This is a genomic window from Streptacidiphilus sp. MAP12-16 (genome assembly GCF_041262165.1).
Taxonomy (GTDB): Bacteria; Actinomycetota; Actinomycetes; order Streptomycetales; family Streptomycetaceae; genus Streptacidiphilus.
The window spans coordinates 57,672-103,117 of the sequence record NZ_JBGCBY010000030.1 but is presented as its reverse complement, the minus strand read 5'-3'; the positions used below and the strand labels follow the sequence as shown (position 1 = coordinate 103,117).

The 45,446-nt window shown below is 70.1% G+C and carries 37 protein-coding genes, 2 tRNA genes, 1 other RNA gene and 1 pseudogene (1 of these 41 only partly in view); 24 read left to right on the top strand and 17 right to left on the bottom strand.

The genetic code is table 11. The features are described from left to right. Window positions 1–190: 190 nt before the first annotated feature. Together ABIA33_RS31070 and ABIA33_RS31065 are read left to right on the top strand one after the other, a co-directional pair. Window positions 191–1,498: an AAA family ATPase gene (locus tag ABIA33_RS31070; protein WP_370086012.1), complete on the top strand. Its 1,308-nt coding sequence runs from the start codon at window positions 191–193 to the stop codon at window positions 1,496–1,498. Between the two features lie 143 nt (window positions 1,499–1,641). Further along, window positions 1,642–2,847 (top strand): VWA-like domain-containing protein, encoded by a 1,206-nt coding sequence (locus ABIA33_RS31065; protein ID WP_370086011.1) that lies wholly within the window; start codon window positions 1,642–1,644, stop codon window positions 2,845–2,847. 275 nt (window positions 2,848–3,122) lie between these two features. On the opposite strand, the gene ABIA33_RS31060 is transcribed toward ABIA33_RS31065, so the two are convergent. Next, window positions 3,123–3,207: transfer RNA gene (locus ABIA33_RS31060), tRNA-Ser, on the bottom strand. Between the two features lie 131 nt (window positions 3,208–3,338). Between ABIA33_RS31060 and ffs the strand changes: the two genes are divergently transcribed. The 10 genes from ffs (at window position 3,339) to ABIA33_RS31010 (ending at window position 13,711) form a co-directional block, all read left to right on the top strand. Continuing rightward, an RNA gene (gene ffs, locus ABIA33_RS31055) (signal recognition particle sRNA small type) lies at window positions 3,339–3,435 on the top strand. 70 nt (window positions 3,436–3,505) lie between these two features. Next, window positions 3,506–5,740: a DNA polymerase III subunit gamma and tau gene (locus ABIA33_RS31050; RefSeq protein WP_370086010.1), complete on the top strand. Its 2,235-nt coding sequence runs from the start codon at window positions 3,506–3,508 to the stop codon at window positions 5,738–5,740. A 103-nt stretch (window positions 5,741–5,843) separates the two neighbouring features. After that, complete coding sequence (locus ABIA33_RS31045) at window positions 5,844–6,185, top strand: YbaB/EbfC family nucleoid-associated protein (protein WP_370086009.1); 342 nt, start codon at window positions 5,844–5,846, stop codon at window positions 6,183–6,185. A 275-nt stretch (window positions 6,186–6,460) separates the two neighbouring features. Next, window positions 6,461–7,060 (top strand): recombination mediator RecR, encoded by a 600-nt coding sequence (gene recR / locus ABIA33_RS31040; protein WP_370086008.1) that lies wholly within the window; start codon window positions 6,461–6,463, stop codon window positions 7,058–7,060. A gap of 37 nt (window positions 7,061–7,097) precedes the next feature. Next, window positions 7,098–7,763, top strand: coding sequence for a DUF5063 domain-containing protein (locus ABIA33_RS31035; RefSeq protein ID WP_370086018.1), 666 nt, complete (start codon window positions 7,098–7,100; stop codon window positions 7,761–7,763). Window positions 7,764–7,891: 128 nt separating this feature from the next. After that, on the top strand, window positions 7,892–9,172 hold the full coding sequence (locus ABIA33_RS31030) for an aspartate kinase (RefSeq protein ID WP_370086007.1): 1,281 nt from the start codon (window positions 7,892–7,894) through the stop codon (window positions 9,170–9,172). Further along, a complete protein-coding gene (locus ABIA33_RS31025; RefSeq protein ID WP_370086006.1) occupies window positions 9,169–10,266 on the top strand; it encodes an aspartate-semialdehyde dehydrogenase in 1,098 nt (365 codons plus the stop codon). The genes ABIA33_RS31030 and ABIA33_RS31025 overlap by 4 nt, the downstream gene beginning before the upstream one ends. Window positions 10,267–10,622: 356 nt before the next feature. Continuing rightward, window positions 10,623–11,252: a SigE family RNA polymerase sigma factor gene (locus tag ABIA33_RS31020; RefSeq protein WP_370086005.1), complete on the top strand. Its 630-nt coding sequence runs from the start codon at window positions 10,623–10,625 to the stop codon at window positions 11,250–11,252. Next, the gene (locus ABIA33_RS31015) at window positions 11,249–12,640 is read left to right on the top strand and encodes a DUF4232 domain-containing protein (RefSeq protein ID WP_370086004.1); all 1,392 of its coding nucleotides are present in this window, start codon (window positions 11,249–11,251) and stop codon (window positions 12,638–12,640) included. The genes ABIA33_RS31020 and ABIA33_RS31015 overlap by 4 nt, the downstream gene beginning before the upstream one ends. Window positions 12,641–12,937: 297 nt before the next feature. Further along, window positions 12,938–13,711: an SURF1 family protein gene (locus tag ABIA33_RS31010; protein ID WP_370086003.1), complete on the top strand. Its 774-nt coding sequence runs from the start codon at window positions 12,938–12,940 to the stop codon at window positions 13,709–13,711. A 27-nt stretch (window positions 13,712–13,738) separates the two neighbouring features. Here the strand turns inward: ABIA33_RS31010 and ABIA33_RS31005 are convergent, their stop codons facing one another. From ABIA33_RS31005 to ABIA33_RS30995, 3 genes are all read right to left on the bottom strand, one after another. After that, complete coding sequence (locus ABIA33_RS31005; protein ID WP_370086002.1) at window positions 13,739–15,619, bottom strand: prolyl oligopeptidase family serine peptidase; 1,881 nt, start codon at window positions 15,617–15,619, stop codon at window positions 13,739–13,741. 159 nt (window positions 15,620–15,778) lie between these two features. Continuing rightward, window positions 15,779–18,739 (bottom strand): protease pro-enzyme activation domain-containing protein, encoded by a 2,961-nt coding sequence (locus tag ABIA33_RS31000; RefSeq protein ID WP_370086001.1) that lies wholly within the window; start codon window positions 18,737–18,739, stop codon window positions 15,779–15,781. A 396-nt stretch (window positions 18,740–19,135) separates the two neighbouring features. Continuing rightward, window positions 19,136–20,530: an MFS transporter gene (locus ABIA33_RS30995; protein WP_370086017.1), complete on the bottom strand. Its 1,395-nt coding sequence runs from the start codon at window positions 20,528–20,530 to the stop codon at window positions 19,136–19,138. A gap of 657 nt (window positions 20,531–21,187) precedes the next feature. Here ABIA33_RS30995 and ABIA33_RS30990 point away from each other — a divergent pair. Beyond that, entirely contained in the window at window positions 21,188–21,802 is a 615-nt protein-coding gene (locus ABIA33_RS30990) for a GNAT family N-acetyltransferase (protein WP_370086000.1), read from the top strand. 188 nt (window positions 21,803–21,990) lie between these two features. On the opposite strand, the gene ABIA33_RS30985 is transcribed toward ABIA33_RS30990, so the two are convergent. Together ABIA33_RS30985 and ABIA33_RS30980 are read right to left on the bottom strand one after the other, a co-directional pair. Further along, the gene (locus ABIA33_RS30985; RefSeq protein WP_370086016.1) at window positions 21,991–22,377 is read right to left on the bottom strand and encodes an ArsR/SmtB family transcription factor; all 387 of its coding nucleotides are present in this window, start codon (window positions 22,375–22,377) and stop codon (window positions 21,991–21,993) included. Further along, the gene (locus ABIA33_RS30980; RefSeq protein WP_370085999.1) at window positions 22,377–22,751 is read right to left on the bottom strand and encodes a hypothetical protein; all 375 of its coding nucleotides are present in this window, start codon (window positions 22,749–22,751) and stop codon (window positions 22,377–22,379) included. Before ABIA33_RS30980 ends, ABIA33_RS30985 begins: the two co-directional genes overlap by 1 nt. 304 nt (window positions 22,752–23,055) lie before the next feature. Here ABIA33_RS30980 and ABIA33_RS30975 point away from each other — a divergent pair, with 304 nt between their 5' ends. Both ABIA33_RS30975 and ABIA33_RS30970 read left to right on the top strand, forming a co-directional pair. After that, window positions 23,056–23,430: a hypothetical protein gene (locus ABIA33_RS30975; protein WP_370085998.1), complete on the top strand. Its 375-nt coding sequence runs from the start codon at window positions 23,056–23,058 to the stop codon at window positions 23,428–23,430. A 305-nt stretch (window positions 23,431–23,735) separates the two neighbouring features. Continuing rightward, a complete protein-coding gene (locus tag ABIA33_RS30970) occupies window positions 23,736–24,890 on the top strand; it encodes a helix-turn-helix domain-containing protein (protein ID WP_370086015.1) in 1,155 nt (384 codons plus the stop codon). A gap of 148 nt (window positions 24,891–25,038) precedes the next feature. Here the strand turns inward: ABIA33_RS30970 and ABIA33_RS30965 are convergent, their stop codons facing one another. The 3 genes from ABIA33_RS30965 to ABIA33_RS30955 all read right to left on the bottom strand — a co-directional run bounded on the left by ABIA33_RS30965 (window position 25,039) and on the right by ABIA33_RS30955 (window position 26,812). Then, window positions 25,039–25,617, bottom strand: a complete 579-nt coding sequence (locus ABIA33_RS30965; protein WP_370085997.1) for a hypothetical protein — start codon at window positions 25,615–25,617, stop codon at window positions 25,039–25,041. Window positions 25,618–25,628: 11 nt separating this feature from the next. Further along, a complete protein-coding gene (locus ABIA33_RS30960) occupies window positions 25,629–25,796 on the bottom strand; it encodes a hypothetical protein (RefSeq protein WP_370085996.1) in 168 nt (55 codons plus the stop codon). A 128-nt stretch (window positions 25,797–25,924) separates the two neighbouring features. Continuing rightward, on the bottom strand, window positions 25,925–26,812 hold the full coding sequence (locus tag ABIA33_RS30955) for an ATP-grasp domain-containing protein (RefSeq protein ID WP_370085995.1): 888 nt from the start codon (window positions 26,810–26,812) through the stop codon (window positions 25,925–25,927). A gap of 455 nt (window positions 26,813–27,267) precedes the next feature. On the opposite strand from ABIA33_RS30955, the pseudogene ABIA33_RS30950 reads away from it, so the two are divergent. Both ABIA33_RS30950 and ABIA33_RS30945 read left to right on the top strand, forming a co-directional pair. Continuing rightward, a pseudogene (locus ABIA33_RS30950) lies at window positions 27,268–28,938 on the top strand (PKD domain-containing protein); the annotation flags it as partial. 1,819 nt (window positions 28,939–30,757) lie between these two features. Continuing rightward, window positions 30,758–31,732: a serine hydrolase gene (locus tag ABIA33_RS30945; protein WP_370085994.1), complete on the top strand. Its 975-nt coding sequence runs from the start codon at window positions 30,758–30,760 to the stop codon at window positions 31,730–31,732. 380 nt (window positions 31,733–32,112) lie between these two features. Here ABIA33_RS30945 and ABIA33_RS30940 read toward each other — a convergent pair whose 3' ends face one another. The 4 genes from ABIA33_RS30940 to ABIA33_RS30925 all read right to left on the bottom strand — a co-directional run bounded on the left by ABIA33_RS30940 (window position 32,113) and on the right by ABIA33_RS30925 (window position 34,946). Beyond that, entirely contained in the window at window positions 32,113–32,955 is an 843-nt protein-coding gene (locus ABIA33_RS30940; RefSeq protein ID WP_370085993.1) for a hypothetical protein, read from the bottom strand. Window positions 32,956–33,677: 722 nt separating this feature from the next. Beyond that, window positions 33,678–33,751, bottom strand: a tRNA-Pro gene (locus ABIA33_RS30935). 12 nt (window positions 33,752–33,763) lie between these two features. Beyond that, window positions 33,764–34,444, bottom strand: coding sequence for a hypothetical protein (locus ABIA33_RS30930; protein WP_370085992.1), 681 nt, complete (start codon window positions 34,442–34,444; stop codon window positions 33,764–33,766). A 73-nt stretch (window positions 34,445–34,517) separates the two neighbouring features. Further along, entirely contained in the window at window positions 34,518–34,946 is a 429-nt protein-coding gene (locus ABIA33_RS30925; RefSeq protein ID WP_370085991.1) for a nuclear transport factor 2 family protein, read from the bottom strand. A 130-nt stretch (window positions 34,947–35,076) separates the two neighbouring features. On the opposite strand from ABIA33_RS30925, the gene ABIA33_RS30920 reads away from it, so the two are divergent. After that, entirely contained in the window at window positions 35,077–35,988 is a 912-nt protein-coding gene (locus ABIA33_RS30920; protein ID WP_370085990.1) for a LysR family transcriptional regulator, read from the top strand. A gap of 87 nt (window positions 35,989–36,075) precedes the next feature. Here the strand turns inward: ABIA33_RS30920 and ABIA33_RS30915 are convergent, their stop codons facing one another. Continuing rightward, window positions 36,076–37,020: a metallophosphoesterase gene (locus ABIA33_RS30915; RefSeq protein ID WP_370085989.1), complete on the bottom strand. Its 945-nt coding sequence runs from the start codon at window positions 37,018–37,020 to the stop codon at window positions 36,076–36,078. 122 nt (window positions 37,021–37,142) lie between these two features. On the opposite strand from ABIA33_RS30915, the gene ABIA33_RS30910 reads away from it, so the two are divergent. After that, the gene (locus tag ABIA33_RS30910; protein ID WP_370085988.1) at window positions 37,143–37,607 is read left to right on the top strand and encodes a GatB/YqeY domain-containing protein; all 465 of its coding nucleotides are present in this window, start codon (window positions 37,143–37,145) and stop codon (window positions 37,605–37,607) included. Between the two features lie 177 nt (window positions 37,608–37,784). On the opposite strand, the gene ABIA33_RS30905 is transcribed toward ABIA33_RS30910, so the two are convergent. Then, window positions 37,785–40,064 carry a transglycosylase domain-containing protein gene (locus tag ABIA33_RS30905; RefSeq protein ID WP_370085987.1) on the bottom strand — a complete coding sequence of 760 codons (2,280 nt, stop codon included), beginning with the start codon at window positions 40,062–40,064 and terminating at the stop codon, window positions 37,785–37,787. Window positions 40,065–40,442: 378 nt separating this feature from the next. On the opposite strand from ABIA33_RS30905, the gene ABIA33_RS30900 reads away from it, so the two are divergent. Further along, window positions 40,443–40,760, top strand: a complete 318-nt coding sequence (locus tag ABIA33_RS30900; RefSeq protein ID WP_037595132.1) for a WhiB family transcriptional regulator — start codon at window positions 40,443–40,445, stop codon at window positions 40,758–40,760. A gap of 169 nt (window positions 40,761–40,929) precedes the next feature. On the opposite strand, the gene ABIA33_RS30895 is transcribed toward ABIA33_RS30900, so the two are convergent. After that, complete coding sequence (locus ABIA33_RS30895) at window positions 40,930–42,168, bottom strand: ArsA family ATPase (protein ID WP_370086014.1); 1,239 nt, start codon at window positions 42,166–42,168, stop codon at window positions 40,930–40,932. Window positions 42,169–42,242: 74 nt separating this feature from the next. Further along, window positions 42,243–43,295, bottom strand: a complete 1,053-nt coding sequence (locus ABIA33_RS30890; protein WP_370085986.1) for an ArsA-related P-loop ATPase — start codon at window positions 43,293–43,295, stop codon at window positions 42,243–42,245. Between the two features lie 206 nt (window positions 43,296–43,501). Between ABIA33_RS30890 and ABIA33_RS30885 the strand changes: the two genes are divergently transcribed. The 4 genes from ABIA33_RS30885 to ABIA33_RS30870 form a co-directional block, all read left to right on the top strand. After that, on the top strand, window positions 43,502–43,657 hold the full coding sequence (locus ABIA33_RS30885) for a DUF4177 domain-containing protein (protein ID WP_370085985.1): 156 nt from the start codon (window positions 43,502–43,504) through the stop codon (window positions 43,655–43,657). Next, the gene (locus ABIA33_RS30880) at window positions 43,657–44,133 is read left to right on the top strand and encodes a RidA family protein (RefSeq protein ID WP_370085984.1); all 477 of its coding nucleotides are present in this window, start codon (window positions 43,657–43,659) and stop codon (window positions 44,131–44,133) included. The genes ABIA33_RS30885 and ABIA33_RS30880 overlap by 1 nt, the downstream gene beginning before the upstream one ends. A gap of 83 nt (window positions 44,134–44,216) precedes the next feature. Continuing rightward, window positions 44,217–45,158 (top strand): NUDIX hydrolase, encoded by a 942-nt coding sequence (locus ABIA33_RS30875; RefSeq protein WP_370085983.1) that lies wholly within the window; start codon window positions 44,217–44,219, stop codon window positions 45,156–45,158. After that, window positions 45,155–45,446 carry the start of an MBL fold metallo-hydrolase gene (locus tag ABIA33_RS30870; RefSeq protein ID WP_370085982.1) on the top strand. It continues 503 nt past the right edge of the window, so the window shows 292 of its 795 coding nt (coding positions 1–292); its start codon is at window positions 45,155–45,157; its stop codon lies off the right edge, out of view. Before ABIA33_RS30875 ends, ABIA33_RS30870 begins: the two co-directional genes overlap by 4 nt.

The window sequence follows — 45,446 nt, the reverse complement described above, 5'->3', positions numbered from 1 at the left end:
CCTTCACCACGGCGGTGGGGGGGGGGGGGGGCGCCCGCGCGCCCCCCCCCCCCCCCCGGGGGGTGCTAAACAACCCCCCCCCCCCCCGGGGGGGGGGGGGGCCCCCGCCCGCGGGCCCCCCCCCCCCCCACGACCCCACCACCTCCGGGACGGGCCGTCCCGTTCCCTTATCCCACCCCAGGTGATGCCCATGACCGCCAGTACCCTCCTGCCCGCCCCGGTCCCGGCCGTCGGTGCGCCCGCACCCACCCTCGCCGGCGCATCCGTAACCGGCACCCGACTCGTCGTCGCCGAGGACCTTTTGGCCCTGCTACGGACGACCACCACCGAGCCGCGCCCCGATGAGCAGCTCGAAGCCCTCACCCTGGCTGTCGCGGCTGACCTGCCCGTGCTGCTGTGGGGCGAGCCGGGCATCGGCAAGACCGCAGCCCTGACACAGCTCGCCGCCTCCCTCGACCTGCCGCTGACGACCGTGATCGCCAGCGTCCACGAGCCGACCGACTTCTCCGGGCTGCCCATCGTCGGCGACGACCCGACGGTGCAGGGGGTGCCGATGGCGCCGCCGCAGTGGGCCGTGGAACTCGTTCGGGCCGGGCGGGGGCTGCTTTTCCTGGACGAACTCTCCACCGCCACCCCGGCCGTCCAGGCCGCGCTGCTCCGGGTCGTCCTGGAGCGGAGAGTGGGGACGCTGCAACTGCCACCGGGAGTAAGGATCGTGGCCGCAGCCAATCCGCGCGCGTCGGCGGCGGACGGGTGGGAACTGAGCCCGCCGCTGGCGAACCGGTTCGTGCATCTGTACTGGGTGCATGACCGGGATGTGGTGGTGCGCGGGCTGGGCGGGATCTGGCCGAGGGCGGAGCTGCCCTCGCTGGTGCCCGAGCGGCTGCCAGGGGCGGTGGCTTACGCCCGGCGCGCAGTCTGCGGTTTTCTGGCAGCTCGGTCAACGCTGATCCACCGGCTGCCGAGCACCGAAACGCGGCGCGGCGGTGCCTGGCCCTCGCCCCGGAGCTGGGAGGCCGCGTTGACTCTGCTGGCCTTCGGCACGGCGGCCTCCGCCTCCCGGGAGGTGCTGGCGCTGCTGGTGAGGGGCGCGGTGGGGGACGGGCCAGGGCTCGAACTCCTCGCCCATCTGGACCGGATGGAACTGCCGGACCCGGAGTCGTTGCTGGCCGATCCGGCCTCCGCCAAGCTGCCGGAGCGGGGCGATCTGCGGCAGGCCGCGCTGGAGGCGGTGGTGGCCGCCGTAGGGGCACGGCCGCAGCGGGCGCGGTGGGAGGCGGGTTGGGCGGTGCTGGTCCGGGCGCTGGAGACCGGCGTCCCGGATCTGCTGGTCGCCCCGGCGACGGCGCTGGCCGCGCTGCGGCGCGACGACTGGGAGGTGCCGGAGGCGGTGGAGCGGCTAGCCGGGGTGATCGGTCTCGCCCGGCTGGCCGACCAGTCGGTGGGGCGGGCCGCGGCTGCGGCCGACTCCGCGCGTGCGACGGGGGCGCGCCGATGACGGGGGCTGCGAAGCGCCCGGGGCCGCGCCCAGTGCCGCGCCCGATGTCCCGGCCCTCACCGCCGCGCCCGGTGCGGGCCACCGTGCCGGGGCCGACGGCCGGCTTCGGCGGGCCGTACGGCCGACCCGGGCTCCCTCTGGACATGGAGAAGTTGCTGGCCGCCCGGCTGCACGCGGTGAAGGTCCGTCCCTACCTGGCCGGCGCACTCTTCGCGTTGCACGTGGTGGAGGACCGTTCAGTGCCGACGATGGCGGTGGACACGCACTGGCGCTGCTATGTCTCCCCCGGCTTCGTGGCGCGCACCCCGGTGGAGGAGCTGGCGGGCGTCTGGGTGCACGAGGTCTCCCACCTGCTCCGCGACCACCACGGGCGGGGCGAGCGGTATGCGCGGGAGCACGAGGAGTACGGGCCGGGCGAGCGGCTGCGGCGGAACATCGCCGCCGACTTCGAGATCAACGACGACGTCTACGGCGACGGTCTGCCCCTACCTGCCGGGGCGGTGCTGCCGTCGCTGCTGCGGTTGCCCGACGGGCTGCTGATGGAGGAGTACCTGCGGAGGGCGTCGATGTCCGGGCTCGCTGCGGACCTGGCCTGGATGGACTGCGGCAGTGGGGCCGACGGGCAGGACCGGCCGTGGGAACTGGGACCCGACGGGGCGCACGGGCTGAACAAGCAGCAGCGGGACGCGGTCCGCTTCCGGGTCGCCGAGGGAATCAAGGGCCGGCCGGGCGACGCTCCGGAGGGATGGCGCCGGTGGGCGGACGAGGCGTTCCATCCACCACAGCCATGGCGGCAGTTGCTGGGGGCGGCGGTCCGCTCCGCGGCGGGTGCATCGGGAGCGGGCGAGGACCACAGCTACCGGCGTCCGTCCCGCCGATCGGCCGCTGTTCCCGGGGTGCTGTTGCCGAGCCTGCGTCGTATGCCGCCCCGGGTCTGCGTCGTGATCGACACCTCAGGGTCGGTGAGCGATGCCGAGTTGGGCAGCGCGCTGCTGGAGGTGGCGGCGATCTCGCAGGCGGTGGGCGGGCGGCGCGACCTGGTGTCGGTGATCTCCTGCGACGCGGCGGCCGGGATCGCCATCCCGCTCTGCCGCGCCGAGAACATCGAACTGGTCGGCGGCGGGGGAACGGATCTGCGCTCCGGTTTCGACCGGGCGCTCCGCTCCCGGCCCCGCCCGGACGTGATCGTCGCTCTGACGGACGGTCAGACACCCTGGCCCTCAGTGCAGCCCCCCTGCCGCACCGTCGTCGGTCTCTTCCCCCGTCCAACGCGCGCAGTGGACGAGGAAAACTCCGACTACGTCCCGGACTCCCCGCCGCACTGGGCCCGCGTCGTCACCATCAGCTGAGAAAGCGCACTGGTGCAGCACAACGACCGTGATGCTGTTCGTGCGGACGCCTGACCGCTCATGTAACCGCGACACGGTTACATTTGACCTTCTCCTGGTTGCATTTCGCCGGAAGGGGTGACCCGCACCGGACATCAGAGTCGTGAGGGCTCGGGCCCGGAGCGCGGGCCGTGACGGAGGCGTGAGGCGGGCTCCGGTGGGCTTCACGAAGACTTGGTTGAGACCAGAAACGTAGAGGGCCCGCACCGCCGAAGCGGTGCGGGCCCTCTGACCTGCGGAGGATACGAGATTCGAACTCGTGAGGGGTTGCCCCCAACACGCTTTCCAAGCGTGCGCCCTAGGCCACTAGGCGAATCCTCCGTGGGAGAGCTTACTAGACGTTTGGGGGTGCTCGCGAACACGTTCCCGAGGGGCTGACCTGGGGGTCGTCGGGGAGGGGTGATCGGCGCGGAGGTGGTCACGGGGGGCTGCCGGGATCCGGTACGCTGTTTCCCAGCCCCTCGTGTGGCGCTATCTCGCTGAACTCCCCCAGGGCCGGAAGGCAGCAAGGGTAAGTGAGCTCTGGCGGGTGCACGGGGGGTCCTGTCTTTTCCGGGTTCAGGCTGCCTGATTCCTGCGGCGGCGTCGGATGTCAGTGGGGACCGTTATGGTCAGTGACGTGTCGCTCGCTCTCTATCGCCGCTATCGCCCCGAGACCTACGCCGAGGTCATCGGTCAGGAGCACGTCACCGGTCCGCTCCAGCAGGCGCTGCGCAACAACCGGGTCAACCACGCGTATCTGTTCAGCGGCCCGCGCGGCTGCGGTAAGACGACCAGTGCGCGCATCCTCGCCCGCTGCCTCAACTGCGAGCAGGGGCCTACACCCACGCCCTGCGGCGAGTGCCAGTCCTGCCGGGATCTGGCGCGCGGCGGGCCGGGTTCGATCGATGTCATCGAGATCGACGCCGCCTCGCACGGTGGTGTCGACGACACCCGTGACCTGCGAGAGAAGGCGTTCTTCGCGCCTGCCTCCAGCCGCTACAAGATCTACATCATCGACGAGGCCCACATGGTCTCGACCGCGGGCTTCAACGCACTGCTGAAGGTGGTGGAGGAACCCCCGCCGCACCTCAAATTCATCTTCGCCACCACCGAGCCCGAGAAGGTTATCGGGACGATCCGGTCAAGGACGCACCACTATCCCTTCCGGCTGGTCCCTCCGGGCACCCTCCGTGACTACCTCGCCGAGGTCTGCGGTCGCGAGCAGATCCAGGTCGAGGACTCCGTCTATCCGCTGGTGGTCCGCGCCGGGGCCGGTTCGGTGCGCGACTCGATGTCGGTGATGGACCAACTGCTCGCCGGTGCCGCCGACCAGGGTGTGACGTATGCCATGGCGACGGCCCTGCTCGGCTACACCGACGCCGGCCTGTTGGACGAGGTTGTGGACGCGTTCGCCGCGCAGGACGGCGCGACCGTCTTCGGCATCGTGGACCGGGTCATCGAGGGTGGCCACGACCCGCGCCGGTTCGTCGCAGACCTGCTGGAACGGCTCCGGGATCTCGTCATCCTCTCCGCCGTGCCCGACGCGGGCGAGAAGGGGCTGATCGACGCCCCGGCCGACCGGGTCGCGCTGATGGAGCGGCAGGCCGCGCAGTTCGGCCCGGCCGAGCTCAGCCGCGCCGCGGACATCGTCAACACAGGACTTACCGAGATGCGTGGGGCGACCTCGCCCAGGCTGCAGTTGGAGCTGATCTGCGCACGCGTGATGTTGCCCGGCGCGTACGACGACGAGCGGTCGACGCAGGCTCGGCTGGACAAGCTGGAGCGGCGGTCGGCGTTCGGCGCGGGCGGCGCAGCTGCGAGCGGGGGTACCGGCGCGGGTACGAGCGGGGGTGGGGGTGTCGCGGCACCGCAGAGCGCGGCGGTCGCCGAGCCCGTCGCTGCCGCTGCTCCTCCCACTGCCGTCCGGACTGAGCCGGCGGCGGCGCCCCAGGTTGCCGCCGCACCCGCGCAGGAGGCGCAGCCTGCGCCCGCGCAGGCGAGCCCGCCGCGCGGGGCCTGGCCGGTACCTCGTAGCTTCCCCGCGTCGGGGTCCGCCGCGACTCCCGAGCAGCAGGCTGTCCAGCCGCCGCAACCGCCGCAGTCGACGCAGCAGATGCAGCCGGTCCAGCCCGTCCCGCCGGTTCAGACGCCGCCGTCTCCGTCTCCGGCGCAGGCCGCCCCGCAGGGCGGCGCGGGCGAGGTTCGCCGCCTGTGGCCGCAGATCCTGGAAGCGGTCAAGGGCCGTCGCCGGGTTACCTGGATGCTGGTGCAGCAGGCCCAGGTCGCGGGCTTCGACGGCAGCACGCTCCAGCTGTCCTTCGAGCACGCCGGTACCCGTGACGGCTTCGTCAACGGCGGCCACGACGAGATCCTGCGCCAGGCGCTGCAGGACGCGCTCGGGGTGTCCTGGCGGATCGACTGCCTCATCGATCCCTCGGTGGGACGAGGGCCGGGTCCCGGTCCGGCCGCGGCGCAGGCGCAACAGCAGCAGCAACCGCAACAACAGCAACCAGGACCGGGACTGCAACCGGGACATCAAGCTCAGGCGCCGTCACAGGTGCCGGTGCAGGCTCCGTCTCCGACCCAGCCACCGCCGCAGGCCTCCGCCTTCGCGCCGGTTTCGCCCTCGCCCGTGTCTCCGCCCTCGGTCCCCACACCCTCCCCGGTGACGCCGACCCCGCCGCAGGCGACAGCCCCGACGCCGACCACCTCGTCCGTTCCGGATCTGTCGCCGCCGCCGCCTTTCTGGCCCGACGACGACGTCCCGGAGGAGGAGGATCCGGTCTACCCCCACGGGATGGTGTCGGGTCCGGAACTGATCATGCGCGAGCTGGGTGCGACCGTGATCGAGGAGATCGACCACGACCGTTGACGCTCCCGATCGCGTAAGGCGGGCCGGCCGTCACCTGGACCACGTAGGCTCACGGCGTACGGACTCCGGCTGCGACAGCAGAACCTTCAGACAGGAGCGAACCATGTTCCCCGGTGGTGGACAGCCCGACATGCAGGCCCTGCTGCAGCAGGCCCAGCAGATGCAGCAGCAGCTCGCCCGCACCCAGGCGGAGCTGGCCCAGGCCACCGTGCAGGGCACCGCCGGTGGTGGCCTGGTGCAGGCCACGGTCAGTGGCGCCGGCGAGCTGAAGGCCTTGGTCATCGACCCCAAGGCGGTGGATCCCGACGACACCGAGACCCTCGCTGACCTGATCCTCGCCGCCGTCCGCGACGCCAACGCCTCCGCGCAGAAGCTCGCGGCCGAGCGCCTCGGCCCGCTGGCGCAGGGTCTGGGCGGCGGCGGCATCCCCGGGTTGCCCTTCTGACCCACCGATCCAGATCCAGATCCAGATCCAGATCCAGATCCAGATCCAAAGCCAAAGCCAAAGCCAGATCAGAGTCAGATCCAGATCCAAGCCGGATCCAGAGCCGTATCCAGATTCAGAGCCGAATCCGAATCCGGACCCGGATCCCGATGTTGACTCCCTGAAGACCCCCGCACGCCCCCCGGCGCATTCGCTCCGGGTGTGTCGGGAGGGTGTGGCGGGAGCCTCGGCCAGAGGATGATGGCACCGAGCCAACGGAAGGCAGGAACGGCAGCGTGTACGAGGGCGTGGTCCAGGACCTCATCGACGAGTTGGGCAGGCTGCCCGGCGTCGGTCCCAAGAGCGCGCAGCGGATCGCCTTCCACATCCTCCAGTCCGACCCGGTGGACGTGCGCCGGTTGGCGAACGCACTCAACGAGGTCAAGGAGAAGGTTCGTTTCTGCGCGGTCTGCGGAAACGTCTCCGAGTCCGAGCGCTGCCGGGTCTGCCTCGACCCGCGCCGCGACCTCTCGGTGATCTGCGTGGTGGAGGAGCCCAAAGACGTGGTGGCGGTCGAGCGGACCCGGGAGTTCCGCGGCCGGTACCACGTGCTCGGTGGGGCGATCAGCCCGATCGAGGGCGTCGGTCCCGACGACCTGCGGATCCGGGAGTTGATGACGCGCCTCGCCGACGGCGTGGTCACCGAACTGATCCTGGCCACCGACCCCAACCTCGAGGGGGAGGCGACCGCGACCTACCTGGCCCGGCTGCTCAAGCCGATGGGCCTGAAAGTGACCCGTCTGGCCAGTGGCCTGCCAGTCGGGGGAGACCTGGAGTACGCCGACGAGGTCACCCTCGGACGGGCCTTCGAAGGGAGACGACTTCTCGATGTCTGACATCACCTCCGCCACGGCGGGACCTCGCCCCCAGAGCATGACCCAGCGTGCGGACGACCACCCGGAACCGGACGACTTCGCGGTGCAGATCGCGGACTCGGTCGACAGCTTCGTGCTGGCCGTGAACGAGATCGCCAAGGGTGACGAGCCCGGCAGCGCCATCTCCCTGCTGCTGCTCGAGGTCTCACAACTGCTGCTGGCCGGCGGCCGCCTCGGCGCGATCGAGGATGTCCTGCCCGAGGACCGCTACGAGCCCGACACCGGCCCCGACCGGGACGAGGACGAGCTGCGCCAGCGCCTCGCCGAACTGCTCGCGCCGATCGACGTCTACCACGAGGTCTTCGACCCGTACGGCCCGGTGGACAAGCCCGTGCCCTGCCGGATCTCCGACGACGTGGCCGGTGTGGTCACCGACCTGGAGCACGGCCTGGTGCACTACCGCGAGGGCCGGGTGTCCGAAGCGCTGTGGTGGTGGCAGTTCTCCTACCTGGCCAACTGGGGCTCGACCACCACCTCCGTGCTCCGCGCGCTGCACTCGCTCGTCGCGCACGTCCGCCTGGACAGCCCGATCGGCGCACCGGTCGACGGCGCGGACACCGACGACGACGGCCTCACCGACGAGCAACTGGAGCAGCAGGCAGGGGAGCTGATGGCCGCCGAGCTCGGTGGTCCCGGGGCGCAACAGCGCGGTCTCGGTCGGTGAGCAGCCGGTCTCAGCATCCGGAATGACCTGGGTGCCGCGGCCCTGCTCGATAGACTGGGCCGACCGCATGCCTTCCGGGGGGTGCGGAGCCAGAAGCACTGCAGTACCAGATGATACGAGGAGCGCACGTGGGCCTTGTCGTGCAGAAGTACGGCGGCTCCTCCGTCGCTGATGCCGAGGGCATCAAGCGAGTCGCCAGGCGAATCGTCGACACCAAGAAAGCCGGCCATGAGGTCGTCGTCGTGGTGTCAGCGATGGGCGACACGACGGACGAGCTCATCGACCTCGCGGAGCAGGTGTCGCCTTTCCCTGCCGGACGTGAGCTCGACATGCTGCTGACATCCGGAGAGCGCATCTCCATGGCCCTGCTGGCGATGGCGATCAAATCCCTGGGCCACGAGGCCCAGTCCTTCACCGGGAGCCAGGCCGGCGTCATCACCGACTCGGTCCACAACAAGGCGCGCATCATCGACGTGACGCCTGGCCGCATCCGTACCGCCCTCGACGAGGGCAACATCGCGATCGTGGCCGGCTTCCAGGGTGTGTCCCTGGACAGCAAGGACATCACCACCCTGGGGCGTGGCGGCTCGGACACCACGGCGGTCGCCCTGGCCGCCGCGCTGAGTGCCGAGGTATGCGAGATCTACACCGACGTGGACGGCGTGTTCACCGCCGACCCGCGCGTGGTGAAGAAGGCGCGCAAGATCGACCAGATCGGCTACGAGGACATGCTGGAGCTGGCGTCGTCCGGCTCCAAGGTGCTGCTCGCCCGTTGTGTCGAGTACGCCCGCCGCTACAACATGCCCATCCACGTACGGTCGTCGTTCTCCGGACACGTCGGCACGTGGGTCAGCAGCCAGCCCATAGAAGGGGGCGACAGTAACAATATGGAGCACGCCATCATCTCCGGGGTCGCCCACGACACGTCGGAGGCCAAGGTCACCGTCGTCGGCGTCCCGGACAAGCCGGGCGAGGCCGCGCGGATTTTCCGTGCCATCGCCGACGCCGAGATCAACATCGACATGGTGGTGCAGAACGTCTCCGCCGCCTCCACCGGGCTGACCGACATCTCCTTCACCGCCCCGAAGACGGAGGGCCGCAAGGCCATCGAGGCGCTGGAACGGGCACAGGGCGGCATCGGCTTCGAGTCGCTGCGCTACGACGACCAGATCGGCAAGATCTCCCTGGTCGGCGCCGGCATGCGGTCCAACCCCGGGGTCACCGCGACCTTCTTCGAGGCGCTGTCGGACGCCGGGGTCAACATCGAGCTGATCTCCACCTCGGAGATCCGGATCTCGGTGGTGACCCGCGTCGACGACGTCAACGAGGCGGTACGCGCCGTGCACACCGCCTTCGGTCTGGACACAGAGAGCGACGAAGCCGTCGTCTACGGCGGGACCGGCCGGTGACCCCGGGCGGTGGCGACCAGGACGCTCGGGCTGCCCGCAAGCCCACGCTGGCCGTCGTCGGGGCCACCGGCGCGGTCGGCACGGTCATGCTGGAGCTACTCTCGACCCGTGCTGACGTGTGGGGCGAGATCCGCCTGATCGCCTCCGCCCGCTCCGCCGGACGCAAGCTTCGCGTCCGCGGCCAGGAGGTCGAGGTACTCGCGCTCAGCGAGGAGTGCTTCGAAGGCGTGGACGTCGCCATGTTCGATGTCCCTGACGAGGTGTCCGCAGTCTGGGCGCCGATCGCCGCTGCGAAGGGCGCGATCGCCGTCGACAACTCCGGCGCGTTCCGGATGGACGAGGACGTGCCGCTGGTCGTCCCCGAGGTCAACGCCGCCGCGGTGCGGCTCCGTAGCCGTGGCATCATCGCCAACCCCAACTGCACGACCCTGTCGATGGTCGTGCCGCTGGGCGCCCTGCACGCCGAGTTCGGCCTGAAGGAACTGGTCGTCGCCTCCTACCAGGCGGCTTCGGGCGCGGGACAGCCCGGTATCGACGCCCTGCGCGCGCAGACCGCCGCCGTCGCCGCGGCCGACGCCGCAGGCGACGAGCTGGGTACGCGCACCGGCGACGTGCGCCGGGCAGTCGCCGACACTGGTCCCTTCCCCGCGCCGCTGGCACTGAACGTGGTGCCGTGGGCGGGCTCGGTCAAGGAGGACGGCTGGTCCTCGGAGGAGCTCAAGGTCCGCAACGAGTCCCGCAAGATCTTGGGGTTGCCCGACCTCAAGGTCTCGGCGACCTGCGTCCGGGTTCCGGTGATCACTACCCACTCGCTGGTGGTGCACGCCGTGTTCGATAACGAGGTCAGCGTCGAACGCGCTCAGGAGATCCTCGCCACCACGCCGGGCGTCGTGCTCTACGACGATCCCGCGACCGGTGAGTTCCCCACCCCTGCGGACGTGGTGGGCACCGACCCGACTTGGGTCGGCCGGGTACGGCGGGCACTGGACGACCCCTATGCGTTGGACCTCTTCCTGTGCGGTGACAACCTGCGCAAGGGCGCGGCACTGAACACCGCTCAGATCGCCGAGGTCGTGGCGGCCGAGCTGGTCTGAGTGCGGCGGACGCGCGGCTCGGGGGCGAGCGCCCGCCTCGGGGGCGAGCGCCCGGCTCGGGAGGGGAACCTCGCGGGGTCCTCGTGCGTGTCTGCCTTCGAGGTTGGACATTCGGGTGACGCGCGTAGTACTGCACCGTACCGTTGGAGCCGCAACGGTGGTGCTGAGGAACTGTGGTGCCGTGGGCGGCAGACGTGGGAGGGCGGCGACATGACGGGCACGCACCGCATTCAGGACACCTCTGTCCCGGAGTCTGTCTTCGAGCGTTTCTCCGAGCGCGAGCGTGTCTCCGAGCGTGAGCCGCTTCCCCAGTACAACCATCGAGTGGTGTCACACGTCCAACGGTCGTGGCGGATATGGCGGGAAGTCTTCTGGTGGCCCGGGGCGGCCCCATGACCGCCCCTTTTCCGAACGTGCGGCATGTGGTCGATCACGTTGTCGAGCAGGTCGTCGAGCACAGCGCGGACCGGGCCGAGCTTTCCGTCGTCGCCGAGGGCACCAGCGTCGACCAGCTCACCGAGACCTACCAGGCGCACTACCGTTCCCTGCTGGGCCTGGCCGCCCTGCTCCTCGACGACACCGCCTCCTGTGAGGACGTGGTCCAGGAAGCGTTCATCCGCGTGCACGCGGCCAGGCGCCGGGTCCGCGACCCGGAGAAGACCCTCGCCTACCTCCGGCAGACCGTGGTCAACCTGTCCCGCTCGACGCTGCGCCGTCGGATCATGGGCCTGCGGCTGCTGCCGAAGCCGATGCCGGACATGGCGAGCGCCGAGGAGGGCGCGTACGACGCCCTGGAGCGGGACCAGTTGCGGAAGGCGCTGCGCGGGCTGCAGCGACGCCAGCGGGAGGTGCTGGTGCTGCGCTACCTCTCCGATATGACGGAGGCTCAGGTGGCGGACAGCCTCGGTATCTCGATCGGATCAGTGAAGGCCTACGGCTCACGGGGCCTCGCGGCGCTGCGCGTGGCCATGGAGAGCACGTCATGAGCGGCGACAGCGTCCACCCGGCCGCACCGGGCTCCGCGCCGGACCCGGGCTCCGCGCCGGACCCGGGCTCCGCGCCGGACCCGGCCTCCGGGCCTGCCCGGCCGGACCGGCCGCGCTCCAGCGAGCCGCGCGCCTACGTCCGGGTGGTCCGCCCCGGCGGCAACGCAGCGCGCCCGGGGGGCGTCCCACCGATGCCGGTGGCGCCGCCGAACTCCCTTCCGCCCTGGCTCGTCCCGGTGACCGGCACCGCGGCGGATTCCGGAACGGGCACCGGGGCCGGGACGGGAAGCGGTATCGGGACGGGAAGCGGAGCTGAGGCCCTCCGCGCCGACGTGGACAGCCACCTCGCCCCCGAGGAACGTGAGCTGCGCGAGCTGCTGCACCGGGCCGTCAGCGATCTCCAACCCACCCCCGGCGCCCTGGAGCAGCTGCGCCATGCCGTGCCGCAGCGCCGGCTGCGCCGCAGGCGGACGTTCGGCTCGGTCGCCGCGGCGCTCGCCCTCGGTGTGATCGGCGGTGCCGCGCTGCACTCGGCAACCGGTTCGATCGACACCGCAGGGGGACCGCAGACCACCCAGAGCTACGGTGACGCAGCCACCAGCACGCCTACCAGCGGTGGCCTCCACCCCGGCGCGAGCCCGTGGCAGGACACCGCACAGCCGTACCCTGGCACGTCCAACGGCGCTGGCGCGGCCTCGCTGATGCCGGGCACTCCCGGCTCCGGCGTGCTGCAGTCCTTCCCGGTCACCGGGCGGACCGGTTCCGGCTCGCCCTGGTCGGTGCTGTCCCCCGGCCATCCGCCCGTCGCAGCGCCGAGTTCCACCGCTGGCGAGTGCCAGCGCTCCCAGCTGGGTGCCGGCACGGACGTGGTGCAGAGCGCCGACTCGGCCGGGGTGGTGTACGGCTCGTTCCAGGTCACCAATGTGTCGACGGCCAACTGCCAGGTCTCCTTGGCGGGCACGGTCGCGGTGCTCTCGGTGAGCGGAGCGAACGCGTCCCAGATCAACGTCCTCCAGCACACGGCGGGCGACCCGGCCGGTGGACTGCCCGTACCCGCCGCCTCCGCCGGCCCGGTGCTGCTGACCCCCGGCCAGTCCTATGTCGTCGACTTCGCCTGGGTACCCGCCGGCGGTGCGAGCGCTCCGGCGTGCAGCACGGCGACGCCGACCAGCACTGCGTCACCCGCGGCGGACCCCTCGGCGGCGGCTGCTCCTTCGAACACGGCCTCCAGCGGTACCGGGGGCCAGGGCTCGGGCGGGACCGGGGGCACGCCGAGCGTGACCCTGGGACACACGCCCGGAGTGGGCGGTGCGGTCGCGGCCAGCGCCGTCCTGCCCGGCGCATGCGCGGGCACGGTCTACCGAACGGGGCCGCTCGCAGCGGGCTGATCGCCCACGGCGTGAGCCTCGCCCAGGCATGACGCTCGCCCACGGCGTGAGCCTCGCCCAGGCATGACGCTCGCCCACAGCGTGAGAGGCATGACGCTCGCCCACGGCGTGAGCCTCGCCTGGTGCATGACCCTGCTGCAGCGCACTGAATCGCGCGGCGCGACCCTGCCGCAGAACGCCGAATCGCCCGGGGGTAACCCCTCCGCAGAACGCTGCGTCGCGCGGGACCGGTCGCGCGAGCCGCGTCGCGCCGGACCCCCGTGCGGTCGGCTCCGACGCTCTGGTTACCGTGGTGGTGTGTACCGGTTCCTCCTCACCCCGCGCTGGCTCGGCATCAACCTGTTCGCCGTGCTGGCCGTGCCGGTGTGCGTCTGGCTCGGGGTCTGGCAGCTCGGCCGTTTCGAGCAGCGCACACATGCCGGCGACCACCGGAGTGCCCAGGCGGCGGCGCTGGCCCGCCCCGTCCCGCTGGCCGGCCTGCTCCAGGGCTCCGACGCGCACACGGTCGCCGCCAACGACGTCGGCCGTGAGATCAGCTTCAGCGGACAGTACGACGCCGCCCACCAACTGCTGGTGCCGCAGCGGACCGTGAACGGCCGGAGCGGCTACTACGTCCTCACCCCGCTGCAGCCGACCGGCGGCGGGCTCCGCATCGCGGTGGTCCGGGGGTGGACCGCCAGCGCCACGGACCTGCCCGCTCCGCCCCAGGGCACCGTGCAGTTGCACGGACGCCTGCAGACTCCGGAGGACGCGAGCTCGCCCGAGGTCATCGGCAGCGGCAGCCTGCCCGCCGGGCAGGTCGGCATGATCAGCCCGTCCACTCTGGTGAACCTGCTGCCGTACTCGGTGTACGACGGCTGGGTGGCTCTGGATGGCGGCGACGCGAACCTGGTCGCCGTACCGACGTACCAGCCCTCCGGCGGCAACGGCCTGACCCTGCAGGCGTTCCAGAACCTCGGCTACACCGGCCAGTGGTTCGTCTTCGCCGGCTTTGTGATCTTCATGTGGGCGCGTTTTGTTCGCCGTGAGGTCGAGGTGGCCCGGGACCGGGCGCTCGGACTGGAGATCTGACACCTCTCCGCCGATCTTGGCGAGTGCTCAGCCCAGGTGCCGCGCCGCGAAGTCCAGCTCCAGCCGCAGCTGCTTGATCCGCTCCTCCACGACGAGCGAGCCGTGCCCGGCGTCGTAACGGTAGACCTCGTGCACCTTGCCCAGTTGCTCCAGCCGCGCCACATAGTTCTCGATCTGGACGATCGGGCAGCGCGGGTCGTTCACCCCGGCGCTGATGTAGACGGGGGCCTTGATCTGGTCCACGTACGTCAGCGGGGAGGACGCGGCGTAGCGTTCCGGGACCTCTTCGGGGGTGCCGCCGACGAGGGTGCGGTCCATCGCCTTCAGTGCCTCCATTTCGTCGTGGTACGCCGTGACGTAGTCGGCGACCGGGACGACGGCCAGGCCCAGTGCCCAGTCCTCCGGCTGCGTGCCCAGACCGAGCAGGGTGAGATATCCGCCCCAGGAGCCGCCGGTGAGCACCAGCCGGGCCGGATCGGCGAGCCCGGAGTCGATCGCCCAGGCCCGGACGGCGCCGATGTCCTCCAGCTCGATCAGGCCGACCCGGTTGCGCAGCGCGTCCGTCCAGGCGCGTCCGTAGCCGGTCGAGCCGCGGTAGTTGACCCGGACGACCGCGAAGCCATGGTCGATCCAGGCGGCGGGACCGGCCGCGAAGGCGTCACTGTCGTGCCAAGTCGGGCCGCCGTGGATGTCGAAGACGACCGGGAACGGGCCCTCGCCGTCCGGACGCTGCACCAGGGCGTGCACCGGGCCGCCGGGGCCGTCCACCCACACGTCCTCCACCGGTACCGACGGCGGGGCCTGCGGGCCGGGCGCGGCCAGCACCACCGAGCCGCCCGTGGAGCGGACGACAGGCGGCTCGGCGGCCGAGGACCACAGGAACTCGACGCTGCCGTCGGGCCGCGCGCTCGCGCCGGAGACCGTGCCGGGCGGGGTGTCCAGGCGCTCCAGCGCGGCCGTCGCGAGGTCGTAGCGGTACAGCTCGCTGCGGGCGTGGCGGGTGTGCTCGATCAGCAGGGCGGAGGCGTCCGGATACCACTCCGCGGAGACGTCGCCGGGAAGGTCGAGGGAGATCTCCTGCTCGGTACCGCTGACCGGGTCCCAGATCATCGGCTCCCAGTGGCCCCTGCGCTGGTGGGCGACGAGCATCCTGGTGTCTCCGGGAAGGGGCGCGAAGCCGAGGCAGGACAGTCCGAGGGGCTCGTCGCGCCCGGTCGCGTCGTCGAGTTCGGCGACGGTCGTGACGTCCGAGGTACGGATGACGCGCAGCGCGGAGTGCATCGTGTCGCCGTGCTCGGTGTGGTCGATCGCGAGCAGGGTCCCGTCGTGCGAGAGGTCGGCCACGCCGGCCGACTCGCGGTGGCGGTACACCTCGACAGGATCCGAGCCCGGCCGGACGAGGTGCAGTGTCGAGCCGTCGGCGTCGGTACAGCGGCCGACGACGACCGTGCCGTCACGGCCGAGGGCGAGCCCGGCGGGGTAGGAGGCAGGCAGGCCGGGCACGGCCTCGTCGTCCGCGCTCGCGCCGTCCTTGCCCGTGCCGTCTCTGCCCGTGCCGTCCTTGCCCGGGGCGGCCGCAGGACCGCCGAAGGGCTGCCGCCGCCAGATGCCGAACTCGTCGCCGTCGGTGTCGTCGAACCACCAGATCCACTCCCCGTCCGGGGACAGCGTTGCGTCCGTCGTGCCGTTCGCCCGGTTCGTGGCCCGGCGCTGGACACCGGAGGAGCGGTCCCACGCGTAGACCTCGTACGTGCCGGTGGCGTTGGAGACGAAGAGGGAGCGCTCAGGCGCGTCCTCGGCCCACTCGGGCAGGCCGACCCTGGCCGCCCGGAAGCGCTGCTCCCAGGCCGGAAGGTCGGTGAAGGTCGCTGACGGCTGTGACTCGCTGCTCTGGGGGCTGCTGCTCATGGGTCCATCCAACCCGATGGGCGTCCAAAAGCGGAGGTCCGCCGGTCGAATGACCGGCGGACCTCGTGATGTTGCTGGTGTCGCTCAGCTGGTGTCGCTCAGCTGGTGTCGCTCAGCTTGTGCGGATCGAGCTGGTGGTGCGGGTCGTGCTGACGGTGATCAGTTGAAGTAGCCGAACACGTCCGCGATGACCTGGGTGTTGCTGTTGACGTACAGGTCGACCTTGCCGTCGGCGCCGACGGGGACGATCACCTGGTTGGGGATGGTCTGCCCGGTGACCCAGTTGACGTTGGAGGCGGCAGCGGGTCGGGTGGTGCCGTCGGCCCAGGCCTCCAGGAAGCCTGCGCTGGTGGTACCGGTGACGGTGATGTTCAGCACGACGGACTTGATGCCGCTGGGGATCCCGTTCGCACCGGTGACCTGGAGCGCGAGGGTGTGGCCCCCGGCCAGTGCGCCGGAGCTGCGGGTGTCCAGGATGCGGGCGGGGCCGGCTGCGGTGAACTTCGCGCCGCTGGTGTCGGCGGTGAAGTAGCCGAAGACGTCGCCGACCACGTCGGACTTGCCGTTGACCTTGATGCTGACGTTGCCGTCCGCGCCGACGGGGACGATCGCCAGGCCCGAGAGGAGGGCGCCGGTCGAGGACCAGTTGACGTTGGAGACGGTCGGCGCGGTGGTGCCCTCGGGGTAGGCCTCGAGGTAACCGGCGTTGCTGGCGGTGAAGGCGGCGGTGAGGTTCATGACGACGGCCGTCGCGTTGCTCGGGACGCCGTTCGCGCCGTCGACCTTCAGGCTGATCGTGTTGTAGTTGACCGGGCCCTTGTTCGGCGTACCCAGCGCGGAGCGGGTGTCGAGGATGCGGGTGGGGGCCTGGCTGGTGAAGGTCGCGCCGCTGGTGTCGTTGGTGTAGTAGCCCTGGACGTCGGCGATCACGTGGGTGGCGCTGTTGGTGAAGAAGTCCACCCCTCCGTCACCGGGGACCGGGATGGTCACCAGGTTGGAGATGGTCTGGCCGGCGCGGTCCCAGTTGAGGTTCGACGTGGTCGGGCGCGGGGTCGAGTCGCCCCAGACGGTCAGGTGTCCCCCGCCGGTGGTGCCGGTCACGGTCACGTTCAGGACCACAGCGGTCACCCCGGTCGACGGGATGCCGTTGTTGCCCGTGATCTGGACCCCGGTGATGCCACCGAAGGGCACGGGGGAGCCGTTCTTGGAACGGGTGTCCAGTACGCGGGTCGGGCTGACCGGGTGGAAGGTACCGGCACCCTTCGCGGCAGCAGGAAGTGAGGCGCACAGGCTGTTGCTCAGCGTGGCGGCCTTGGGCTCGCCGAGGCCGGTGGGCAGGTCGTAGCCGGTGCCGGTCTGGTAACCGACGCCTGCCTGGGCGATGTTGGTTCCGCTGGTGATGTCGGTGTAGTCGGCGCTGTAGGTGGTGGGCGACGCCGCCGAGTACAGGGCGAAGTTGATGAAGCCCAGCGGGCCGTTCGCCTTGCATGCGGTCTGGGTGTTGGCGATGGCGATCATCGACGCCCAGGTCGGGGTCGCGCCGCTGGTGCCGCCGACGATCCCCCAGCCGCCGCCGATGGCGAGCGGGTAGCCCGAGTTCGGGTCGGCGTCAGCAGCGACGTCCGGGGTCTGGCGGCAGGTGTAGCCGGTCTGGGCCTGGCACGCAGCGCTGTTGAAGCCCGGGGCGGTGAAGCCGGTCTGGTAGTTGAAGAACGAGTTGTTCAGCGACCAGACGTTGGAGGTACCGCCGCCGGTGCCGCTCCACGCGGAGCGCGACGTGGCGGGGGAGCCGGAGAGGCTGGTGCCACCGACGCCGGTCACGTAGGGCTGGCTCGCGGGGTCGCTGACCGAGGCCGCGAACTGCTGGGTGCCGCCGGCGCGGTAGCACCCGGTCGCGCCGTCGTCACCGGAGGAGGCGAGGATCGTCTGACCCTGTGCCGCAGCCTCCATGGAGTAGTAGTTCTCGGCGTTCAACACCGCGTTGGCGGTGTACAGCTCGCAGCCGCCGTAGCTGATGGACAGCACGCTGGCGCGGTCGTCCAGCACCATCGCCTGGTAGTTGTGCAGCCAGGTGGTGTCGGTGGTCTTGTCCAGGTCGGTGCCCTGGTAGTCGATGATCGTCGCGCCCGGGGCCAGCGACGCGATGTCCTCGATGTCCAGCAGCGACTCGATGCCGTTGTTGGTCGCGGGGTAGACGGGCTCGGTGGGGCCGCCGTCCGTCTTGAAGCGGCTCACCGACACGTGGGTGCCGTAGCAGGACTGGTAGGAGGCGAGGTCCGAGTTGGAGAAGTTCTCCATCTCGAAGACGCCGATAGTCACGCCGGAACCGCTGGTGGCGGTGTGCTCCATGCCGTACGTGTTGGCCAGGTTGCCGGCGCTGTAGTAGCCGCTGCCGTCGCTCGGACTGCCGGTGAGCGTGGAGAGAGCGCTGGTGGCGCCGGCGCAGATCTGCGGGCCGCTGGCGACAGCGGTCCGGCGGGTGGTGGTGGCCGTGCTGCTGCCGCCCGCCTTGGCGCCGGTGGTGCGCAGCCCGGTGTGCATGCTCTGGCGGTGCGTCAGGGACTCCAGGCCGGTGACACCGGACACATAGCCCGCGACGTTCCCGGCGATCTGCGGGGCGGCACTGTTGGCGTAGCCCGTCGTGCCGTCCTTCAGCTTGTAGCTGGAGAAGCTGGTGCCGAAGGCGTGGGCGGCGGCGGCCAGTGTGGTCGTCATCGGGATGGACAGGCCGTCGGCGCTGACCGTGCCCGGGTTCAGGCCTTGGGCCTTGAGCGAGGCGGTGACGGCGGCGATCGTCGCCTGGGTGGGTCCGAAGGTGGCGGCGAACTGCCCCTTGGCCAGGTAGTGGTGGTACTGCGGGTTGCCCTTGGTGGACGTCGCGGCGATGAAGGACTTCAGGGCCTGCGGGTCGCGCGGCTCGAGGCCGACGCTGAGCTGGACCGTCGTGCTTCCGGCGGCGCCGCCGGTCTTGACGGCTCCGGCGGGAATACGAGGGGCGCTGCCGACGCGCTGAGGCGAGGCGCTCGCGCCACCCGACCCGGTTGCGCCGACAGTGGTCGCGCCCGAGGCACTGGTGGCCGCGGCAGTGGCGAACAGGGCTGCGACCGTGGTCGCAGCCACGAGCGCGGCCTTACCGATGCGCCGGGGGCGAGCCGATTCGGGGTCTATTCGACCGATTCGGCCCGTGCTGACCTTTTTGGCCATGCAGATTCTCCTAGAAGCTGACACGACGTCATACATCGATGACGGTGCGGTCGGATGCTGACTCGACTGCCGTCGCCATGCATAGGGAGAAAAGCGGACAGATATCCGTGGATCCCAGCAATGGGCCCGGATGCAGACACGGATAAAAGTGACGAACGGTACCGGTATAGAAGGCGTACCGGAACTAGCCCCCCTTGCAGAACGAACGAGAGTCAATTTCTATCAGGACCGGGCTCTTACTGTCTGCACCAGGAGCACATCCGGTCCCATTGTTATAACAACGTGGCAGCGCAGTTGTGCTGTGGCTGACACTCAGTTCCCGTTGTGGGAGGCTTTCGTCCGTTTCGAGTCCGTCGTCGTCGCCAGCGCGACGAGTGCGAAGGCCAGCAGCACCGCCACGGCCGCACGCGAACCGGCCTCCCCTGGGGCCAGATGCAGGGCGAGGGTGACCGCGGCGACGCCGAGGGCGGTGCCCATGCCCCGCCCCATGTTGACCATGCCGCCGCCCGTCCCTGCCGAGGACTGCGGGATCGCCCCCATCACCAGGGTGTTGTTCGCCGGAGTGAACACCCCGAGTGCGAAGCCCAGCAGACCGAGCGGGAGCGGCAGTACCGCGGCCGTCGAGGGCAGAACGGCCATCAACACCAGGGCCACTACACATCCGACGCTGCCCGAGAGGGCTCGGGTGCGGTCGTCCCAGGTGGTCGGCAGTAGGCGCTCGGCGAGGGTGGCCGCGACCGCGAAGCCGAGCGGAAGGGCGGTCAGCACCAGTCCGGCGAACAGCGGGGACTCGCCCCGCCGTCCGAGCTCGACCGGCACCAGGACCAGCGGGCCGAACAGGACGAGGTAGCCGCAGAGCCCGCTGACCAGTCCGGGGGCTATGCCGCCCGAGCGCAGCAGGCGCAGGTCCACCAGCGGGTGAGTGGAGGCGGACTGGCGGCGGACGAAGGCCCAGCCGGTGCCGAGCGCCAGGGCGACCAGCGCCGCCGCAGTCCAGACGGGCAGGCCGAGCCCGGAGCCGACGGACAGTCCGAGCAGCGCAGCGGTGGTGGCCGTGGCCAGCAGCAGTACGCCGACCACGTCCACCCTCGCTCCCCCGGCGCGCTGGCGGGTCCGCGGCAGCAGGTACTGGCCGGCCAGCAGGGCGAAGATCCCGATCGGGACGTTGACGAGGAAGACCCAGCGCCAGCCGAGTGTGGAGACCAGAGCGCCGCCGACGGTGGGACCGAGCGCGAGGCCGATCGCCTGCCCCGCCGCCTGCATGCCCAGCGCGGTCCGCATCCTGCCGGGCGGGGCGCTGGTGGTGACCAGCGCGACGCTGTTGGCCTGCATCAACGCGGCGCCGAGGGCCTGCACCACCCGGAACGCGACCAGCACACCGAGACTGGGCGCGAGTCCGCAGGCCGCGGAGGCGGCGGTGAACACGGCGAACCCGTACAGATACATCAGCTTGCGGCCGTGCGCGTCGGAGAAGCGGCCGACCGGGACCAGCAGTGCGATCAGGGCGAGCAGATAGGAGAGGGAGACCCACTCGACCGCGGCGGGACCGGCGTGGAACTGGGTGCCGAGTGGCTGGTACGTCAGGGTCACGATGCTGGCGTCGAGTTGGCCCATGAACGCGCCGAAGCAGACGGTGGCCACGGCCAGGCGCCAGGCCCAGGGACGGGTTCGGATCCGGTCCGGCCTGGCCCGCTCCTCGGTCAGCAGGGCCCAGCCGTGCGGACGGCCGCCGGGCAGCGAGGCAAGCGCGGGCGACGGCTGCTGACGGTTCGCGGTCACGGCATCTCTCCTTCCGGGCTGGGTCACACTGCCAGATTATATCGGAGGCAGATATATTCGGAAGGGGAGGTGTCCTGTCCCTGCCGCGTCGCCCAGATGTACGGGTGTCGTCGGGCAGGTGCCGCTGCGTCCATCGGTCGCGCCCGGCTACGCCGAGCAGCAAGAATGAAGCGCTCATGACGAATTGTGTCCGCACGACCACGGCCCCGGATGGCTCCGGGGGCAAAAACACACGACGACTCAGCCGTGACGATCGAAGGAATTGGCCGCTCCAGATCGCGGATGAGGGCGAAATGCTCCCCGCCTTCTTGCGCTGCCGGTGTGCGACGCTCGCGAGGGAGCGCGACGGTCGTCGGCGACGGGGGCTGCGCCGCCGGCCGATGCCGCCCTCGACCGATGCCGCCCTCGACCGATGCCGCCCTCGAACGGTGCCGCCCTCGACGGTGTCGCCGCCGACCGATGCCGCCCTCGACGATGCCGCCCTCGACGGTGTCGCCGCCGACCGATGCCGCCCTCGACGGTGTCGCTTGGCGTCGTCACGCCAGGGGATTGTGGGAGCGCTCCCATTCGTTCATCATCCTATCCATGACCACACGTCCGAGTGTTCGTCCCTATCGGCCCGAGGATCGCGACGCCCTCTACGACATCTGCGTGCGCACCGCCCATGAAGGCGGCGACTCGCGCCACCTCTACCCCGACCCGGAGTTGATGCCCAGCATCTTCGCCGCGCCGTATGCCTGGCTGGAGCCGGATCTCGCCTTCGTCGTGGACGACGGCGAGCGGGCCGTCGGGTACATCCTCGGCACGGCCGACACCCAGACCTTCGTCAAGCGCTACCGAGCCGAGTGGCTACCGACTCTGACAGAGCGCTATCCCGCGCCGGAGGGCCCGCCGTCGACGCCAAGCGACGTGATGATCGACCTGATGTACCGTCCGGAACGGATGCTCGTACCGGAGTTGGCGCCGTATCCGGCTCACCTCCACATCGACCTGCTGCCCAGCCACCAACGCGCAGGGCACGGCCGAGCACTCATGAAGGCATTCCTGGGCGCACTGCACCGCAAAGGCGTTTCGACCGTGCACCTCGGCATGGTGACCGCGAACACCCCGGCGCGAGCCTTCTACGACCGCCTGGGCTTCTTCGAGATTCCGGTGCCCGATCCCGGACCGATCACCTATCTCGGACGAGCCACGGTCTGACCGCGGTCGCGCCGGCAGTCGAGGGAGAACAGCGGTCCGAGCAGGCGTCGAAGGCGCCGTCCCCCCTACCCCCGGCGGCTGCCGGGCGACAACCCACAGACGACCGTTCCGTCCCGAACGTCGCCTCAAGCTCCTCGACGGTTCAAGGTCACTTTCGAGGGTGGGGAGGACTGCGCTCCTCGTACCGATCAGCAGGCAACCGGCCGTTCCGTTGCTCCTGGCTCAGCGGGAAGCGGATCAGCGAGTGCCTCGGCTGCACGTAGCTGCTCCAGGACCGCCTCACGGTCGGCCAGGAGCACGGTGAGGATCCGGCGCGCGGCGCGAAGCAGGTCGGCGACGTCCGTGCCGGCCAGCGCGTAGAGGACGGTGGAGCCCTCGCGGATGGACACTACGATGCCCGAGCGGCGCAGCACCGCGAGTTGTTGGGAGAGGCTGGATGGTTCGGTGCCGATGTCTGCGAGCAGGTCGCGCACCTGCTTGGGCCCGTCCTGGAGGAGTTCCAGGACGCGGATGCGGACCGGGTGGCCCAGCATGCGGAAGAACTCGGCCTTCACCTGGTAGAGCGGGGCCTGCATCAAACGTCCAGGTTGCGCTCGACCTGCTGAAGCTGGCGTCGCGCCATGGCGAGGTTGGCGCGTTTGCGGTCAAGAGCTACGTAGAGGAAGAGACCGCTGCCATTGCGCGAGGTCAGCAGACGGATGAGGTGGTACTGGCCGGTCAGGCTGATCAGGACGTCCTCGATGCTCTCGTTGTGGAGGTTGAGGATCTCCATGGTGCGCATTTTGGCGCGGACCACGTCGGTGTTCCCGGCCGCCGCGGCCGTCAGGTCGAGGTCTTTGCCGCCGCCGAGGACGCCGAGGGCCAGACCGCTGTTGAAGTCCACGAGCGCGACCCCGAGGGCGCCGTCGATCGTCATGACTTCCTTGAGTGCAATGTCGATGTTTCCCATGGGCGGTCACACTAAGCAGCCGCTCAGTGACTTCGCGTTGAAATGCAGAACTCTGCAATCAGGGTGCCGTGAATGGTGTACGTTGCCGCGCCCGAAGGGCCGGAGGCCGGGTCCGGTGCTCCAACTTCTCTTCAGCGAGCGCGAGTTGTACTCACCATGGGCCCGACAGCCGTGGCAGTCCGCACGAGCGGTGACCGGTCACTGGACAGTCCTGCGCGTGAAGGTACACGGGTGCGTCTCGTGCGCGGGAGGCTTTCGGTGTCTTGCAGTGCGGTCACCGGGCGGCTCCCTAGTCTCCACTCCCATGACTAACACCGATGTTGCACTCAAGGACGTCATGGCGATCGACGGTGCGCTGGGGACCGCGCTCGTGGACTTCAACAGCGGCCTGGCGCTGGGCATCCTCGGCGGCGGCAAAGACCTCGATCTGACGGCTGCCGCGGCCGGGAACACCGACGTGGTCCGCGCGAAAATGCGCACCATGGAGCTGCTCAACCTCCACGGTCAGACCATCGAGGACATCCTGATCACCCTGACCGGCCAGTACCACGTGATCCGGCCGCTGACCGCGCGCTCCGGCGCCGGCTTGTTCCTCTACGTCGCCCTGGACCGAAAGCGCGCCAACCTGGCCATGGCCCGGCGCCAGCTGCAGCAGATCGAGCAGACTCTGGACGTCTGACAAGTCATGACGGTGGCAGCGGGATGGCTGTCGTCCCGCGTCGTCCTGCGTCGTCCCGTATCGTCCGGTGTCGGCCTGGCGGAAGGTGATCCGGGTAGCAGGCGATGGCCACCGGCCATGGCGTGGGTCCGCGTATGGAGCCGCTCGACAGGTGCACGTACCCGGCCGGCGTTCCGTCGAGTTGCGTCCAACTGCTGTGCGGGAGTTGGCGTGGGCCGAGTGCCGTCTTTGCCCGGATGCGCCGGACGGCGGCTGCCTGTACGAGCGACAGCCGTAACTGGGTTGTGGAGAAGCTGTTGGATGCTGTGCCGTTCGCCCAGTACCTCAAGGGTCTGCGCGTCCGTGCGGGGAAGCCGAGTTACCGGCAACTGGGGAGGCAGATCGGCTACGGCAGGACGACGGTCTCGGACGCCTTCCAGGGACGACGTCTGCCCTCCTGGGACGTCACCGAGCCCTTGGTCCGGGAGTTGGGGGGAGACGTGGAGGAAGCGCGTCGGCGATGGGCCGTGGCAGGTGGCGGCCTGACCACGTCGACGGTGTCGGCGTGGCTGGTCGAACCGGTCGCGGCCGTCCCTGCCCTGCCATCCGGCGTGGGTCTGGCGAAGGCGGCAGCGCTGGCAGCGACGCGCCCGAACGCCGCGATCGAGGACGGGTGGGAGGTGGTCCGCATGTCCGCGGTGCATCTCTCCCGCGCCCTGTACAACGACCTGCCTGGCAATTGGCCGGGACAGATCGTGGAGGCGTTCCGCCGGGCCGAGACCGAAGGGAAGCTCCTGGGAGGGGCCAGCGTGATCGCCCAGCAGCTGGAGCAGATCCGCGACCACTGCCATCTCGCCGTTCCCTCGACCGAACTCGCCCTGCAGTACGTCGTGTCTGCCTACCGCCTCGCCTATCTCGCGAGCTCCGCACTGCACGGTGACGCCCCGGCTCATCCCGCGACGGGTGCTCCGCTGGCGGGTGCCACCTCTGCGGCTGCTTCGGGTATCGCGGATGAGCACGAGCCGACCGAGGGCACGCTGACGCTCAAGCTCCTTGCCGAGGACTTCAGTTGGGATGCCTGCCCCGACGGGGAACAGCTCGCGGACTTCCGTGGGTTCCTGGAACCCCTCATCGCGGCGCTGCGCGATGTGCCGCCCCCGGACCGCGCGCTCCTGGGCATCCTCCTTCGCCACGGCAACGCCCTGCGGATTGGAGCGAGCCTGCCCACCTACGGAATGCCCGCCGATGAGCTCCATCGGGCGGCCGGACTCGCCGGCGAGGACATGCTCGGGCACCTCGCCACCCTTGAGCGCCACGGCCTGGTCCATTGGCCTCAGGAGGAGAGGCACACGGCAGTGGACTGGGTCTGGACTGCGAAGAGGGACGCCCACGCCCTGGACTGCCTCAGGAGCTTCTGCCTGGGCCGGGAACTCGACATCCACATCATGATCCGCGATCTGCGATTCGACTGGCTCGGCTAGCCGATTGATGCCCTCGCGCCAGCTCGACGGGTGGGGTGGGGGGTGACGGTCCCCTCAGCAGCGGTGCGGGCACCGCTCCGGGGTCCAGGTCGCACAGCGGCTCGCGTCCCCGGTCCATCCCCGGCGCTCGTCGTCGGCGTCGTTGTCACTACAACCGCCGCAGTCCCGCCACCAGGCGGTGCAGCAGTGCATCGTCGTCCGTTGACCTCATCGGTGGCTGCGCGGTCGTCCGCTTCCGAGTCGGTTCGCGCCGCGGCAGGTCCCGACCCGGAATCTGCGGAGGCTGTGCGCCTTGCGGCGACAGTGGCGACGGGTTGGCCGACGCTTCGAGGCAGTACGTCTCGACGACAAGCGGTATGCGCTCCCCGAGTGTCTTGATGTCGATCCGTGCCAGTGCGAGGTTCGTCTGAGATCGGTCGAGCGCGATGTGCAGGAAGGCGTGCCCGGCACCCGAACTCAGCGGCACCACCCGCAGCACGAAGTACGTCTGCGTGCCGGTGAGGACGAATTCCTCGAGATCCTGGCCCGGACCGCAGAAGGCTCCGTATCCCGCGCACATGTCGATCGCCGCGCCGCTGTACGCCGGTGGCACGACGTCGGCCTGGTCGGCCTCGTCGGTGCGTCGGACCGCGCTGAGGGTCGCCCCACTGCGGATCTCGCCGATGGAGACGGCAAGTGCGCCGGGGATGCGCATGGCGCAGTCGAGTGCCCCTGCTGCTGACAGCAAGGCGTCTCCCATCAGGCGACCGCAGCGGCCACAGATGGACACGTCGGCGCCGCGTCCATCGCGTGCCCGCCGCGCCTGTTGGTGGATGCCGCGCCATCGCCGGTGCTGCCAACGGAGTTGGAGCATCGGGCGAGGGTGAACAGCGCGACCGCTGTGGCGAGGGTGAGAGTGCGGTTCACGTGGTGCAGCCTGCCACCGACGTGCGCCCCGGTGCCGCAAAGTTGCCGACCCGTTACGGAGAGTCGGCAGAGATCGAGGACTGCCCCAGTCGTGGACCAGCGGCTGGGGGTTCGAGATGCGCCACGTCCTACGCTGTCCGGCCGTGAACGTGAGTGAGCAGCGGTCCAAGCAGCGAGGAAGGGTCGGCGCTGCTGGGGAGGTCGCTGACCTGTCCGTCGCCGACCTCGATGACGCGCCAGATGCCGTCGGCGCGCTGCGCGAGGTCGGTGGTGATGAACCGGCAGTCCAGCTCTCGGACCAGCGGCCGGATGTGAGCGAGGGCGGGTGCGGGCTGCAGGTCGGGGGTGTCCGGGTGGGCGGTCGTCAGAACCGGTTCGCCGTCGAGCCACCAGACCCGGGCTTCGCCCGCTCTGCTCTGGAGGTCTTCGAAGGCACGGAGCACGATGCCGCCAGCCAGGGAGTCGTCCTGGAGTTCGACGAAGCGGGACACCACGGTGTGGACGGCCGGGATATCGGCGAGGTCGGGCAGGTAGCAGGCCTGGTCCCATTCGTGCTTGCGGGATTTCACGAAGTCCTTGACGATCCCCGCGCCGGCCGGGAGCTCGGAGGCGGCTCGCGCGAGCGCGTCAGGTTCAGGCGCTTGGTGCGGGGTGCACGCGATCCAGGTGCTCGCAGGTGTGGCCTCGGCGAAGTCGGCGTACCAGCCGGGGAGTTCATGTGCCGAGCGGTACTGCGCCGGAGCGGTGAGCAGGGGGACGCCGCGTGCGGCCAGGGCGGCGTCGAGGTCAGCGTAGGCGGCCGTGGGGATCATCCAGCCCCGGTACCACAACGGTTCCAGGTCGCGCGGAACCCGGCGCACGGCTTCGTCCGTACGTCCCGCGAGCAGCGCGTCGTGGTCCAGCAGCGCCACCGCCGCCCCGGCCTGCCGGGCCACGACGGCCTGCGCGGCGAAGTAAGGGTCGCAGCGGGCGGGTCGCAGCGGGTCGTTGCACAGCAGCAGCGAGGCGGTCACCACCCAACCGTAGGGGCACGGCGGGTGGTGCGGCTGAGAATATCTGCGCCGCGTGGGGGCGGTCTCAGCGCCCGAATGAGCCGGCCCTCTTCGACAAGCCGTGCCTGATCAGGCACGGAGTAATGGACGAGCCCGGCCAACCTCTGTGGTGCTGCACGAAGCGGGTATCGATCTTGTGGAGTCGGTGAGTACGCAGCCAGTCGATCTCCTGGTGCTTCACTCCGTCAACGATGCGGAGGTCATCGGTGAGATACCGGGCGCCGTAGTCAAAGAGGACGTGCCAGGACGTGGCAGTTGGGGCAGAGACGCAGGGCTTTGTCCGTCACGTCGGGCCCCCCGACTACCGGGCCCGCCCTTTCTGCGGGTCGCATGAATGGATAGCATCCGCATAGCCCGGCGCATCGTGTGCCACATCCGTTCCACGAGGCCGGGCGATTCAGCGCCAATAGGGGAGATTCGTGCGCTCTGCACACCGTGTCGCGGGATTCGCCGCGATAGCCGTATCTGCCGGGTTCGTCATAGCCCCGGCCGCCCACGCCGCCACCGGCACGACGCTGTACGTGAACCGCACGGCAACGTGCAGCAACACGGATCCCTCGGCCGGGAGCCAGGCGTTGCCGTTCTGCTCCGTCCAGGCTGCGGCGGACGCGGCACAGCCGGGACAGACGGTCGTCATCGGCGGTCCGATCGGAGAGACGTACTGGGAGAACCTGGTCGTCAAGCACTCGGGCGCGCCGGGCGCGCCGATCACCTTCACGGGTGCGGGGTACTACCTCACGGCGCCGGGCGCTTCCCCCGCGCTGACGCTGTCGGGAGTCCACGACGTGGCGTTCAGCGGGCTGACCATCGAGCCGTATGTGCACGGAGGACATGATGCCATCGACATCATAGGGTCTCAGAACGTCTCGCTCGACAGGCTGGCGCTGTCGTATCTCCATGCGAATCCGCAGGGTCTCCGCGGTATCGATGTCGACGGCTCCTCGTCGGCGATCACGCTCTCCCGCTCCACTGTCTCTGGACTGTGGGACGGCGGCGCGGTCCGGGTCGAATCCGGTGCGCACGACGTTGTGGTGACCACCAACCACCTCTCGGGTTGGGGAGTCACGCACCCACTGGTGCAGGTTAGCGGTGCCTCAGGGGTCGACCTGACAAGCAACTCCCTTTCCGTCACAAGCAACTCCATTTCCGCCCCCCAAGGTGTTTCGGATATCGCCATCGACGCGGGCTCCACCGCCGACGTCGAGAACAACGTCGGCTACGGATCCAAGTCACCAGCGTTGTCCGTCTCCACCGATTCGGCCGCGCATGTCGTCAGCGACTACAACGCCTTCCAGGTGGCGACGGTCGGGGCGCCGAAGTACCTGTGGGCCGGTGTCGACTACGCCACCGTCGCGGCGTTCACCATCGCCACCGCCCAGGGCGCCCACGACATCGACGGGCCCGCGTCAGGCAACTACCCCCAGATCGGGGACCGATCACCGCTGGTCGACTCGGCGAATTCCGACGCACCGGGCGAGCTCTCCACCGATGCCTACGGCCACCCCCGCGTTCACGACCCTCATGTCACGGCCACCGGCGTCGGTCATGCGAACTACTACGACCGTGGCGCGGTCGAGGTCGAGGACTCCATCGCCTACCCGCCCTCGTCCAGCGCGGCGACAGTGGCGGTGTCCAGCGCGTTCGACGGGCAGCCCGTGCCCGCCCCGACCTCCGCCTGGGGCGAGGCGCTCACGGCCACAGTGGACTTCGGCGACGGCAGCACGCAGCAGAGCGGGCCGGTCGGCACCAGCATCTACCACAGCTACCAGCAGGTCGGGGTCTACCTCAAGAAGACCACGATCACCAATGGCGACGGCGGCTACTCGGTGAGCGGCTACCAGGACGTCAATGTCCTCCCGGCCGCCCCGCTGGCCCCGGTGCTCGTCGCCGGACTGAATGACGGCCCCTACACCCCGGACACGTTGCGGTTCACCATGACCGGGATCGACGGTCAGTGGGAGATCGCCCATTGGACCGCCAACTTCGGCGACGGATCCACCGTCGCCGATTTGACCAACGGGATCACCCACACATATCCCCGCCCCGGCATCTACACCGTCACCTTCACCGGCACGGACCTCCTTGGTCGCCCGTTCGCGTCGAAGTCCACGGCCGTCGTCGGCACCGCGTACAACCCGCTGGACGGCGGCCCGCAGCGTGCCTACGACAGCCGTACCAAAGGCCGGGACACCGTCCCCGCCCACGCAGTGGTCAGGTTGTCGACGTCCGCACTGCATGTCGCGACAGTGGCACCCGATGCGGTGCAGTTGAACGTCACCGTCACCAACCCCGAGGCGGGGGGCTTCGTCACCGTCTACCCGGACGGTGCCGCTCGGCCGAACGTGTCGAACGTCAACTTCACGCCGGGCCTGACCGTCGCGAACCAGGTGACCGCGTCCGTGGGCAGCAGCGGCTACGTCGACTTCTACAACGGGAGCGACAAGCCGATCGACCTGGTGGTGGACACCGTCGGGTCCCACACCAGCGCCCAGTCCGGGTCCGTCTACCACGCGGTGGGGCCGGTTCGGGTGCTCGATACCCGCGCTGCCGGCGGCCGGCCGGTGGCGGGGAACGGGACGATCACTGTCCCGGTGTCGGGGCTCAACGGCGTGCCCACGAACGCCATGGCCGCTGCTTTCAACGTCACCGCCGTGAACGCCCTGAGCTCGGGCTTCCTCACGGCCTACGGCTCCGGGCAGAACCGTCCCGGCGTGTCCAACGCCAACTGGACGGCGGGCAAGGTCGTGCCCGCCCTGGTCACCGTGTCGCTCACCAGCGGGGGCGTGCCGCTCGCCAACGGCGGGCTGGTGCTGCACAACGGTGGTGGCGGGAGCGTGGACTTCGTCGCCGACCTGGTGGGCTACTACGACATGAGCTCGACGGGGTCGGTGTTCCTGCCCTCCGCTCCGACTCGGGTCCTGGACACCCGCGGCGGGATCGGCGCGTCCGTCGGTCAGTTGGGTGCTCAACAGACGCTGCGGCTGAAGGTCGCCGGCGTCGGTGGGGTGCCCGCCGCCGGGGTCGCCGCGGCGGCTTTGAACCTGACCGTGACCGACAGCGCGGGTGCGGGGTTCCTCTCCGCGTACCCGGACGGCACGGTCCGCGGCGGCGCATCCAGTGTCAACTTCACTGCCGGGCAGACGGTCGCGAACATGACGGTCACCCCAGTCGGCGCTGACGGCTACGTGGACATCTACAACGGCGGCTCCGCGCCGGTGTCCGTGATCGCGGATCTCTCCGGTACTTACTACAGCTACGGCGCAACCGGCTGACGGAGCACCAGTAGTCACACGCGAAGGGCGGGGCCGGGAAGTCCCCGGCCCGCCCTTCGCGCGGGAGCTCCCAACCCCCGCGTCACAACCGCCACCGCTCTGGGCGAGCTGACCCTGTGGGATGCGCGATGCTGCTGTCAGCCAACGACCTTGAAGGTAGTCTCCTCACATGCCTGAGACGTCTGCCGGTCGTGCGGCACATTGGCACGTACCGCTGCCGGTGATCGGAGGGCAAGCCCTCGGCCCCGTCGTCAGCCGATCGGAGCGGGACTCGCGGTCGAGGCAGCGGCCCGATGCATACGCACGCCCGCTCGCCCGCGGGCAGTGCCGCTGCGTCCGCTCCCGCCTCCTGGCCGGGTCGGCGCGACATGCTCGTGGACGCGCGCCGGGTTAGACGGCGCCGAACACCCTCCGGAGCGGGACTCCCTCCGCTCAGCCGCCGAGCAGGCGGAACCGGTGAGGCCCGCCGAGCAGGCCTGATCGTTCTGCGGCGGTGGCCCTACTGACTGCGTGAGCGAAGCACAACATGTGTGGTTCGGAAACGCGAACGCCGACGGTTCGTGGCATCGCCTCGCACCACAGCACTCAACTGCGTTCCCCAGCAGGTCTATCAATCTCTCAAAAGGATCCCATTCCCATGGCAGCCTTCACGCAGACCCGCAAGCGCCGCCCGCTCGCGCACCTGGTCACCGGCGCAGCAGCGACGCTGCTGGCGTTCGCCGTACCCGCTACCGCGCAGGCGGCGCCCCGCGCCGCGGCGAGTACCCCGTCATACTGCGCCTCTGCGAGCAACCCCCAGCTGGCCGCCCAGCTGTCCCGGGATATCGCGAGTGCCCTGTCGGGCCGTCAGGACACCGTGGCCTTCGCGGTGGCGGACGCCAAAACCGGCGTGTCCTGCGCCTACAACCCCTCATTGCACGTCGACTCGGCGAGCGTCGTCAAGGCGACCATCATGGGCGCCGTGCTGCGTCGTGGCGAGGACGAGCACCGATACCTGACCGACTGGGAGGTCACCAACCTCCAGCAGATGATCACAGCGTCCGACAACACCGCGGCCACCAATCTGTGGCAAAGCCTCGGCATGCCCCGTCTCCAGGCTTTCCTGCGGCTGGCAGGGATGAACGACACCCAACTGGGCACCGGTGGCTACTGGGGTCTTACGCAGATCACCGCTGCCGACGAGCTGAAGATGCTGAACGTCTTCACCAGTAACCCGAGCGTGCTCACGTCGGCGGGAAAGGCGTATGCCCTGAAGCTGATGGGCCAGGTGGAGGCTGACCAGCGTTGGGGTACCCCCTTCGGTGCGCCGGCCACGGTCTCCGTGCATGTGAAGAACGGCTGGCTGCAACGGGCGACCCACGGCTGGCGGGTACACAGCCTGGGCATCTTCACCGGCACGGGCAAGGACTACCGGATGGCGATCCTGACCGAGGACAACGCCACTGAGTCGTACGGGATCGACACGATCCAGTCGATCGCGTCGGTGGTGCACCGCGACCTCAACAGCGGTGTCAGCAGCCACACCAGCGGGGCCCTTCCCCACGCCCCCAACGTCACAGCGCCCGAGGTCTCCGACGGATCGGCGCCGTTCGGTCCCGTCACTACGCACTGACGCACGCTGCGCACGCTCGGGCAGGCCACCTGAGCTGACACCACACTGCGGAACCGGCCCGTGGTGGCCCTGGGCAGTTCATACGGGGCCACCACGGGGTGGCAGTGCGATCCCGTCTGTCAGAGGGCCCAGGCTTCCGGCTGCTCGCCGGTCGACCTGGGCCCTGGTCGTGCCTGCCGAGATTTCGGCGAGGGCTGAGCGGGTGCGTTGTTGTCACCCCTGTTTGCCCGAAGGCCCGGAGACATTGTCTCCGGGCCTTCGACCTGGCTGCGCTCAGCAGGATTCGAACCCACAGCCTCGTGATCCTTAGCCCTTGACCAGAACGGTCAACTGCGTCCACTTCCCTCGCTGTTGACTTCATTGCCGGGCAGGCCGAAGCCTCAGTGGGTGCGGCGCTTGGCGTGGCGGACGAACGCCGCAGCCCCACCGCCGAGCGCGAGCAGTGCCGCTCCGAAGCCGAGCAGCGTGCCCGCGTCACTACCGCCACCGGTCTGGGCGAGCGCGGCCATCGGCGCGGCGGCCGTCGTCGCGGAGGCGGAGGCGGACGGGGTGGCAGGCGCAGGGGTGCGCTTCGTCGGCGCTGCGGGGGCGGACGGCTTGGGGCTCGTCGTTGCTGTGGTGCGCTGGACCTTCAGCTTGTCGTCGACCTGGTGGGTCGAGCGGCCGTCACCCATCGCCGCCAGATTGACGTCCAGCGAGGTCAGGTCCTTCGCCAACTGGCCGTTGACCGTGATCCGGAACATGAGGCGGGTGGCGTGTCCGTTGGCGAGGGGCTGGGCGAGGGCCGTGGTGTTCACCGTCTGGGCTCCGGTGCGGGCGGTGACCACCGGCAGCGTCAGCCACGCACCGTGAACCATCGCCTGGAAGGTGAAGTTGGACGCGGGGAGGGTCCGCGCGATGCCGCCCGAGGGCAGTCCCAGCACAGTGACCTCCGGCGCGACGTACTGGTAGGCCGCGCCGGTGAAGTTGGCCATCTCGATGCCGAAGTCAACCGGTGCGCCGCCCGCCGTGATGGCCGTCGGTGCCACCGGGATCAGGGCGATCGTCACGTCTCCGTGGTGGCCGACCGGCTTGGCCGGGGCGTGCGCCGCCGGGTTGTCCATCGACCCCTGCACGCTGTCGGCCGCCCAGGCCGCGCCGGAGCCGAGCAGTTGGGTCGCACCCATGACAACGATGGCAGCAGTGGCAGCGAAACCGGCGCGGGCAGAGCGGCGAGCGTTCATGGTGAGATCCTCAGGGAAGCCTGGAGCGGAGCGAGAGTTGGGTGGCGCTGCTGTCTCCGTCCCCCGAGTTCCTCAGGTGCGGTCCTTCGCGCTGGGATGATCCTTTCAGCGGAAGATCCCCAGCCTGTGTGTGGACTGTCACCGCAGTGCAACAGCCGTCCGAGCCACAACGCGCAGTTCAGCGCCTTGAATTCGCCGGGCCGGGGGAGGGCATTGTGGAGATGGCTCGCCGCCCACTTCCGGACGGGAGGTTCTGCTGCGCGTACGACTGGGCGCCGAGCCCAGGATCCCAGCTCGGTGACACTGGGCCGGGTGCTGGTGGCTGTGCGCGGACAGGGACTACAACGTCGGGGAGCAGCGCTCCGTCCCGACCGGACACCCGGGTTGGCCGTCGAAGGCGCTGGCGTTTGCTCGGCGACGTCTCAGTGCAGGCCGACGGGGACACCAAAGCCCGGAAATCGCGGCGGACGCTGAAACCGGAACGGAGTTGGATCCATCCAACATACGGGGGGCGTTTCGTACCGCGATCGCCAAAGCGGAAGGTGTGACGGCTGCTGAGTGGACGCCGCGTGAGCTGCGCCACAGCTTCGTCCGAGGTCCCCCTGGAACCAGAGCGGCGCGGTTTTGATGGATGAACTCTTGAAGAGTGATCCAAAACCGCAGTCACGCAGTTAGATGCACAGAGGCCCTGTCGATGATCTCGACAGGGCCTCTGACCTGGGTCGGGGTGGCGGGATTTGAACCCACGGCCTCTTCGTCCCGAACGAAGCGCGCTACCAAGCTGCGCCACACCCCGGTGCAACGAGGATTACTCTAGCGGACCCGCGGCGTGGGACGAAATCAGGTTTCTGCTGGGGGCGGCGGTGGTGCAGGTCAGGGTGCGGGTGGGGTCCGGAGGTGACCAGGACGGCGTTGTCGCGGATGCGGCGTGCGCGTAGGTCGGCTGGCCTGCCCGAACCAGACGAGCAGAGGCTCCGGCGCGAGCCCGGGCCGGTGCTGTGGGGAGCGAGGCGCCGCCGACCGATTCGAGCACCACGTCGTAGGGACCCTCCGGCTGCTCGGCGTCGGTCACCACGTCCGCTGCGCCCAGGGCCAGGAGTCGCCGGCCGCGCTCCGTGCTCGGGCTCACGGCGGTGGCCTGCGCACCTGTGCCGGCGGCGAGCTTCGTCACGTAATGGCCGACGCCGCCGCTGGCCCCCTCTGCCGGCCCTGCTGCGCGTAGCAGGCGGAGTGCGGTCAGGTCGGCGAAGGGGAGGGCGGCGGCGGTGTTGGCGTCGACCCGGTCGGGGAGTGTGGCGAGGTACCGGGCGGCGACTGCGAGCCGCTCCGCCGAGCCCTGGGCCGGCGGGTGCCCCACTACGCGGGTGCCGACGGCCGGACCGGTGCCGTGGGCGGTGCGGACGAACGTGCCCGCGATGTCCTTGACCGGCAGCCAGCGGCGCGGCGGGTTCTCCAGGCGGGGGGTCTCCCTCGGTTCACCGAGCTTCATTGTCGAGTGGCTTCGGATCCTCGGCCTCGCCGAATTCCACGGCTCTTTCGATATCGCCTGACGGCAGCATGGTTCACCCCGCCGGGTCGGTGCGCCAGGACCTGAAAAGCGCTGTGCGGGTGTGGTCGGTGTCGACGTACTCGCGTACCGAGACGATGAGCCCGTCCCGCACCGTGAAGATCCCGACGCACTCCTGGTCGTACTGGCCGCCGCCGCGCACCTCCGTGCGGGAGGTCCACTCCGCGGCGACCTTGCCCCCGCTCGCGAGGAGGCTGGTGGTGCTCAGCTCCAGGGTCGCGGCGTCGATGCGGCCGAAGGCGAGGCCCAGGAAGTCCTCGAAGATGGCCGCGCGGCCCTGCCAGGTGCCGGTCATCGGCAGGCTGCCGATCAGCGTCCAGGTCGCGTCCTCCGCGAGCATGTCCTGGATGACGTCGGTTTTTCCTGCCCCGATCGCGTCGATATAGGCGCGTACTGCGTTCTCGCTCAATTCGGTCGTATTCATTTCCGTTCGCTTCGGACTGCTTTTCCGCTGCCGACATCTGAAATCTACCGAGGGGTGCCGAGCCGACGGAACGACCGGGTTTTCATCGGTCCATGCCGACACGGCATGACCGCCCGCCTAGGATGGGACCATGTCCGAGCTGCGTCGCCTGCGTTACTTCCTGGCCGTTGCCGAGGAGCGGAACTTCACCCGAGCCGCCGAGCGGCTGCATATCGCCCAACCCGCTCTCAGTCGCCAAGTACGGGAGCTGGAGCGGGAGTTGGGCGTGGAATTGCTCAGTCGCACCACCCACAAGGTGGAGCCCACCGAGGCCGGACGGATGCTGCTGGAGCGTGGTCCCGCCCTCCTCGACGCGGCCGACAGCCTGTGGCGCGGTGTCCGCGCCTTCGCCGACGGCCGCCTCGGCAGCATCAGCCTCGGCTACGGCATGAGCGCGGGCTACGAGACCGCCCCGCAGCTGCTGCTCGCGATGAGCGAGGAGGCTCCCGGTATCGAGGTCTTGGCGCGGGTCATGTCCTTCGCGGACATTGTCAACGGCGTCGCCGCGGGCACCCTGGACGTCGGACTGGTTCGCTGCGCCCCGCCGCAGCAGGAGCTGGTGCTCACCCTGCTGCGCCTGGAGCGGCAGGGCGTCATCGTCAGCCGTGATCACCCGCTGGCCCAGGGCGCCGACGCGGTTGATCCGGCCGACCTCGACGGTCTGAAGCTGCTGCTGCACGCCCGGGACCACAACCCCGGCCACTACGACCAGCTCATGGACATCTGCGCCCGTGCCGGGGCCAAGCCCGAGGTGCTGGTCCGCGGACTCGACTTCGACGCCTCGTACACCCCGGTGGCCTCCGGGGCGGCGATCACCATCGTCGGCGAGACGGGGCGGGTCGGCCTACCGGCCGGGCTGGTGTGGCTGCCGTTGGAGCCCGTCTCCACAGTGGAGATCCACCTGATCACCCGCGGCCAGAACCGCTCGCCCGCGATCGAGCGCCTGCTCAGGGTCGCTGTCGAGACCTCACGCCAGCAGGGGTGGCTGCAGCCGACGCCGTGAGGTGGAGCGAGCCGGAGTGAGGCGAAGCGGAGGCGGCGAAGCCGAGGCGCAGCGAGGCGAACGTTCGGCAGTCCGGAGTCGGAGTGGTCAGGCGTCGCGCGGGGTGAGCGTCAGCAGGGTGGCCTCGGGCGGACAGGCGAAGCGGACGGGTGTGTAGCGGTTGGTGCCGCAGCCCGCCGAGACGTGCAGGTACGAGCGGTGGCCTCCGGCGGTGTGCCGGGAGAGTCCCTTGACCCGTCGTCGGTCGAGGTCGCAGTTGGTTACCAGTGCACCGTAGAACGGGACGCAGAGCTGACCGCCGTGGGTGTGTCCGGCGAGGACGAGCGGGTAGCGGTCGGCGGTGAACGCGTCCAGGACCCGCAGGTACGGGGCGTGCACCACGCCGATCGACAGGTCAGCCTCGGCGTTCGGGCCGCCGGCGACCTCCGCGTAGCGGTCGCGGCGGATGTGCGGGTCGTCGAGACCGGTGAACTCCAGGTCCAGGCCCTCGATCTTGAGCCGGCCCCGAGTGTTCGTCAGGTCCAGCCAGCCGGCCTGGTCGAAGCCGTCCCGCAGTTCCTCCCACGGGTTGTGGATGGCGCCGACGATCCCGCGCCGAGCCGTGCCGTCCGCGGCGTTCAGACCGTGGTCGCCGGAGAGCATCGCGCTCAGGTAGCGGGTGGGACTCTTCGGAACCGGGCCGTAGTAGTCGTTGGAGCCGAACACGAACACGCCGGGCAGGTCCATCAGCGGGCCCAGCGCGTCGAGCGTCTGCGGCACGGCTTCCGGGTCGGAGAGGTTGTCGCCGGTGTTCACCACCAGGTCGGGCTTGAGCGCCGCGAGATCGCGCAGCCAGCGCTGCTTCTTGCCCTGCCCGTTGACCATGTGGATGTCCGACAGTTGGAGCACCCGCAACGGCCGCGACCCCGCGGGCAGTACCGGGACGGTGACCCGGCGCAGCCGGAAGGAGCGCACCTCGATTCCGGCGGCGTAGGCCACGCAGGCCGCACCGGTCGCGGCGATTCCCAGGGGTACGGCGTAGAGCGGTCGCATCCCTCCATCGTCTCAGAGGCCGTTGGCCCGGCGTCACGCAGGTGAGATGCTGCCGCCGACAGCGGTTCGGCGAACGCTCATATTGGCGGGCGGACGGATGTCTGGGATGCGAGACTTCCCCCATGACCACGAACCTCAAGAAGCAGCTGCAGGAGGACCTCACGGCCTCGATCCGGGCCAGGGACGAGCTGCGCTCCGGCACGATCCGGCTCACCCTGTCCGCCATCACCACGGAGGAGGTGGCGGGGAAGGTCGCCCGCGAGCTCTCCGACGAGGAGGTGCTCAAGGTGATCACCCGTGAGGCGAAGAAGCGCCGGGAGGCCGCCGAGGCGTTCGAGCAGGGTGGACGTCCGGAGTCGGCCGCGCGGGAACGCGCTGAGGGCGAGCTCCTGGCCGCGTATCTGCCGAAGCAGCTGTCGGACGAGGAGCTGGCGGCGATCGTCGCCGAGGCCGTCGCCGAGGCGAAGGCCGGCGGGGCTGAGGGGCCGCGCGCGATGGGCGCGGTCATGAAGCTGGTGAACCCGAAGGTCGCCGGGCTGGCCGAGGGCGGTCGGGTGGCGGCGGCGGTGAAGCAGGCACTCCTGTAAGGAGTCGTGCAGGCAGCCGGTCCGCCAGTCGTGCAGCCGGCCAGTGCAGTCGGCCAGTCGTGTCGCTGGTCGGCCGCGCAGCTGAGCGTGAGCGAGAACGCCTGAGGGGGCGCCCGGAGTTGATCCGGGCGCCCCCTCAGGCGTGGATGGGCGAGGTGGTGGGCCGACCCTGCGGGGTCAGTGGCCGCCGGTCTTGCCGCCGGTCTTCCCACCGGTCTTGCCGCCGAGGAGACCGGCGATGATTCCGCCGTTCGTCCCGCTGGCGGTGCCGCCGTTCGTCCCGGTCGTCGTACCCGTCGTGGTACCGGCGGTCGTGCCCGCCGTGGCGCCGGCGGTGTTGCCGCCGTTGGACTTGGTGACCTTGGCAGGCAGGGGGACGGTGTTGAAGTCGACGAACGGGAGCCCGGAGAGCGCGCCGCTCATGGCGTCGTGCCAGATCGGCCCGGCGACGGTGCTGCCGAAGACCGGGTACGGGGTCGTTCCGCCGATGGACTGGCCGTCCTCGAGGCTGGTGATCTTCGTGCCGGTGTCACTGACCACGGTGGCGCCGGAGAGCTGCGGGGTGAAGCCCACGAACCAGACCTGCTTGTGGCTGTCCGTCGTACCGGTCTTGCCCGCGCTCGGCCGTCCGTCGCTGAAGCCGTCGGCCGCGCCGGTGCCGTCGTCGATCACGCCCTTCAGCATGGAGGTGATCGAGTCGGCGGTGTTCTGCGACATCACCTGGGTGCAGTTGGCGCCGGGCACCGGCAGGCTCTTGTGGTCCACCGTGGTCACCGAGGTGATCGCGGTCGGCGAGCAGTAGAGGCCGCGGGACGCGAAGGTCGCGTAGACGTTGGCCATCTCCAGCGGGGTGAGGCTGTTGGTCCCCAGGGTCAGCGACTGGACCTGCTGGATCGGCGCGAGGGTGTGCGTGCCGGTCTTGTACGTGGCCTGGGTGGTGATGCCCACCTTGTTCATCATCTTCACCACGTTGCAGAGGCCGACGGCCCCTTCCAGCGGTACGAAGTAGGTGTTCACCGACAGTGCCATCGCGGTGGGCATGTTGAACGGGCCGACCAGGGTCTTGGAGTCGTTCTGGTCCGGCGGGTTGGAGACGGCCAGGAGGTTGTTGCCCTGGCAGTCCGTCATCGCCGGGTACGGCTCCTGGTACGGGGAGTCGTACGTCTGGTCCATGGTGAAGTTGCCGGAGTCCAGCGCCGCCGCCGCCGTGATCGGCTTGAACGTCGAGCCGGTGGGGAAGCCGCCGCCGCCGCCCATGGTGCGGTCGACGTTGTAGTTCAGGGTGGTCTGGTTGCCGCCGCTGCCGTTGCCGTACGGGCGGCTCTGGCCCATCGCGACGATCTTGCCGGTGCCCGGCTGGACGATGGTCATCGCCGTCGCAGCCTTGTCACCGGCGTAGACGTGCGAGGTGACCGACGCCTGCAGGGACTTCTGCGCCTTGGGGTCGAGCGTGGTGTGGATCGAGAGGCCGCCGGCGTCCCACAGCGCCTGCCGCGCCTGCGGTGTGGCACCGAAGCTGGAGCTGTTCAGGAAGACGTGCTGCACGTAGTCGCAGAAGAATGCCTCGCCGCCCTTCGCGGTGATGCAGCCCTCCTGCGCCCGGCTCACCTTGAGGCCGAGCGGGGTGGCCTTCGCCGCCGTGGCCTGGGCCTCGGTGATGGTGCCGTACTTCGCCATCTGGTCCAGCACCGTGTCCCGGCGGGTCTTGGCGTCGATCGGGTACACGATCGGGTCGTAGTTGGTGGGCGACTGCACCATGCCCGCCAGCAGCGCCGCCTGCGGGATGGTCAACTGGCTGGCGTGGACGCTGAAGTAGCGCTCGGCCCCGGCCTCGATGCCATAGGCGTGCTCACCGAAGAAGGTGATGTTCAGGTAGTCCGCGAGGATCTGGTCCTTGGAGAGCGTCTCCTCCAGCTTGATCGCGTACTTCAATTCCTGGATCTTGCGGCCGATGGTCTGCTGTTGTGCCTGCAGTACCTTCGTCTGGTCGTCCCCGGCCTCTTCCACGAAGACGTTCTTCACGTACTGCTGCGTCAGCGTCGATCCGCCCTGGGAGACGCCGCTGGAGCCCGCGTTCTTGGTCAGTGCGCGCAGGGTGCCCTTGAGGTCGATCGCGCCGTGCTGGTAGAAGCGGTTGTCCTCGATGTCGATGAGGGCGCTGCGCATCACCGGGGCGATCTGGCTGAGCGGCACGACCGTGCGGTCGCGGGAGTAGACCTTCGCGATCACCCCGCCGTTGGCGTCGTAGATCGTCGACGCCTGCGAGAGCGGCGGAGCGGTGAACGTGTCGGGAATGTTGTTGAAGTCGTTGGCGGCTGACTTCGCGCTGAGTCCGAGCGCACCGACGGCCGGGAGGGCCAGCCCTGCGACGAGAGTGCCTGCCAGCACGCTCGCGCCGAGCAGGCGCACACCGAGGCCGACCTTGTGAAGGGGGGATCCAGAGCCATTCGCTGCCATGGCAGAACCTTACGTGGCGGTTACCCGGACAGGCGGGCATCTGTTCGCCTACTCTTGTCACAAGCTTGCGACAAGTTGCTGTGCGCCCGCTGATCTCACTCTTGTGGGTGATGAGATCTGTCCGTATCGCGGTCATATGCCAGGAACTAAAGCCGGTGGAGTAGGTCGCACAGGTCCCCGAAGCCTGTCCGGCCTTCTTACCTGCGGTCACTCCAGTGGGTGATCTCCCCCGTACGCATAGTCCGAACGGGCCATACAGGTTTGGGCCCCAAGGGGCTGTTGCAACCTGCTCTTCTTCCGTAACGTCCTCAACTGGCAACAGCGAATATGCCGTTGCCGCCGTGGGGGAGCCTCGATTCGGGAGAGGACGGCACCAGCATGGGCTGGGTTGACGACTGGAGTGCGCAGGCAGCCTGCCGCACCAGTGATCCGGACGAACTGTTCGTTCAGGGGGCGGCGCAGAACCGCGCCAAGGCAGTGTGCACCGGTTGCCCGGTGCGTACGGAATGCCTGGCGGACGCCCTCGACAATCGCGTCGAGTTCGGCGTGTGGGGGGGAATGACCGAGCGGGAGCGGAGAGCCCTGCTGCGTCGCAGGCCGACAGTGATCTCTTGGCGCCGGCTCCTGGAGACCGCTCGTACCGAGTACGAGCAGACCTTCTCCATCGGAGATCCGGACTACGCCGAAGCAGGCTGACCCCGGTTCTCGCCCGGTTGCACGCTCCGCGTGATCCGGCCCCCGCACGGCCGGACCCGCGGGCCGCTGTCGGGCTGCCGCTCTCCGGCTGCCGCGCAGTCGCACTGCGACCTGCCGTCCAGCCGACCTGCCGCCAGACTGCGGACTGCAGTCAGGCTGCCCTCAACCTTCAGCCTGTGCCCAGCCGTTCGCCGATCTCGCGCAGGCCGTCCAGGTCGTGCACATCCCCGGCCAGCGCCGGGACCTCCACCAGCGGCACGTCCGGATAGACCGAGACGAAGCGGTCCCGCATCCGCCGCTCATGCGTGATCGTCCGCACCCGGTCCGCGTGCAGCCGCAGCAGCCCGGCAGCGAGCAGCTCCGTCTCCGAGAGAGTCTCCGCGAGAAGGGCGGGCTCCGGGGGGAGGGCGCCCACAGCTGCGTCCTCCGCGCCTTCGGCGTCGTTCTCCGTGGACTCCTGCGGCTCCTGCGCTTCCTGGTCCTGGGACTCCAGCGTCTCCGCGGCGGCCAGCGCACGCTCCGCGGTCAACTGCGGCGCGCCCGTGCGGTGCACCCGGTTCAGGACCAGCCCCGCCAGCGGCATCCGGTCCGTCTCCAGCCGGTCCACGAAGTACGCGGCCTCGCGCAGCGCGTCCCGCTCCGGAGCGGCCACCACCAGGAACGCCGTGCCCGGTGCCTGCAGCAGTGCGTAGGTGCGGTCCGCCCGCTCGCGGAAGCCTCCGAACATGGAGTCCATCGCCGCGACGAAGGTCGACACGTCCTGCAGCACGTTCGCGCCCAGCACCTTGCCGAGCACGCCGGTGAACATGTTCATCCCCACATTGAGGAACTTCATCGCACCGCGCCCGCCGACCTTCGCCGGCGCCATCAGCACCCGGATCAGCTTGCCGTCGAGGAAGGAGCCGAGGCGGTTGGGCGCGTCCAGGAAGTCCAGCGCGGAGCGGCTGGGCGGAGTGTCCACGACGATCAGGTCCCAGCTGCGAGCGGCCTGCAACTGGCCCAGCTTCTCCATCGCCATGTACTCCTGCGTCCCGGCGAAGCCGGACGAGAGTGACTGGTAGAACGGGTTCTCCATGATCTGCCGGGCCCGCTCGGGATCGGCGTGGGCGAGCACGACCTCGTCGAAGGTCCGCTTCATGTCCAGCATCATCGCCTGCAGCTCACCGGACCCGCTGACTCCCTTGACGACCCGGGGAGTGTTGTCGAGCTCGGTCAGGCCCATGGACTGCGCCAGCCGGCGCGCCGGGTCGATGGTCAGAACGACCACCTTGCGTCCGCGCTCCGCCGCCCGCAGGCCCAGCGCCGCGGCGGTCGTGGTCTTGCCTACACCGCCCGAGCCGCAGCAGACGATGATCGACGTCGCCGGATCGTCGATCAGGGCGTCGACGTCCAGCCGCAGCCCTGCCAGCGGGTCACGGGCCTGGTCGCGAGCCGGTTCACGCCCGGGTTCACGACCCGGTTCACGACCCTTGGTTGCGGTACTCACGCTGCCCCCTCGTTCTTCAGTGCCGCCGCCAGGCGGTACAGCCCGCCCAGGTCCACGCCGCCGCTGAGCAGCGGCAGTTCGTAGGTGGGCAGTTTCAGTGCCTGGACGTCCGCGCGCTGGTCGCGCTCCAGCAGCACCCGGGCCGCGTGCTCGCGCCCCTGCGCGAGCAGTGGCTCCACCAGCTTCCTGGTCGCGGCCGGCACCGTCTTCCGCGCTCCCCCGCCGCGCCGCGCGCCCACGCCCGCGTCGGCCAGCGCCAACGCCAACTCCTCGCGGTGGTCGCCTTCGGCGGCCAGTATCGCCGCCTCGTCCAGGATCGGCGGCCGCACCATGTTGACGAACACCCCGCCCACCGGCAGGCCCCCAGCGCGCAGCTCGGCGACGCCGTCCACGGTCTCCTGCACGGGCATCTCCTCGAGCAGGGTCACCAGGTGCACGGCCGTCTCCGGCGACTGGATCACCCGCATGACGGCCTGCGACTGCGTGAAGACCGGGCCGAATCTGGCCAGGCCCGCCACCTCGGTGTTGATGTTGAGGAAGCGGCTGACCCGCCCGGTCGGCGGCGCGTCCATCACCACCGCGTCGTACACCCGCCGCCCGTCCGGGCCCTTGCGGCGTACGGCTTCGCAGGCCTTGCCGGTCAGCAGGACGTCCCGCAGGCCGGGGGCGATGGTGGTCGCGAAGTCGATGAAGCCGACCTTGCGCAGGGCCTTTCCGGCACGCCCGAGCTTGTAGAACATCTCCAGGTACTCGAGCAGGGCCTGCTCGATGTCGATGGCGAGCGCGAAGACCTCCCCCTCGCGCCCTGCCTTGGCGCTGCCGCCGCGCCCGAGCGCGCCCGGGCCGACACTGGCGACCTTCCGCTCCTCGTAGGGCAGGGCCGAGATGCCGAACAGCTCGGCGATCCCCTGCCGCTCCTCGACCTCGACCAGCAGCGTGCGCTTGCCCTCGGCGGCCAACGCCATCGCCAGGGCAGCGGCGACCGTGGTCTTGCCCGTCCCGCCCTTGCCGCTGACGACGTGCAGCCGCACGCCCTCCCAGTCCGGCATGATGCGTCTCCGTCCGCTGATCCGTCCGCTGACTGCTGTTCAGCTGGTCCCTGCTTACCGCTCCTGCAGACTCTGCCCTTCTGGCGAGCGTAACCACGACCCGCGTCCGCCGTCGGGAGTCGCCTTGCCACCGCGAGTGCTTTGCACCTCTTTGTGTCGCAGATCACAGGCGCTCGACCGTCCCGGCGAACCGTTAGAGTCCACCCATGACCAAGTGGGAATACGTGACGGTGCCGCTGCTGGTGCATGCGACGAAGCAGATTCTGGACAACTGGGGCGAGGACGGCTGGGAGCTGGTCCAGGTCGTTCCCGGACCCAACTCGGAGCAGCTTGTCGCCTACCTGAAGCGGGAGAAGTCCTGATGGGCGCGGTCGGCAGGGTGGAGAGCAAACTCGCCGAGCTCGGTCTGGAGCTGCCGCAGGTGGTGCCCCCGCTGGCGTCGTACGTCCCCGCCGTGCGCTCCGGTGAGTACGTGTTCACCTCCGGCCAGCTGCCCATGGTCGGCGGCAAGCTCGCGCTGACCGGCAAGGTCGGCGCCGAGGTGACCGCAGAAGAGGCCAAGGAGCAGGCGCGGATCTGCGCGCTGAACGCCCTTGCCGCGGTGAAGTCCGTGATCGGTGACCTGGACCGGATCGAGCAGGTCGTCAAGGTCGTCGGTTTTGTCGCGTCCGCACCCGACTTCACCGCCCAGCCCGGCGTGGTCAACGGCGCGAGCGAGCTGCTGGGCGAGGTCCTCGGCGCGGCCGGGGTGCACGCCCGCAGTGCGGTCGGCGTCGCGGTGCTGCCGCTGGACGCGCCCGTCGAGGTGGAGATTCAGGTCCGCGTCAGCGGGGAGTGAGTTCTCCGGCGGGGCGGGTTGCTGCGGTGCTGCGGCGCTAACCTGCCCCGCCGTTGTAACCGGCCGCGCCGTACGATCCGGGCATGAGTGATCGGGACGAACCGCAGGGTCGGACGCCGGGCCGGCCGCAGGGCAACCCGCTGCCGCCGAGCTGGGCGCAGCGAATCGACGCGCTGGTCCGCGGCGAGCTGACACCGCCGCAGCCGAGGCTGGCGTCGACGGTGGTGCTGCTGCGTAACCACGTGGGCGGCGCTGAGGCTCGCGGGGCTGAGTCTCGCGCGGAGCGCGCGGAGGCCGGCCTGCAGGCGTACCTGCTGCGCCGTCGATCCTCGATGGCGTTCGCGGGCGGCATGTACGCGTATCCGGGCGGTGGCGTCGATCCGCGGGACGGCACGACGGCCATCGGCTGGGCCGGGCCGTCGGCCGAGGAGTGGGGCGTGCGGCTGGGCTGCCCGCCCGAGACGGCGCGGGCCGTGGTGTGCGCGGCGGTGCGGGAGACCTTTGAGGAGGCCGGGGTCCTGCTGGCGGGCGCCGACGAGCATTCGGTGGTCGCCGACGTCAGCGGCGAGCAGTGGCGCGCGGACCGGGTGGCGCTGGAGGGGCACGAGCTGTCCTTCGCGGAGTTCCTGACCCGGCGTGGACTGGTGCTGCGCAGCGACCTGCTGGGCGGGTGGGCGCGTTGGATCACGCCGGAGTTCGAGGAGCGCCGCTACGACACCTGGTTCTTCGTCGCGGCCGTGCCCGAGGGGCAGCGGACGGCGGAGGTGCCGGGCGAGGCGGACCGGGTGGAGTGGCTGTCGCCCGGTGAGGCGGTGCGGCGGGCCGAGAGCGGCGAGTTCCTGATGCTTCCGCCGACCGTCACCACGCTGCGCGAGCTGGAGCCGTACGGAGCGGCGGCCCAGGCGCTGGAAGCGGCGCGGAAGCGCGAGATCGCCCCGATCATGGCCCGGGCGCAGATCGTGGACGGCCGGGTGTCCGTCAGCTGGTCCGGGCACCCGGAGCTGACGATGGGAGCGGGAACATGAGTGGCATCGCAGGTCAGGCCACTGATCGCGCGTTCTGCGTGCTCGCGCCGAACGCCTCGCCGATGACTCTGGACGGGACCAACACCTGGGTGCTGGCCGAGCCGGGCTCCGAGTTGGCGGTCGTGGTGGACCCGGGCCCGCTGGACGAGGGGCATCTGCGCGCGGTGCTCGACCACGTCGAGCGGAGCGGACGCCGGGTAGCGGCCACCCTGCTGACGCACGGCCATCCGGACCACGCCGAGGGCGCCTCTCGTTTCGCCGAGCTGAGCGGCAGCGGGGTGCGGGCAC

Excerpts from the sequence above, each read along its gene's own strand:
- ABIA33_RS31070 (WP_370086012.1), top strand. The coding sequence starts at position 191 with ATGACCGCCAGTACCCTCCTGCCCGCCCCGGTCCCGGCCGTCGGTGCG.
- ABIA33_RS31065 (WP_370086011.1), top strand. The coding sequence starts at position 1,642 with ATGGAGAAGTTGCTGGCCGCCCGGCTGCACGCGGTGAAGGTCCGTCCC.
- ABIA33_RS31045 (WP_370086009.1), top strand. The coding sequence starts at position 5,844 with ATGTTCCCCGGTGGTGGACAGCCCGACATGCAGGCCCTGCTGCAGCAG.
- ABIA33_RS31035 (WP_370086018.1), top strand. The coding sequence starts at position 7,098 with ATGACCCAGCGTGCGGACGACCACCCGGAACCGGACGACTTCGCGGTG.
- ABIA33_RS31020 (WP_370086005.1), top strand. The coding sequence starts at position 10,623 with ATGGCGGGAAGTCTTCTGGTGGCCCGGGGCGGCCCCATGACCGCCCCT.
- ABIA33_RS31015 (WP_370086004.1), top strand. The coding sequence starts at position 11,249 with ATGAGCGGCGACAGCGTCCACCCGGCCGCACCGGGCTCCGCGCCGGAC.
- ABIA33_RS31005 (WP_370086002.1), bottom strand. The coding sequence starts at position 15,619 with ATGAGCAGCAGCCCCCAGAGCAGCGAGTCACAGCCGTCAGCGACCTTC.
- ABIA33_RS30990 (WP_370086000.1), top strand. The coding sequence starts at position 21,188 with ATGACCACACGTCCGAGTGTTCGTCCCTATCGGCCCGAGGATCGCGAC.
- ABIA33_RS30985 (WP_370086016.1), bottom strand. The coding sequence starts at position 22,377 with ATGCAGGCCCCGCTCTACCAGGTGAAGGCCGAGTTCTTCCGCATGCTG.
- ABIA33_RS30980 (WP_370085999.1), bottom strand. The coding sequence starts at position 22,751 with ATGGGAAACATCGACATTGCACTCAAGGAAGTCATGACGATCGACGGC.
- ABIA33_RS30975 (WP_370085998.1), top strand. The coding sequence starts at position 23,056 with ATGACTAACACCGATGTTGCACTCAAGGACGTCATGGCGATCGACGGT.
- ABIA33_RS30945 (WP_370085994.1), top strand. The coding sequence starts at position 30,758 with ATGGCAGCCTTCACGCAGACCCGCAAGCGCCGCCCGCTCGCGCACCTG.
- ABIA33_RS30940 (WP_370085993.1), bottom strand. The coding sequence starts at position 32,955 with ATGAACGCTCGCCGCTCTGCCCGCGCCGGTTTCGCTGCCACTGCTGCC.
- ABIA33_RS30930 (WP_370085992.1), bottom strand. The coding sequence starts at position 34,444 with ATGAAGCTCGGTGAACCGAGGGAGACCCCCCGCCTGGAGAACCCGCCG.
- ABIA33_RS30925 (WP_370085991.1), bottom strand. The coding sequence starts at position 34,946 with ATGAATACGACCGAATTGAGCGAGAACGCAGTACGCGCCTATATCGAC.
- ABIA33_RS30920 (WP_370085990.1), top strand. The coding sequence starts at position 35,077 with ATGTCCGAGCTGCGTCGCCTGCGTTACTTCCTGGCCGTTGCCGAGGAG.
- ABIA33_RS30915 (WP_370085989.1), bottom strand. The coding sequence starts at position 37,020 with ATGCGACCGCTCTACGCCGTACCCCTGGGAATCGCCGCGACCGGTGCG.
- ABIA33_RS30910 (WP_370085988.1), top strand. The coding sequence starts at position 37,143 with ATGACCACGAACCTCAAGAAGCAGCTGCAGGAGGACCTCACGGCCTCG.
- ABIA33_RS30905 (WP_370085987.1), bottom strand. The coding sequence starts at position 40,064 with ATGGCAGCGAATGGCTCTGGATCCCCCCTTCACAAGGTCGGCCTCGGT.
- ABIA33_RS30900 (WP_037595132.1), top strand. The coding sequence starts at position 40,443 with ATGGGCTGGGTTGACGACTGGAGTGCGCAGGCAGCCTGCCGCACCAGT.
- ABIA33_RS30890 (WP_370085986.1), bottom strand. The coding sequence starts at position 43,295 with ATGCCGGACTGGGAGGGCGTGCGGCTGCACGTCGTCAGCGGCAAGGGC.
- ABIA33_RS30885 (WP_370085985.1), top strand. The coding sequence starts at position 43,502 with ATGACCAAGTGGGAATACGTGACGGTGCCGCTGCTGGTGCATGCGACG.
- ABIA33_RS30880 (WP_370085984.1), top strand. The coding sequence starts at position 43,657 with ATGGGCGCGGTCGGCAGGGTGGAGAGCAAACTCGCCGAGCTCGGTCTG.
- ABIA33_RS30875 (WP_370085983.1), top strand. The coding sequence starts at position 44,217 with ATGAGTGATCGGGACGAACCGCAGGGTCGGACGCCGGGCCGGCCGCAG.